The sequence below is a fragment of the Roseicyclus sp. genome (assembly GCF_965662675.1).
In the GTDB taxonomy this organism is placed as follows: domain Bacteria; phylum Pseudomonadota; class Alphaproteobacteria; order Rhodobacterales; family Rhodobacteraceae; genus Roseicyclus.
On the sequence record NZ_CBFIIK010000001.1, the window covers coordinates 1 to 57,140 of the forward strand.

The window sequence follows — 57,140 nt, forward strand, 5'->3', positions numbered from 1 at the left end:
GCGCGTAGGAACGCATCTTCGCCGATGCGGCGTTCAAAACCCAGATCGAGTGAGCGGCTTTCCTCGGGTGTCAAAGTGGGTGTGCCGAATGGGCCATAAAGCTCATAAAGCGACGGCGCGCGATAGCTTTGCGCGGCTGCGCTGCGGATGATCCAATCCGCGTTGGGCCGCCAAGATGCCGCGATCCGCCCCGAGGTCAGGCCACCGAATTGCGAGTGGTCGTCGTAGCGCAGCGTCGTTGCGATATCGAGGCCGGGCGCGGGCGTCCATGCCACCTCGCCGAAGATGCCGCGGGTATCCATATTGCCGGACCCAGGGCCGAAATCGCCTGATTGTGAGAAATCCTCGCGCTCGATATCCAGACCAAAGCGCAGCTGTGCCGTGGCGGAAATATCGGTCCGGCCCAAATAGCTCAGGCCGATCCGTTCGCCTTTGTAGAGATTGTTGGCGAGATTAAGGGTGGGGCCGGTGCCAAAGTCTCTAATGTTTGACCCCCTGACATCTCGCTCGATCTCATAGTAGGTGGCGGCAAATGTGCTGTCGATCGTGCCGGTGGGCAAATCCAGATAGGCACGCAGCCCGCGCGCGTCGTTGAACGACACCTCATCCGGGCTGCCATCGCTGACGGGGAATTGCTCGTCGAACTCGAGGCGGGCATCCTCGATGAAACCGCTCAGTCCGATCTTGCCGCCATTCGCCAGATCATAGCCGAGCGCAAAGCTGAGGCGGTTCGATTGGAATCCGTCCGCTTCGGTATTGCCGGGGTTTTCGTCGGCGGCCGAGAAGCCTTCGGTCTGGGTGCGCGTGATGGTGAAAGCATAATCCAACGCGCCCAGATCGGCGGCTACGCCGTAAGAACCACGGAAGGTTTCATAGCTACCGGCCTCGACATCGACGAATTGGCTGACGCCCTCATCTTCGGCGCGCCGCGTGGTGATGCTTATGACACCGCCGATCGCCTCCGAGCCATAGACAGCCGATTGGCCGCCGCGCAGTAACTCGATGCGCGCGACATCGGCGGTCGTGAGGCTGCCGAAGTCAAAGGCGCTTTGCGGGCCAGACACATCCGACACATCGATCCCATCGACCAGCACCCGGACATAGTTTTGACCCGCGCCGCGAATGCTGACGGAGGTGAGCGAACCGATGGGGCCTCGGGCGCGCACATCGACCCCCGGAAGGCGGGCGATATAGTCGATCACGCGGGTCTCGCCCGAGGCTTCGAGTTCCTCGCGCGTGACGACTGAAACGGTCGCGCCGGTTTCTTCAAGAGTGGTTTCACCGAAACCCGCCGAAAACACGATCTCGCCCAGATCGAAAACGGATTGCGCCGGTGCAATGGCGGGAAAAAGCAGCGCTGGTGCCAGCGCGGCGGATAGGTATCTCATGATCGGTCCCCCGATGCGGGCCGGAACGCGGCCCTGTTGTGGTCACAGATGTTCTTGGGGGATGCACGCCATGTGACCCCCCGCGAACGGTGGAGGTGTCACCACGACGGAAGGGTCCGTTGCCCATAGCGCCCACCGCGCCCGGACAGGGTGATCACTCCGGCAGGTCTCCTGACTCGCGGGTCATCGCGTGGGCCGGGCCTTCCCGGGGCAATTGGGCCCCAGTGGCATATGCCGGTCACGCTCGCCGCTTACAGTTGCGGGGGCAGTCGCGGAGTCTCACCGCGTTCCCTTTTCACCGGATGGTTGTATCACCCGGACCGAAGCACCCCCTTGATAGCGGCGGTTCGCCGCCCAAGGCAAGCCCAGAGGCGACCTGTCATGGGCTGATCGCGAATTCCGCCATCCCCCGTTGCATCCGCTATCGGCTTGGGGCTTGCTGCTCTCGGAACCGGAGGAAACGCCATGCCGATCACCGATTGGGACGATGCTTATGCCAATGCCGCCCATATTCCGGGGGCCGAGGAATTCTTGCGCGAGTGGCCCATGCGCACCGCTGCCTTGCGGGCCGCATCCCCGCCCGAGCGGTTGCACTATGGGAGCGGTGCGCGCCAAACCATTGATCTTTATCGACCCAAAACCGCTTCGCAGGGTCTAACGGTGATTGTGCATGGCGGCTATTGGATGCGCTTCTCGCCCGAGGAATTCGGCTTTCTTGCTGCCGGGCCATTGGCGCGGGGGCAAAGCGTGGCGATGGTCAGCTATACACTCGCCCCCGAAGCGCGCATTGCCGCGATCACGGCCGAGGTGGCGCAGGCTGTCACCCTTGCCGCGGCCACTGTCCCTGGCCCCATCCGGCTGACCGGGCATTCCGCCGGGGGGCATCTTGTCACACGCATGGGTTGTAGGGGCGTGCTGCCCGCCGCTGTCGCCGCGCGAATCGACCATATCGTTTCGGTCTCTGGGGTGCATGATTTACGTCCGCTTCTACGCACCCAGATGAACGCGACGCTGCGCCTTGATTCGGCCGAGGTGCTGGCCGAAAGCCCGGCATTGCAGTCGCCGCTTGACGGGCTGCGGCTGACCTGTGCCGTGGGCGGCATCGAACGGCCTGAATTCCTTAGGCAAAACGATCTATTAGCGAATATCTGGCGGGGTCTAGGGGCTGACAGCCGCGTGATGCACCTTGCGGGCAAGCATCATTTCGATGTCATCGACGCGCTGGCCGACCCCGCGGGGGTGCTGACCCGCGCATTGTTGGATCAGAGCTTTTCGTAAAGCCCGCCGATCGCGGTCTTGAGGTTCGAGCGGTCCTCGGGCCCCAACTCGTAAAGCAGCGCGGTCTCGATCTCGCGGGCGACGAACTTCAGCCGTGCAACCTCGGCCGTGCCCTTGTCGCTCAGTTGGACGACAAGGCGGCGGCGGTCGGCGGTGTCACGGACCACCGAGATCATGTCGAGATCTTCGAGTCGCCGCTGGGCGCGGCTGACGCGGGCGGCATCCATCGCGGTCAAGATGCAGAGATCATGGCTGGAACAGGGCTGATGGCGCGGCAGCGCCATCATGATCCGCCATTCTGGCACCTGCATGCCCGCGCTTTCCATGATCTGATGGAAGGCACGGCCGGCGATCACCGACATCTGGAACGGCAAGAAATCCGTCAGATCAAAGGGAAGGGTCTGTGCTTGGTCTCTCACGCGCCGTCCAATCCTGAGTAGAGTGTCGCTTGATGCGCTCGCGTTTAAGTTTAATGCGGACTCATTGCATTCGGCAAGCAATTTGTCAGGTCAGCTAGACAGTTGGGTGTAATCCCCTGTGAGGACGGGAGCCAAAGGCGGTTTCCGATCGGCAACCTTGAGATATGTGAAAGCGTGAATACGACGCTCCAGCATCAGTTTCCGGCTTGTGCAGGACGGGTGCTGGCCGTATCTGCAGCGGTGGGACACCCCTCCCCAACGAGGGGCACATATCTGTGAGGGTATCACATCATGGCACTGACTGCTCCGGCGACGCGGCCGGCAAACCCGCGTTTTTCTTCTGGCCCCTGTGCCAAACCCCCGACATTCACGCTCGACAAGCTGGCTGATGCAGCTCTTGGCCGCTCGCACCGCGCCGCTGTGGGCAAGGGCAAGCTCAAGGCCGCGATCGAACAGACACGCGCCATTCTGGGTGTGCCGGCCGATTACCGAATCGGCATCGTGCCGGCATCGGACACCGGCGCCGTCGAAATGGCGATGTGGTCACTTTTGGGTGCGCGGCCCTGCACCATGATCGCATGGGAAAGCTTCGGCGAAGGCTGGGTTTCCGATGCGGTGAAGCAACTCAAGCTCGACGCCACCATCTGCAAGGCCGATTACGGTCATATCGTCGATTTCGCGCAGGTCGATTTCGACACCGATGTCGTCTTTACGTGGAACGGCACCACCTCCGGCGTGCGCCTTCCCAACGGCGACGCGATCCCGGCGGATCGCGCGGGGCTGACCATCTGTGACGCGACCAGCGCCGCCTTCGCGCAGGATTTGCCGTGGGACAAGCTCGATGTCACCACATTCAGCTGGCAAAAGGTGATGGGTGGCGAGGCCGCGCATGGTATGCTGATCTTGTCCCCACGCGCTGTCGCGCGGCTGGAAAGCTACACCCCGCCATGGCCGATGCCCAAGATCTTCCGCATGACCAAGGGCGGCAAGCTGATCGAAGGCATCTTCGTGGGCGAGACGATCAATACCCCCTCGATGCTGGCGGTCGAGGATTACCTTGTCGCGCTGGATTGGGGCCAATCCATCGGTGGGCTGCCGGCGCTGATGGCGCGGGCCGATGCCAATGCCAAAGCCATTTTCGATTTCTGTGCCGCGCGCGATTGGATCGACAATCTGGCCGTCGATCCGGCGACACGGTCGAACACCAGCGTGTGTCTGAAATTCACCGATCCGCGCATCACCGATGGGGCGGCCTTTGCAAAGGCAATCGCCAAGCGGCTGGAGGGCGAGGGTGTGGCGCTGGATATCGGCGCTTATCGCGATGCACCCCCCGGCTTGCGCATCTGGTGCGGTGCCACGGTCGAGACCGCCGATGTGGTGGCGATGCTGCCGTGGCTTGACTGGGCCTTCCAGACCGAGATCGCGGCGCTGGCAAAGGCCGCCTGACGGTGTGCCGGGCTGAAGCCCGGCCTACCACCTGTCCCAACATTTCGCCGTAGGCCGGGCTTCAGCCCGGCACACGCCCCGTTTCCAAAACAAAGGACCAAAACCATGGCCCCCAAAGTTCTCATTTCCGACAGCCTGTCGGACGCCGCCGTTCAGATTTTCAAAGATCGTGGGATCGACGTCACTTTCGACCCCTCCATCGGCAAGGATAAGGACAAGCTGCTCGCCGTTATCGGTGACTACGATGGTCTTGCCATTCGCTCGGCCAGCAAGGTCACCGAAAAGATCATCGCTGCGGCCACCAACCTCAAGGTGATCGGGCGCGCGGGTATCGGGGTCGACAATGTCGACATTCCCGAAGCGTCGAAAAAGGGCATCATCGTGATGAACACGCCCTTTGGCAATTCGATCACCACCGCCGAACATGCCATTGCGATGATGTTCGCAGTTGCGCGCCAAATCCCCGAGGCCAATGCCTCGACCCATGATGGCAAGTGGGAAAAGTCGCGCTTCATGGGTGTGGAGTTGACCGGCAAGACATTGGGCGTGATCGGCGCTGGCAATATCGGCGCGATCGTCTGCGCGCGGGCCTTGGGCTTGAAGATGAAAGTCGTGGCCTATGACCCCTTCCTGTCCGAGGAACGCGCCAAACAGATCGGCGTGACGAAGGTGGAGTTGGACGAGCTTTTGGCGCGCGCCGATTTCATCACGCTGCATGTCCCCTATACCGAGAAGACGGCCAATATCTTGTCGGCGGAAAACCTCGCCAAGACCAAGAAGGGCGTGCGGATCATCAATTGCGCGCGCGGTGGTCTGGTCGATGAGGCGGCCTTGGCCGCGCTGATCACATCGGGCCATGTCGCCGGTGCCGCTTTCGACGTCTTTGCCGAGGAACCGGCGACGGAAAACCCGCTGTTCAACCTGCCCAATGTCGTGGTGACCCCGCATCTGGGTGCCGCCACCACCGAGGCGCAGGAAAACGTGGCGCTGCAGGTGGCCGAGCAGATGGCCGATTACCTGCTGACGGGGGCGGTTTCGAACGCGCTCAACATGCCGTCGGTCACCGCAGAAGAGGCGCGGATCATGGGCCCGTGGCTGAAGCTGGCCGAGCATCTGGGCGCATTCGTCGGCCAGTTGACCGAAGAGGCGATCCAGTCGATCGAGGTGGTCTATAACGGGATCGCCAAGGATATGAACCTCAAGGCGCTGAACTGTGCGGCCATCGCGGGGATCATGAAGGCCACGAACCCCGATGTGAACATGGTCTCGGCCCCGATCATCGCCAAGGATCGCGGGATCGAGATCTCGACCACGACGCAAGACAAGACCGGCGTCTTCGACGGCTATATCCGCCTGGTCGTGGTCACCGATGAGCGCACGCGGTCCGTCGCGGGCACAGTGTTCTCGGACGGCAAGCCGCGCTTCATCCAGATCAAGGGTATCAATATCGATGCCGAGATCGGGGCGCATATGCTGTACACTACGAACCGCGATGTGCCGGGCGTCATCGGCGCTTTGGGCCGCACATTGGGCGAACATGGGGTGAATATCGCGAACTTCACCCTTGGCCGGTCTGGCCGGGATGGGGATGCCATCGCGCTGCTGTATCTGGACGAGGCACCCGCCCCCGAGGCGCTTGGCGCGCTGCGGGCCACGGGTGTGTTCCAACAGGTGCGCCCGCTGGTCTTCGACGCGGTTTGATCCGCGCTTGAAAGGCCCGCCCGTCGCATTGACTTGCGGCGGGCGGCCACTCTGCGCCACAAAAGGCGAAGATGTCTTTCGCTGGCCGCCCTTTGTGCTGCCCGGCATGAGGGGGAGAAACAGATGGACGAAATCGTCATCCTGTCGGGCGTGCGCACGGCAATCGGTACCTTTGGGGGCAGCTTGGCTGCCCTGCCGCCCACCAAGCTGGGTGCAATCGCCGCTGCTGCCGCGCTGGAGCGGGCCGGCGTTGCGGGCGGCCAGATCGGGCATGTCGTCTTTGGCCATGTGATCAACACCGAACCTCGCGACATGTACCTTTCGCGTATCGCGGCGATGGAGGCGGGCATTCCCGACACCACGCCCGCGATGAACGTCAACCGCCTGTGCGGATCGGGGGCGCAGGCGATCGTTTCAGTGATCCAGTCGCTTGCGATGGGGGATGCCGATTTCGGCCTCGCCGGTGGGGCGGAAAGCATGTCGAACGGGCCGCATATCCTGCCTGCGGCGCGGTTCGGGCAGAAGATGGGCGATGTGCGCGCGCTGGATATGATGATCGGCGCGCTGCACTGCCCCTTTGGCACCGGGCATATGGGGGTAACGGCGGAAAATGTCGCCGCCGAGCATGACATCAGCCGAAACGCGCAAGACGCCTTTGCGCTGGAAAGCCAGAGCCGCGCCGCGCGTGCGATTGCCGAGGGGCGTTTCACGGACCAGATCGTGCCGGTCGAGGTGATGGTGAAGCGCGAAAAGGTGCCCTTCGTCACCGACGAACATCCCAAGGCCACCAGCCTCGATGCGCTGGGGGGGTTGAAAACGGTGTTCAAGAAGGATGGCACCGTCACCGCGGGCAATGCCAGCGGCATCAATGATGGGGCCGCCGCCCTTGTGCTGGCGCGCGCTGATGCGGCGGAAAAGGCCGGCCTGAAACCCCGCGCGCGGGTCTTGGGCTATGCCCATGCCGGTGTGCGGCCTGAGGTGATGGGCATCGGCCCGGTGCCTGCGGTCGAGAACCTGTTGGCGCGCACGGGGCTGAAGATCACCGATTTCGACGTCATCGAGTCGAACGAGGCATTTGCCGCCCAAGCCTTGGCTGTGAACAAGGGGCTTGGCCTTGATCCCGCCCGTGTGAACCCCAATGGCGGGGCCATCGCGCTGGGCCATCCGGTGGGCGCGACGGGCGCGATCATCACCGTCAAGGCGCTCTATGAGTTGGAGCGGATCGGCGGAAAACGCGCGCTGATCACCATGTGCATCGGTGGTGGCCAAGGCATCGCGCTGGCCATCGAACGGCTGTGATCGCCGCATTGCCGCGTCTGAATTAACCGCTTCTTCAGCCCGCGCTGCCACAAGACGCCTATCGGCATCTAGGCACGCGGCGGCATGAGTATCAGAGGGTTCGATGAACGGTTGGCGCGCGAACGCCGCGCCCGGCTACAGGCCGAGCGTCTTCTCGCCCAACGCTCGGAGGAGTTGTATTCCGCCAACAAGAAGCTGGCCGAACACGCCCATGCGCTGTCGCATACCGTGATCGCCCAGCGCGAAGAGAATGCCGCCCTGATCGGGCGTTCGACCCGCACGCAAGCCGCGCTCGAGGTGGCGACCGAAAAGGCCGTGATCGCCGAGCGCCGCCTGTGGGATGCGCTGAGCGCGGTCGAGGATGGATTCGCCATTTTCGACCGTGATTGGCGGTTGGTCGTCGCCAATCCGGCATGGATGGGCGCATTCGACGGGGTGGTCGATGTCGCCCCCGGCGCCAGCTACGAGGCGATCTTGCGCATCGCCGTCGAAGAGGGGCTGATCGATCTGCAGGGTGAGGATGCCGATGATTGGGTCGATCGGATGATTTCCCGTTGGGAGGGTGCAAGCATCGCCCAGGCCGATATTCGGCTGTTCAACGGCGTCTATGTGCGGCTGATCGACAAGTGCACCCCACAGGGCGACATGGTCAGCCTGTCGCTGGATATCACCGACACGATCCGCCGCGAGGGTGAGCTTGAACGCGCCCGTGATCGGGCCGAGGCCGCGACACGGGCGAAATCCGCTTTTCTTGCCAATATGAGCCACGAGATCCGAACGCCGATGAATGGTGTGGTCGCCATGGCCGGGCTGTTGCGCGAGATGAACCTGACCGACGAGCAGCGCCTTTATGCCGAGACGATCCAGAACTCGGGCGAGGCATTGTTGGCGATCATCAACGACATTCTCGACTATTCCAAGATCGACGCGGGCAAGATGATCTTGCATGCCGAAAGCTTCGACCTGCGGGCGCTGATCGACGAAATCTTTCGCCTGATGCGTCCCGGGCTGGAGGGGAAGGATCTGTCGCTGGTGTTGGATTACGACATCTTCATGCCGCCGCGCCTGATCGGTGATCCGGGGCGGGTGCGACAGATCTTGACCAACCTGATCGGCAATGCGGTGAAATTCACCGAAGCCGGTCAGGTCATGTTGCATGTGGTCGGCCTGCCCGATCCGGTGCAGGCCGACAAGCTGCAGGTCAGGATCGTTGTCGCCGATACCGGCATCGGCATCGCGCCCGAGATGCAGGCCCATGTCTTCGGTGAGTTCAATCAGGTCGAGGCGCAGACGACCCGCCGCTTCGATGGCACCGGCTTGGGCTTGGCCATCACGCGTCAGCTTGTGGCGCTGATGGGGGGTGAAATCTGGCTCGATTCGACCTTGGGCGTGGGATCGTCTTTTGGCGTGTCGCTGTTTTTCGGGCTGGACCGCGCGGCCTTGCCTGCGCCCACGCCACCCGTGGCGCTGGCGCTGCCGCCCAAGCGCGAATTCCACGTTCTGGCGGCAGAGGACAACAAGACCAACCAGCTGGTCTTTCGCGCCATGCTCAAGGATGTCGCTCTCGAGCTTGATGTCGTCGAGAACGGCGCGCTTTGCCTTGCGCATTATCACGACGCACGGCCCGATATGATCCTAAGCGATATTTCCATGCCGGAGATGGACGGGCTGGCCTTGGCCCGCGCAGTGCGTGCCCATGAGGCCGAACAAGGTCTGTCCCGTTTGCCGATCATCGCGATGACCGCGCATGCGATGGAGAGTGACCGCGCCCGGATTCTGGCCGCGGGGTTTGATGAATGTTTGACCAAACCGCTCGACAAGACGCAGTTGCATGCCGTGATCAGCCGTTATGCGCCGCCGGATATCGGCGTGGTTGCGGGGCTCAAGGCCGCCAGCGGGTGACGGCCTCGGTCACGCGGTAATGGCCGGTTTCGACCGCGCGCCAATTTCGGATCGGCCCATGGGTATAGGCCTGTGCGATGGGGTCTTTCGGGTCGATGACGCCCAGCGCGCCAAGGATCTGGGTGATCACCGCCTCGGACGCGCGGGTGCTGCCATCGGCGATCTTGAGGGCCACCCCGATCCGATGCTCGGGGACGATCGCGGCAAAGACCGCCTCGGCCCCGGTCTTGATCGCGGCGCGGTTGCCCATGACGCGCATCAGCTTGGTGCAGGCGCGCCCTTCGCCCGCGACCAGATGGGGGTGGGCCATCATCGCGTTGCGCAGCCGCACCATCGCGCTCTGGCGCGAATCGACGCCGTCCTTGGCGGCGGCGAACATCGCCAGCGCGCGGGCAAAGCCCGACAGGCTGGCGGCGAAATTCGGGGCAGAACAGCCATCAATGCCATAACCCGGTGTCGCCTCGTCGGTGACATCTTCCCATGCGGCCTTGATGGCGCGCTGAAGCGGGTGATCGGGGTCGACATATTCGGGGCCTGCCCGCAGGTGTTTGGTCAGCGTCAAGAACCCCGAATGTTTGCCCGAGCAATTGTTGTGGCGCTGGTCGGGGCCGCATTTGGAACAGATCAGATCGTCGCGGGCAGGCGTGTCGTTTGGCCATTGCACACCACAACGTAGGTCGGCCTCGGATAGGCCCAGATCGGCCAGCCAGCGCGTGACCATCTCGGTATGCACCGCCGCCCCCTGATGCGACGCGCAAGCCAGCGCCAGATGCGCATCGCGCAGGCCGAACGCATCGGCAGCGCCACTTTCGAGCAGCGGCAAGGCCTGCACCATCTTGGAGGAGGAGCGCGGCAAGATCGCAGCGGAAACATCGCCCAAGCCCCAGATCAGACCGGCATCGGCATGCCAGACCGCGACATGCCCGTGATGGAGGCTTTCGCAAAAATCGCCGCGCCAAACCTCGACCAACCGCTCTGCGCTCATGTTCTTGCCTCTCTTTGCTTCACGACCCGGCGATTTTCCGCTGCCGGGGCTTTTTCTGTGGCGCGGTTTCCTTTAGGTTCATACACGATACGGTATGCCGCCCCCCATTTACGTGAACCAAAAAGCGGGCGCAGACCAGAGGCAGATGGGGCGGAGGCTCTGAGAGAGATGAAACACAGGCTTGTCGGTATTCTGGCGGGGGCGGTTCTGGCGATCGCGGCTGTTCCCTCCTTGGCTCAAGAAACGTCTACAAATCGCGTCGGCGCGCAGACGGATTGGTCCGTTTTCGTCGAAGACAACCCCACGCAATGCTGGGTGGTGTCGATGCCACGCGAAACGGTCAACACCCGCGACGGGCGCGTCGTGTCGGTCAATCGCGGCGAGATCCTGATGTTCGTCAGCTTTTGGCCCGGGCAAGAGCGGCTGGGTGAGGTCTCGTTCACTGGTGGCTATCCATTCGCCGATGGCTCTACCGTGTCGATGCGGATCGGTGATGCCAGCTTCGAGTTGTTCACCGATGCTGAAATGGCATGGGCAGCTTCCCCACAAGATGATCAGCGGATCATTACGGCGATGAAGCGGGGCGCTGATGCGGTCATGACCGCGCGTTCCAGCCGGGGTACCCAGACGCAGGATACTTTTTCGCTGATGGGTTTCACCGCCGCTGTCGAGGATGCCGAGGCGCGCTGTTCGGGCTAAACCCGCGTCCTGCGTTTGGCCTGCCCGCAAATCCCTTTGCAGGGGCGTCTAATGCCTGTATTTGGCGCGGGTCCACAAAGGAATACGCCTATGTCCGCCTCTGCGCCCATCACGCAGGATGTTTTGACCATTCCGCGCAAGCTGCCCGAGGGGCCGATCAACCTGATCGGGCTGACGCGCGACGGCATGCGCGCGGCCCTGATCGCTGCGGGTACTCCGGAAAAACAGGCCAAGATGCGGGTCAGCCAGATCTGGCAATGGATCTATATCTGGGGCGCGCGCGAATTCGAGGTGATGACCAATCTGGCCAAGGGCTATCGTGCGGAACTGGCCCAGCATTTCGTGATCGAATTGCCCGAGGTGGTGCGCCGCGATATCTCGGCCGATGGGACGCGCAAGTATCTGGTGCGGATCGCGGGCGGCCACGAGGTCGAGGTGGTCTATATCCCCGAGGTGGATCGCGGCACGCTGTGCATTTCCAGCCAAGTCGGCTGCACGCTGACCTGTTCGTTCTGCCATACCGGCACACAAAAACTGGTGCGCAACCTGACCGCAGGCGAGATCATCGGTCAGGTGATGATGGCGCGCGACGATCTGGGCGAATGGCCCGAACCCGGCGAGGGCATGGGCGAGCGGCCAAGGCTGATTTCCAATATCGTGCTGATGGGTATGGGCGAGCCGCTCTATAATTTCGACAATGTGCGCGATGCGATGAAGATCGCCATGGATGGCGAGGGGATTGCCCTGTCGCGTCGGCGGATCACACTGTCGACATCGGGCGTGGTGCCCGAGATCGCGCGCACCGCCGATGAGATCGGCTGCATGCTGGCGATCAGCTTTCACGCCACCACCGATGCGGTGCGCGACCGCCTTGTGCCGATCAACAAGCGCTGGAACATCGCGGAATTGCTGGATGCGCTGCGGGCTTATCCCAAGGCCAGCAATTCGGAGCGAATCACCTTTGAATACGTGATGCTTAAGGATGTGAACGACAGCGACGATGATGCGCGGCGTCTGGTCAAGCTGATCGCGGGGATTCCGGCCAAGATCAATCTCATCCCCTTCAACGAGTGGCCCGGCGCACCGTATCAGCGGTCGGATTGGGAACGGATCGAGCGTTTCGCCGATATCGTTTACAAGGCCGGCTATGCCAGCCCCATTCGCACACCGCGCGGCGAGGATATCATGGCCGCTTGTGGTCAGTTGAAATCGGCCACCGAGCGCGCGCGCAAATCACGCGCCGAGATCGCTGCCGAAGCCGGGCTTGATGGCTGAAATGAAAAAGGCGGCCCGAAAACGGACCGCCCTTTCCTGAACGTCGATGACGATCGGATCAGTCGTTCGCGGCGACGGCTGCGGCGATCAGGATGAGCGCCAAAACCGGAACCAGGATGCCGCCGGCCGAAGAAGACGTATCTTCTGCGATGACGACGGGTGCGACTGCCGAGCCAGCAACGCCGCCCGCGAAAGCGCCAGTGGCAACCATCGAAAGAGCAGCAGCGAGAGCGAGTTTCTTCATTGTATCCTCCAAGATACGCCCCGTTTCACGCGACATGCGCAAGGTCGGGGCACCTAAGACTGTACCTCGTGCGATTTGTATAAGCAGCAAAGACGTCGCAATGCAATGTGCCCACGATCCCACGTGTCATAGGATTGGCGCGTTGTCGTCAAATTAGCAACACCTGCGTGCCGATCCGCGTGAGCGTGTAGAGCTCGCCGATATGGTGATTGTACAGGCCCACACATCCATTCGACGATCTTCGCCCTATCTTTCGCGTATCATGGGTGCCGTGGATGCGATAATACTGCCAGCTCAGGTGCAATGCGTGGGTACCCAAGGGGTTATCAGGCCCCGGCGGCACGAAATCGGGCCATTCCGGGTTGCGCTGCCGCATGGCGGGCGTCGGGCTCCACGAGGGGCCTTCAACTTTTCGTGTAATCTCGGTTCGGCCGCGCCGCGTGAGGTCTTCGCTCATCGGCACCGAGGTGGGATACAGCCGGTAGACGCTGCGATCCGCGCTCCAGAAATGCAGCACGCGCGATGTGATATCGACCAAGATCGCGCCATTTTTCGTGTCGGCGAAGTACGGTCGCCAGTCCAGCGCCCGAAAACTTGAAATATTGCGCTGTGCACCTTGTTCGATGCGGGTTTCGAATTCTGTCGAACCCGGTGTGGCCTGTGAAAAAGCGGGGCTTGCCAAGATGCTGGCCACGCCGCCAAGCACAGCGCGCCGTCCCATGCGCGGCCGGTCAAAATCGGTCATCTCTGCCTCATGTCGATTGGGCCTATACGGCCTCTTGCGCGAAAGATAACACGAATCAGCGAAATGTGGCGTGACCTTGCGTCGATTTGGCAACGCATGTGGTTCTGGCGCAGCATTGCGTCCCGAGTGGAGTTGTAAACCGATTAACAAGAGTTTTTCGTTAATCATGGGCGATATGATGATACCTATCCGGTTTTCCATTTTCGCATGGCCGATGTTGGCGCTGGTTTTGGCCGGATGTGTCATCGTGCCGACAGCGCAAACCACCCTCGTGCCTGATCGGACTGCCGCGCCGGTGGTCTATCGCATCGATCCCGCCGATACCCCTGAAATCCAGTTTCGCATGCTTGACAGTGTGAATGCGCTGCGCGCGGCCGCCGGTGTGCCCGCCTTGCGGCTGAATGCGGAATTGATCGCCGCCGCGGCAACGCATGCGCGCGACATGGCGGTTCAAAACCGGCCTTGGCATTTCGGCTCGGACGGGTCTTCGCCGATCGACCGGGCGCGCAGGGCGGGCTATCGCGGCCGCGTTCTGGGTGAGGCGATCTCCGAGACTTACGAATCAGAGCTTGAGACGATTACCGCCTGGATGGCGCGCAGCGATACGCGCGCCGTGATCGTCGATGCGTCGGCGCGTGACCTTGGCGTTGCATTCTTTCAAGAACCATCGGGCAAAATCTGGTGGACGCTGGTCGCCGGTGACGGCGGCGTGACCGGGCCCGGCCCTGTGCCCGCCGGATAGCGCCCTTCAGGGGAAGATGTCGATCACCGTACGCATGGGAACCATGGCATAAATCTCACGCATTTCACGGTCGGTCACAGCGATGCAGCCCGCCGTCCAGTCATGCTTTCGGCGAAAGGCACGGGGCGTGCCGTGGATGAAGATATCGCCGCCCGGATCGACACCGCGCGTGACCGCTTGGGCGCGATCGGCGGTATTGGGATAGCTGATGCCGATCGACAGGTAGAAGGCGCTGTTGGGGTTGCGGCGGTCGATATAATAGCGCCCCTCCGGCGTGCGGCCGTCACCTTCTTGGGCCTTGTGACCATCGGGGGCGAAGCCCAGTTCGACATCATAGCCGCGCAAGACCTGCTCATGATGCAGCAGATACATCCGGCGGGTGGATTTATGCACCTCGATCCGGGTTACTTCAGGGCCGGAATAACTAGCGAATTTCGGCTGTTCGCAGCCAGCCGTCACGCCCGCCGCAAGCAGAAGTAATAGCGTTGATCGCCGATTCAGTAGGGTGCCCATAACGCTGCTCTTATCATTGTTTCGTGCTGTTCTAGAGCAATTTCTTGAACCTGTTTAGAGGCGATTTTTACTGCTCTTGCGCCAAGAGTGCGGACAGACCTGCGCGGTAATCGGGATAGCGCAGGCGCACGCCCAGATCGGCCTTGATGCGGCGGTTATCGACGCGCTTTGATTCGGCATAGAAGCTGGCGGCCATCGGGCTCAGTTTCGCGCGATCAAATGGCATCTCGGGCGGTAGCGGCAGGCCCAAAAGCGTGGCGGCATGCGCGATCACATCTTGTGGCGGGGCCGGGTCGTCATCGCATAGATTATAGATCGCGCCCGGATCGGGCCGGTTCATCGACGCGATCAACACCTGCGCGATATCGGCGACATGGATGCGGGAAAACACCTGTCCTTGCTTGATGATGCGTCGCGCAGTGCCATCGCGGACCTTTTCGAAGGGCCCGCGGCCCGGCCCATAGATCCCCGCCAGCCGGAAGATATGCAACGCCAGCCCATGGTCGCGTAAAAGCGCCATCCATTCACCTTCGGCGGCTACGCGTGCGCGGCCCCGCTCAGTCGAGGGGGTGAGGGGTGTCGTTTCATCCACCCAAGCGCCGGCATGGTCGCCGTAAACCCCGGTGGTGGACAGATACCCAACCCATTCGAGCCGCTTGGCATGGGCGGCGATGGAATCGCGGACATGGGCGAGCACCGGGTCGTACCCGTCCTCGGGGCCAGCGGTGATCAGTATGTGGCTTGCCCACGCGATGTCTGCGGCCATGTCTGTGCCGGGAAAGACGCGGGCCGTCAGCCCCTTTGCGATCAGCTGTGCGGCCTTCTCGGGGCTGCGCGTGGTGACGCGCACGGTGCCGGGCCCGGCGTGCATTTCGGCCAAAAGGAACCGGGCGCTGTAGCCATAGCCGAAGATCAATAGCTTCATCGCACCCTCTCGACCGCCCAACGCGCGGCGTCCGCTACCGCTTCGTCGGGATCATTCACAAGCCTTTGGGCAACCTGCGCAAGCTGCGCCTGCCCCGAATTCCCGATGGCATATAGCACGTTGCGCACGAAGCGGTCGCGCCCGATGCGCTTGATCGGGCTACCCGCGAACATCGCGCGAAAACCGGCATCGTCGAGCATGGCCAGTTCGGCAAGCGGTGGCGACACCAGTTCGGGGCGCGCGGCATAGCGATGCTCGCTTGCCGCTTGGGCGAATTTGTTCCACGGGCAGATGGCAAGACAATCATCGCAACCATAGATGCGGTTGCCCATCAGCGGGCGCAGTTCTGGGTCGACGGGCCCCTTATGCTCGATCGTCAGGTAGGAAATGCAGCGCCGTGCATCGAGTTGGAAAGGCGCGGGGAAAGCGCGCGTGGGGCAGATATCGAGACAGGCGGTGCAGCTGCCGCAATGCTCCTCCTCGGGCGCGTCGGGGGGCAGCGCGATGGTTGTGAAGATCGCGCCCAGAAAAAACCAGTTGCCCAGATCGCGCGACAAAAGGTTCGTGTGCTTGCCCTGCCAGCCCAGCCCGGCGGCCTGCGCCAGCGGCTTTTCCATCACGGGGGCGGTGTCGACGAACACCTTGATCTCGTGCCCCGGCGCTTGGTCGAGCAGCCAGCGGCCCACCCGTTTCAGCCGCTTCTTGACCAGATCGTGATAGTCCCTGTTCTGCGCATAGACACTGATCGTGGCGCGGTCGTGGCGGTCCAGCGCAGCCAAGGGGTCATCATCGGGGGTATAGGGTTCGGCCAACATGATGACCGATTTCGCATCGGGCCAAAGCGCGGTTGGATCGCCGCGCCAGCCCATGCGCTCGGCCATCCACCCCATCTGTCCGTGCCGCCCGTCGGCGACAAAGGCCGCAAGGCGCGCCGCCGCCTGCGGGATCGCGTCGGGGCGGCAGATGCCCATCTTGGCAAAGCCCGCCGCGCGGGCCTCGGTCAAAAGGGCATGTTTGAGATCGCTCAAAAGTCGAGATTCGCGTAGTGAGGCGGCTGGATGAAGCCGGGGATCTGATCGGCAAGGATCGACCGGAAGGCCGGGCGCGACTTTACCTTGGCATACCAGTCCTTGACCACCTCGGAGCGGTTCCAATCCACGTCCGAGATATAGTCGAGGCAGGACAGATGCGCGGCGGCGGTGAAATCGGCCATCGTCATCGCATCACCGGCCAACCAGCGGCGGTGATCGAGAAGCCATGCCATGTAATCGAGGTGATACTTGATCTGTTGCGCGCCGGTCTTGACCGCTTTGCCATCAGGATAGCCCGCGCGCATGATCTTTTTGTTCACGCGCTCATAGACCAGATTGGCGGTCACCTCGTGGTGGAACTTGTCATCGAACCAATTGATGAGGCGGCGCACCTCGGCCCGCGCCTTGGGGTCGGCGGGAAACAGCGCCGGCTCGGGGCGTGTTTCTTCCAGATATTCGCAGATGGCGCTCGACTCGGTTAGCATCATGCCGTCGATTTTCAGCACCGGCACCTTGCCGGCTGGGTTCCGGCGCAGAAACTCGGTCGAGGGTTCCCAATATTTCTCGTCGATCAGTTCGACCTCGATCCGCTTTTCGGCCAGCACAAGGCGGACCTTTCGGCAGAAAGGAGACAGGGCGAAATGGTAGAGGCGCGCCATTGCTTTGCTCGATCCGTTTTGGGTTGCTTCTCTATGACGCGAAACCCTGTCCGATTTCAATTCGCAAAGCAGGAATCGCGCCCATCTGCGGCGATCGTTGCGGCGCCGTCGGCGATCGATCTGGCCCGACGGTCGAGCGTATCCGAGGGCGCGGCTGCGTTACGTTCGCGCGGGTTGGGCAAGACCGCGGCCAAAAGTGCCGCTTGGCGCGGTGTGAGATCGGCGGCGGTCACGCCGAAATGATGCTGCGCCGCCGCATCGGCGCCGAAAATGCTCGGCCCGAATTCGGCGATGTTGAGATAGACCTCCAATATGCGGCGTTTGGGCCAGGTCAGCTCGACAACGGGGGTGATCGTGGCCTCCATCGCTTTGCGCAGCCAGCTACGCCCATGCCACAGAAAGGCATTCTTGACGGTTTGTTGGCTGATCGTCGATCCGCCGCGTGTCGCACCCGCGGCGATGGCGTCGCGGATCGCGGCCATGTCAAACCCCCAATGAAGGCAGAAATTCGCATCCTCTGCGGCAACGGCAGCGCGTTGCAGGTGCACCGAAATGTCTGACATGCCCACCCAATCATAGGTGACATCGCCCATGCGGCGGCTTTCAGCGATCATATGCGCGGTGGTTGGAACGGGGACAAAGCCATAGGCGATGATCCAGCCCATGATTACCACCAGCCCCAAGGCCAGGCCGCGCACCATCCATCGGCGCAACCGCAGGGCCGCGCGCCGCAAGCGCGACGTTGGGCGCTGGGCCGCCTTCTTGCGCTTGCGCCGTGATGTCACCGGCGGCTCGGCGCCGTTGTCGCTTTCGGGTCGTCGGATCAATGTCGCCTCGGGCGTATCTGCTCTTTTCGGAAAGACTATCCTTTCTGGGTGGGTGAAACCAAGGTGCTTGTGCGCAAGGTGGCGCGTGGGCGCTTGGCGCGGGTCGCAAGCTCGGCTATGGCGTGCGCATGAAAATTAAATTCGTCGAACTCGAAGCTGCCGCTCTCATGTCCGAAGTGATGTTCGGACATGGGTTCGCCCATTACGGCTATTTCCCCGATGGCACCCCCGGCGAACTGACCGCCGAGGCGCTGGGCCGGGCGCAGATGGCCTATTTCGAAAAGCTCGTTGCGGCGATCGGAACCGTCCCGGGCGGGGTGCGGTCGATCCTCGATGTCGGATCGGGGACGGGGTCGAATGCGCGTGCCTTGATCGCGCGTGGTTTTGAGGTTGCCTGTGTCTCGCCCTCGCACCAGATGAACGAGATGGCGCGCGCCAAGCTGCCTGAGGGCACGCTTGTCGTGGATGCAATGTTCGAGGATTTCGATCATTCTCAGCGGCGTGACATCTGTCTTTTCGCCGAAAGCTTTCACTATATCGATCTGGTCACAGCTTTATCCAAGGCGGGCGATCTGGCCGATAAGGGTGTGGTGATCTTCGACTACTTCCGCCGCCCCGGCTTTGCCCATGATGATGGCACGCGCGGCACCCATGCGGCCTTTGTCGATGAGATCGCGCGCCAAGGCGTGTTCGACATCATTTCGGATGAGGACATGACCGATGCGATCACGCCCACTTTCGTCATCCATGAATACCTCAAGAACGAAAAGGTCGGCCCGTTCGTTCAACGCTTCCGGGCGGAGTTGAAGCGCGCATATCCGTGGCGCGCTTGGCTGATGGAAAAGATGTTGGGGCGTAGCTTGAACAAACTGGGCCGGCATACCGACCGCGCCGCGGTATTCGCGCGCAACCATGAATATCGGCTGATCGTCTTGGCCCGCCGCGCCTGATCTGAACGCCCCAAACCAGCCCTGCCGCGTTCCAGTGCGAAGGAACGAAAATTGATCCGCGGTCATGAACGATCCGCGTAATTACCTGCCTTTGGCCCGCGCTACTCCCCAATCATGCCGCAATTGCGGGCGACACCGAGGGGGACGCATAAGCCCGAGCAGGAATTCAAAATGGACCGTCTGACTGAAATGGAAGCCTTCGCCATGGTCGTTGACCAAGGTGGTTTCACGGATGCGGCACGCAAGATGGGGATTTCGAAATCCGCCGTCTCCAAGCATGTCTCAAGCCTTGAAACACGGTTAGGCGCGCGCCTGCTCAACCGCACCACGCGCCGGGTCAGCCCCACCGAAATCGGGCTTGCCTATTACGACCGCGCGCGGCGTGTCCTCAACGATGCAGGCGAAGCAGATGCGCTGGTCACCGCGATGCAGTCGGCCCCTTCGGGTACGCTGCGCGTATCGGTCGCGACCGATTTTGGGGTCAACCACATCTCGCCCATTCTGGGCCGGTTCCTGCATGGCTTTCCCGATGTCACCGTGAACATGGTGCTTAACAACCGCTATGTGGAGTTGATCTCGGAAGGGTTCGACATGGCGATCCGGGTGGGCGAGCTGGAGGATAGCAGCCTGCGCGCGCGCAAGATTTGCGAGACCCAGCGCCGGATGATCGCGGCACCCTCCTACTTCGAGAAATACGGACGTCCGGAAAAGATCGACGATCTGAACGAGCACAAGCTTTTGCATTACTCCAACAGCTCAAACGCAAATGTTTGGAAGCTGATGGCGCCTTCGGGCGAACAGCGTCAGGTTCGCAGCGGTGGCTGGCTGACGGTGAATGATGGGCAATCGCTGTTGAATGCGGCGGTCGGTGGGCTTGGCATCGCCTTTTTGCCAAGCTTTCTCTACGCCGAGCCGCTTCGCGCGGGTCTGGTCGAAGACGTCATCCCCGATCTGCCGGTCGATATCCAAGGGGTCTATGCGATCTACCCGCCCGGTCGCTATACCCAGCCCAAGGTGCGTGCTTTCATCGATTTCCTTGTCGACGCCTTCCGGGACAAGGGCCCCAACGACTGGTAAGTCGGCCCGGTTACTGTGCCAACAGCACCACCTCGACCCGGCGGTTCGCTTCGCGACCGTCGGGCGTTGTGTTTGTGGCGCGCGGCGACAGATAGCCGACACCTGCCGCGCTGATCTGATCGGCTGCGGCACCGTGATCATTGATCAAGGATTGGCGCACCGCCGCGGCACGTGCCTCGCTCAGCGCGATGTTGCGATCCAGCGCACCCTCTGCATCTGTGTGGCCGACGAGCGCGATCCGCCGCCCGTTGTCGCCAGCGAGCCATTCCGCCAAGGCCGCGAGGCTGTCATAGCGATTGCCCGACAGGGCCGATGCCCCGGTTTCAAATGTCAGATCCTCAAGCACGACATGCCCGGTCGCGATCAGGCGTGCGATCAGATCGTTCAGATCGGCGCTTTGCGGCGCGGTGAAGCTTGGGATCAAGGCGGTAGGGGCGTTGTCGCCACCCCCGATGCGCGCCAGATGCACATATCCCGCATTGCCACCGACCGATACGGTCAGTGCGATATCCTCGGCCGCCTCGTCCAAGCCGCGCTGGGCCGCGAGATAGTGAAAGTTGCCCAGATCGACGAACATCTCGGGCGCTTGCGCGATAGGCAGGGCGAAACGGAAATCGAAGCCGCCGCAAGCGCGATCGGCGCAGGCAAAGGTGACCGCGTAACCTTGGGCGATCAGCTGCGCGCGCAGCGATGACATGATCGCCGCGGGGTCCGCACCGTTAGCGGGCAATCGCCAAATCTCTTCCGACAAAACACCCGAGACATTGCGCACCGGTGGTGCGCCACCGCGATCGGCGGGGCCTGTCGCGATGTGGAAATCGGCGGTGTTTGCGCTTTGGGCCATGATTTGCGTCGCGCCTGACGGCCAAACCACATCCAAGGCGGCGACGGGTTGCGCGCAGAGGATGAAGACCGCGATAGGAAAGATCCGCCGTCCGCGGAAGGGGTTTGTCATGGGCCCGTCAGATGGTTTTGGCTCGGTAGTGATACTGTCCCACAGGCAAGAAACCGAGGGAAGCATAAAGCCCCAAGGCCGGTTTGTTTTCAACGGTCACAAGCAGGCTGAAATGCCCGGCACCTTGGTCCAAGGCCCAATTGGCGGCTGCGCGCATCATCGTCGCGCCCAAGCCGCGTCGACGATGGACAGGCAGGATTTCCAGCGCATGCAGCATCGCGATCCTGTCGTGGATTGCGACAAAAGCGGTGCCTGCAGGGCGATCTTGGGTGCGGCCCAGAAAGGATGCCTTGGGCAATGGCGCGCGGTCCATCACCGCCAACCGCGCCGGCCCGATCCCGCCTGTGGCCCAGATCTCGGACTGGATAGCCAAGGGCGGCCAGATCGGAAAACAGGTGATCGGTGGCGGTGGGGCGGCTATGTCGGCCGTTGGTACGGTCATGGCGCATGTCTCGTCGCGGCGGTTAAAGCCGCGCGCGGCCAGTCGCGCATCCAGCGCGCCTTGATGGTCGAGCAGCATGAACAGCGGCGGCTGGCCAAGTGCGGCAAGACCGCCGATGGCGGTGTCGATCTCGGCCTCGGTGGCGTCTTCGGCCAAGGGATCGCATAGCCGCGCGGCGCTGACCCTTTGGCCGCCGCCCGCCCCATCGGGCACGATGAACGGGCCTTGCTGATGAAGCTCGGCGGTAGGCCATGTCGCGGCGATCACAGGCATAAGATCACAGAGCCGCATCACGATACCTCAGGCTTCGGGACCGAAAAGACCCGACAAGGCGGCCATCACGCGGTCGATTGCCGGACCATCTTGGCTACGTACCACGATATTCGTGCCGTGAACCCCGTTGAGGTGGAACGGGTAGGAACCGATCGAAACCTCGGGATGGCTGGCTGCAAGCGTGCCCAACGGCCCCGCGATATCGCCCTCGCCCTTCAACAGGCGCATCGATTGCGACAGCATTGGCGGCCCGCCGGTCAGGCGCGGTATCAGGCTGGCGACCATCGCCTCGAAAATCGTGGGCACACCAGCCATGACATGGACATTGCCGATGCTGAAGCCGGGCGCGGCCGAGATCGGGTTGTCGATCAAGATTGCCCCATCGGGGATGCGCGCCATGCGCAGGCGCGCCTCGTTCAGCTCTTGGCCACGGGCATCGTAATGGGCCTGAAGGATGGCGCGGGCATCGTCGCGCACGCCGATCGCGGCCCCCATCGCATCGGCAACTGCGTCGGCGGTGATATCATCATGGGTGGGGCCGATCCCGCCGGATGTGAAAACATGGGTATAGCTGGCCGAAAGGCTCTGTACGGCTGCTTTGATCGTGTCATGCTCATCACTGACGACGCGTGCCTCGCGCATCTGGATGCCGTGATCGGTCAGCGCGCGCGCAAGAAAGTGCGTATTGCTGTCGCGGGTGCGTCCCGAGAGGATTTCGTCGCCGATGACCAGCATCGCGGCCGTAGGGGTGTGCATGCGCGCCTCGCTTTTCTGTCTGGGCCTCGGTATAGGCCCCTGCAACGGCGCTTTCCAAGCCCTGTCATGTCGCCATTGCCGGTCGGGTCGGTAAATCGCCGTGGCAGGAATGGGTTGCGTAAGGATTTGTCACATCTCCTTGACTGGAAATCCGTGTGATCCGGGCCTAATTTAGTTGCAGCAAATTTGGAGGCTCCAAGGTTTGGACGATTTCAATGGCCGCCTGACACGGGATGGCATCCGCATCCATGACGCCGATGATTTTGCCGGCATGCACCGCGCCGGTCAGGTTGCGGCGGGCATTCTGGATGCCATGGCGCCCTTGGTCTTTCCCGGCCAGACGACCGAGGCGATCGACGCCGAGATCGAGCGGCTGGTGACCGACGCCGGGGCCACATCTGCCACGATCGGCTATCGCGGCTACCAGCATGCAAGCTGCATCAGCGTGAACCATGTGGTGTGTCACGGCATTCCCGGGGCCAAGGTGCTCAAGGATGGCGATATCCTCAACATCGATGTCACTGTAATCGTCGATGGCTGGTTTGGTGATACCAGCCGGATGTATGTGGCCGGAACCCTTGGCCGCAAGGCCGAGCGGCTGGTGCAGGTCACGCATGACGCGCTGTTCAAGGGAATCGAGGCGGTGCGCCCCGGCAATCGCTTCGGCGATATCGGCTTTGCGATCCAAAGCTATGTCGAGGCGGCCCGCATGTCGGTGGTGCGTGATTTCTGCGGCCATGGTCTTGGCCAAGTGTTTCATGCACCCCCCAATGTGCTGCATTACGGCCGCCCCGGCACCGGCCCTGTGCTTGAAGAGGGGATGTTTTTCACCATCGAGCCGATGGTGAACCTTGGCCGGCCCGAGACCAAGGTTCTGGCAGATGATTGGACAGCCGTGACCCGCGACAAGTCGCTTTCGGCGCAATACGAACATTCCATCGGCGTGACCGCGACAGGCTGCGAGATTTTCACCCTCTCGCCTGCCGGGAAATTCCATCCGACCTGGGGCTGACGGTTGTGGCGCTAACCCGCCGTTAACCTTTCTTGCGCAGGCTGCCCGAATGTCCGAGCAGCCATCCTTCGCCTTCGATGAAGCCTCACCCCGGTTCTTGCCGGTGGGTGGCGCCCGTGCGGTGCGGGCCGTGGCGGCCGGCCCTTCCAAAGGAGCGGAGTTGCACCGCCATGCCCATCGCGACCGGCTGCGCGCGCGCTTTACCCAAGGTGGTGCCGATGCCATGCCCGATTACGAGCTGCTGGAGATGGTGCTGTTTCGCGCGCTGCCGCGTGGCGACACCAAACCGCTGGCCAAGCGGCTGTTGCAGCGTTTCGGCGATCTCAACCATGTCATGGCCGCCCCGCCCGCCCGCCTGAAAGAAGTGGCGGGGGTGGGTGCGCGCGTGATCTTGGAGTTGAAGCTGATGGAGGCCGTGGGCCATCGCATGGCGCGCGCACAGGTCATCGGCAAGCCGCTTTTGTCGTCATGGGATGCGCTATTGCGTTATTGCCAGACCGCGATGGCGCATCGCGATCTGGAGCAATTCCGCGTGCTGTATCTGGACCGCAAGAATGTGCTGATCGCCGATGAGGCGCAGGCCGATGGCACTGTCGATCATGTGCCCGTTTACCCGCGCGAGGTGGTCAAGCGCGCGTTGGAGTTGAACGCCTCGGCCTTGATCTTGGTGCATAATCACCCTTCGGGCGATCCGACCCCCAGCCAAGCGGATATCGAAATGACCTATGCGATCCGCGACGCCGCGCAGGTACTGGGCCTTGTGATCCATGACCATCTGATCATCGGCAAGGCGCGCGAGGTCAGCTTTCGGGCCGAGGGATACTTGTAGTCGTTTCATCGCGATCGCGCAGCCACGCGGTCAATCAAGCCAGACTTCGACCCGCCGGTTCACGGCGCGGCCCTGTTCCGTTTCTTCGCAAGCCATCGGCATCGCCTCACCGAAAGCGGCGATTTCGAAGGTGACGCGCCCCGGCGTGGCAGCGTCGGCTGCGGCTTGCACCGCGTCGCGCACGGTTTCCGCACGCCGCGCGGCTACCCGCAGATTGATCGCCGCCGCCCCCGCGCTGTCGGAAAACCCCGCGAAGATCAGCCGCCGCCCGTCGAAGGCACCGCTTTCGATGGCAGCGGCAAGCCGGGCCACCGCCGCGCGCGATTGCGCATCGAGATCGCTTGATCCGTCGGAAAAGCGCATCGTGGCAGAAAGCCGTTCGGTTCCGCGCATGCGTGTCACAAGCTGTTGTAGCTGCGTTAGCGGCACCTCTTCCGTTGCCGCGGCGATAGCATTGGCCAGCCGCACACCTTGGCGGTCCAGCGGTATGCGGGTCAGGCTTTGATCGACGTAACCTATTGCGGCGACGATGGCTTCGGCTTCGGCGGTTTCGGTCCAGTCGAGGAAATCTTGCACAAGTTGCGGTAAACGCCGTGGCGCCAGATAGGCATGTACCGGCAAGGTCAGCGGATAATCCTCGGCCTTGATTGCATCTACGTCAGCGGCTTGGGTCAATCCGCAATCCCCCAACAGCGGCAAGTTGCGCACCGCGCCCTCGCGTGATCGACCCGAAACACCAAGCGCGAAATTATCGCGCGCCACGGCAACGGCCAGTGCGGCCGTGCTTGCATGATAGGTGATCATCGGGGTCAGTTCGCCATCGGATGTGCCAAGCGCCAGTGTCGCGAAGAATTGGGTCATCCCGTTATCGGCGCGCAGCATATGCCGGGCTATCGGCGCATCCGGGCCGCCCAAATCCTGCCAATTGTCGATCTCGCCGCGAAACACGGCCGTCAGATGGTCGAGAGAAATCGCGTCGATCGGATTGCCCGATGCGACAAGCGGCACGAGGGCATCAAGCGCAATAACCCTGACCCGGCGGGTAAGCGGCGGGTCGCCAGGGGCGCTGGCGCGGTCTGCGCGCTGCTCGCCTTGGGTGGGACGGCGCAAGGTAAGCGCCATATCCGCCTCGTTGTTCAAAAGCGCGAGAAAGCCGGTGTCGCTATTGCCCGACGACAAAAGGAAACGGGCCGCGACACTGTTGTCTTGTCGCAGCAACGCATAGGCGATCGCCCCATCGCGCGGCTCGGGGCCACGCAGCACCATCGCGTGATCAGTGGCAAATCCCTGCAACAGGGCGGGCAGCAAGGTCTCGGTCACACTGGCCTCGCCCGCGATCCGTGCCTCGGCGGTAAAGCTCATCAGATCGGGGCATCCCGGCCCGGCACAGGCCACCCCTTCGGCGGCGACGGTCAGCGGGCCGTAAATGGTGTCGATCTGGTAATAGGTGCCGTCAAAGGCGGTCAGCGTGCCCTCCAGACGGACATCACCGTCAAGCGAACGCAGTTCGACATCTTGGGCAGCAACGGGTGCGACCAGAAGGAAACTCAACATACTCAACAAGGTCAGCCGAAAGGCGAACCCGCACCGAAGAAGCATAAGGCGTGCCTCGAGAACTCAATTCGCGGCGAGTCTCGGAGCGTCGAAGAGATTTTGCAACACGAGAAAATCACCAACGCCGTCGCAGCCCGGCAATGTCACCGTGATCGGCCAGATATCGACACCGCCGCTCTGGCTCAGTTGTTTGGCCTGCGCACGCAAGGGGCGGCCGCATGTCTCGGGCTTGATCGGAATGTCGAGCGACAGGCGCACATCCGCGGCGCGGGTCTGGGGAACCGTGTAGATCTGGATCTGCCCTGACGCCAGCAGGCGCGGGTCACCGAGGGTAGTCAGAAAGCCGCCATTTCCGGCAAGCATAGCGGCCATATCGCCGGGCATTTCTTGCCAGATATGACCCGGCGCGCCGAAATCGGCATCATTTTCGAAGGCATGCAACTCCAAGCCCAGATCGCCATCCCATGTGACGGCGACGCGCGCATATTCGGCAAGATCGGGCAAACCCGCGATCGCCATCGTCTCGTCGCCGGTATCGCTGATGATCGTGATGAAGGCCGGTGTTTCGAGGGCTGGAATATCGACCGTCAATAGCCCCATCACATCGGTGCGCGCGGAAAAGGACAGTCCGGCGTGCGCGATCTCGAGAGTGGCTTCCGGGCGGCACGGGTCGAACACATCGAGCGCCACCATCGCGCCGGGCATCGCTGTCGCTGTCACGGAAAGACCGCATGGCAGACCAAGAGCGCTGAAGCTTGGGGCGGGCGCGCGTGGTGGCATATCCGGCGTTGCGACATCCGCGATCTGAGCGGCTTGCCCCTGTACGGCACCGGGTGCCGGCAGTTCGGCGGGAACGGATGCTTGCGTCTGTGAGTTTCCACGCGCGGGCCACAGCCCGCTCATCGCGATCCCGCCCCCCAGGGCAAGACACAGGGCCGTCAGGGCACTTGCCCGCAAAATCGCCGTTTTCGTAGCCATGGCTTCCGCCTCCGCGCAATTCGATGCGCTTTGCGATAGCGGCGGAATGGGGCAAAAGCGGGGTGAAATCTGTCACTGTTTGTGAACAGTGACGATCATTCCCGCATATTGTTCGAATTCCGGCACTAAACGCGATGCAATTGCCGCGCGATCAGCTCAGCCGCCCATGACAGTGCTTGAACTTCTTTCCAGACCCGCAGGGGCAGGCGTCGTTGCGACCGGGGTTGCCCCATGTCGTGGGATCGCTTTCGACAAAGCCCGCGCTGGCGGGGCCAGCGGTGGCGTCGCCCACGGGGCCGGCGGTGGCGGCCTCGAGTTGGCGCTGTGCTGCCTCTTGCTGGGCCTGCAACTGGCGGATCAACTGTTCTTGCTGCTCGGCGCTGAGCGGTTGGATGCGGGCGAGCTTGCCCGTCACATCCGTGCGGAGCCCGTCGAGCATGGATTCGAACAGCTGGAAGCCTTCGGTCTTGTATTCGTTCAGCGGGTCGCGCTGGGCGTAGCCGCGGAAGCCCACCACCGAGCGCAGATGTTCAAGCGTCAGCAGGTGGTCGCGCCATTTCGCATCGATTGTCTGCAACAAGACCTGCTTTTCGATCGAACGCATTTGTTCGGGGCCGAATTGCGCGGCCTTGGCCGCCATGTAGTGATCCGCAGCTTCTTCGAGGCGATCGCGGATCACCTCTTGATCCACACCATCTTCGGCCGCCCAATCGGCAAGCGGCGGGTCGATGCCGAGTGTGTCGCGCACGGCGGTGACCATCTCGTCCACTTCCCACTGATCGGCGTAGGATTTCGGCGGCATGTAGGTGTCGACCAGATCTTCGATCACCTGATGGCGCATATCGGCGGTGACCTCGGCGATATCGTCCGCTCCCATGACTTCGCGGCGCTGGTCGAAGATGACCTTGCGCTGGTCGTTCATCACATCGTCGAATTTCAGCAATTGCTTGCGGATGTCGAAATTGCGCCCTTCGACCTTGGCCTGTGCGCGTTCGAGCGATTTGTTGACCCAGGGGTGAACGATCGCCTCGCCCTCTTTCATGCCCAAGGTCGACAGCATCTTGTCGAGCTTTTCCGACCCGAAGATGCGCATCAAGTCGTCTTCCAACGACAAGAAAAACGAGGACCGCCCCGGGTCGCCCTGACGGCCCGAGCGGCCGCGCAGCTGGTTGTCGATGCGGCGGCTCTCGTGCCGTTCGGTCGCCAGAACGTAAAGACCGCCCGCCTCCTTGACCTTTTGTTCATCGGCGCGGTGCTCATCCTCGATCCGGGCGCGGATCGCGGCATGATCGCCGGTCGGATCGGCGGCGATGGCTTGCATGATGCGGAACTCGACGTTGCCGCCCAGCTTGATGTCGGTGCCGCGTCCGGCCATGTTGGTGGCGATGGTCACAGCGCCCAGCTTGCCCGCATCGGCGACGATCTGCGCCTCTTGCTCGTGTTGGCGCGCGTTCAGGATGTTGTGGGGCAGCTTGGCGGCGGCCAACATATTGCCCAGCATCTCGGACTTCTCGATCGAGGTCGTGCCGACCAGAACCGGCTGGCCCTTGGCATGCGCCTCGCGGATGGCCTCGACGATGGCCTCGTATTTCTCGCGCGCGGTGCGATAGACAGCGTCGTCATCGTCTTGGCGTGCGACCGGCACATTGGTGGGGATCTCCACCACGCCAAGCCCGTAGATCGCCATGAATTCCTCGGCCTCGGTGGCGGCGGTGCCGGTCATGCCAGCCAGCTTGCCGTAGAGGCGGAAGTAGTTCTGAAAAGTAACGCTTGCCAAGGTGACGTTTTCGGGCTGGATCGCGCAGCCCTCCTTGGCCTCGATGGCTTGGTGCAGACCATCCGACAGGCGGCGGCCCGGCATCATGCGGCCGGTGAATTCATCGACCAAGACCACCTCGCCCGAGCGCACGATATATTGCTGATCCTTGAAGAATAGCTTGTGGGCGCGCAGCGCGTTGGTCAGGTGATGCACGATGGTCGTGCTTTCGGGATCATACAGGCTTTGCCCCTCGGGCAAGAGGCCGGTTTGAAGCAGCCGCTCTTCGAGGAAATCATTTCCCTCATCGCTAAAGGTCGCGCTGCGGGCCTTTTCGTCGATGGTGAAATGGTCGTCCTGCACATCGGGGATGATCTTGTCGATGGTGATATAGAGTTCCGAGCGGTCTTGCGTCGGGCCCGAGATGATCAGCGGCGTGCGGGCCTCGTCGATCAGGATGCTGTCGACCTCGTCCACGATGGCGAAGTTGTGGCCACGCTGTGCCATGTCCGACAGGCTAGCGCGCATGTTGTCGCGCAGATAGTCGAAGCCAAGCTCGTTGTTGGTGGCATAGGTGATATCGGCGGCATAGGCCGCGCGCTTTTCATCATCGGGCTGACGGGGGTAAACCACGCCGGTGGTCAGGCCGAGGGCGGCATAGACCTTGCCCATCCATTCCGCGTCGCGTTTCGCAAGGTAGTCGTTGACGGTGACGATATGCACGCCCTTGCCCGATAGCGCGTTGAGATATGCCGGAAAGGTCGCGACCAGCGTCTTGCCTTCACCGGTTTTCATTTCGGCGATATTGCCCTGATGCAAAAAGATGCCGCCGATCAGCTGCACATCATGGGCGCGCAGCCCAAGCGCCCGGCGCGCGGCTTCGCGGCAATTGGCGAAGGCTTCGGGCAAAAGCGCGTTCAGATCTTCGCCGCCTTGGGCGCGGTCGCGCAACTCTTGGGTCTTGGCGATGATCTCGGCATCCGAGAGCGCCTGATGTGCAGCCTCCAGCGCGTTGATCTGTGCCACAAGAGGATTTGCGGATTTGACCCTGCGGTCGTTCGAAGAGCCGAAGACCTTTTTCGCCAGCGAACCCAATCCGAGCATGTGATGCGCCTTTTTGTGGTGGCCGCGATGCGCGTTTTTTCGCGCGGGCCGGTAAAACTCAAACGATCGTGTGGGGCATCCGGGTTGTTCGGCCCATCGCGTCAGTCTATCTACGGCGCCAATACACCGCGCCCCGATGTCATTCGACAAGCGACATAAGGGGCCGCCACATGGGTGTCAACGCGGGCGACACCCCTCGCGCCATAGCAAAGGAACCCTTTCCATGAAGAGATTTTTCGCGGGCACCGCCCTGTCCCTCCTCCTTGCCATGCCTGTCGCTGCGCAAGACAGTGTCGATGCGGGGACTGTTTTGGCCAGTGTGGGCGGTACCGAGATCACCTTGGGCCATGTGATCGCCATGCTCAGCGTGCTTCCGCCCGAGTACCAAGGCTTGCCCGATAACGTCCTTCTCGACGGGTTGCTCGAGCAGTTGGTGCAGCAAGAGGTGCTGGCCGCCGTCGCCGCGGACGATATCGGATTGACCGAGCGTTTGGGCCTCGAGAACGAGCGCCGGGCCTTTCTGGCCGCCACGTTGGTCGACCGTATCGGTAGTGCCGCCGTTTCGGAGGCCGATCTACAGGCTGAATATGATGCGCAATTTGGCAGCGTCGGACCGGTCACCGAGTATAACGCCAGCCACATCCTGCTGGAAAACGAGGCCGATGCCCAAGCTGTGATTGCGTCCCTCGCCGAAGGGGCCGATTTCGCGGAATTGGCGCGCGAGCGTTCGACCGGCCCATCGGGTCCGAATGGCGGCGCCTTGGGCTGGTTCACAGCGGGCATGATGGTGCCGACCTTCGAAGAGGCTGTTTTCGCGCTTGATGTGGGTGAGGTTTCGGCCCCGGTCGAGACGCAGTTCGGATGGCATGTGATCGTTCTGAACGAGACCCGCGAACAAGCCCCCCCCACGTTGGACGCGGTGCGGCCCGAGCTTGAGGATGGGTTGCGTCGTGCGCGCGTTACGGCAGCGATGGACGAGTATACGGCCGCCGCCGATATCGTGCGCCCCGAGATTCAGATTGACCCGGCCATGATCCGGGATTTGGATCTGCTCGCCGAATAACGGCGGTCATCAGGGGACGTTGAGGATGGCAAAGGACGACAAGAAGAAAAGGGCCAAGTCCAAGGACAAGGCCGCCAAAAAGGCCAAACCGGCCAAAACCGCCGCAAAAGCCCCGCTCAAGGTCTCGCCCTTGGCGCCCGCCGCCTTTCCCGACCTGCCGATCATCGCCGGCTTGCGCTATGCGGCGGGCGAGGCGGGAGTGCGCTATGCCAACCGCACAGATGTGATGCTGGCCCATGTTGCGGCGGGTTCGGTGATGGCGGGTGTCTTCACTCGCTCGGCCACCCGCTCGGCGGCGGTGCTTGATTGTCAGGCCAAGCTGGCCGCCCTTGGCCCCGCGCCGAAAAAGGGTTTCGGCATCGTGGTGAACTCGGGCAATGCCAATACCTTTACCGGCCAACGTGGCGCCAGCGATGTGGCGCTGATCTCCGCGGCGGCCGCGACGGCGCTGAAGATCCCTGCAGGCCATGTCTTTACCTGCTCGACCGGGGTGATCGGTGAACCGCTGCCCGCCGCCAAGATCACCGATATTCTGCCCGTGCTGGTCGATGGGCTGGACGCGGGCAAGGCCGCGCTCGCCGCGCGCGCGATCATGACGACCGACACCTTCCCCAAGGGCGCGATGGCCGAGGCGGTGGTCGGCGGCAACACGATCAAGATCGCGGGCTTTGCCAAAGGTTCGGGCATGATCGCGCCCGATATGGCGACGATGCTGGGCTATGTCTTTACCGATGCGGTCATCGCCCAAGACACGTTACAAGCCATGCTGTCGGCGGCGACCAAGCAAAGTTTCAACGCGGTGACGGTCGATAGCGATACATCGACATCGGACGCGGTATTGGTGGCTGCGACGGGCAAGGCGGGCAATACGCCCATCACCAGCACGCGCGGCCGCGATGCACGCGCCTTCGCCACCGCCTTGGGTGCTGTGATGCGGGATCTGGCGTTGCAGATCGTGCGCGACGGCGAAGGGGCGACCAAGCTGGTCGAGGTGCGCGTAACGGGTGCAAGTTCGGCCCGTGACGCCGACCGTGTTGCGCGGTCCATTGCCAATTCGCCCTTGGTCAAGACCGCCATCGCGGGCCAAGATCCGAATTGGGGGCGCATCGTCATGGCGGTCGGCAAATCGGGCGCCAAGGCCGAGCGCGATTTGTTGACCATCCGTTTCGGCGAGCATCTGGTGGCCGAAAAAGGTTGGCGCGCCGAAAGCTATGTCGAGGAAACGGTCGCTGGATACATGAAGGGTCAGGAATTGCTGATCGCGGTCGATCTGGGCCTTGGGCGCGGCAAGGCCACGGTTTGGACCTGTGATTTGACGCATGCCTATATCGACATCAACGCGGATTACCGGTCTTGAAGGTCGATCCGGAGGGGCGCTGATGAAAACGATCTTGGTCTCGGCCGTCGCGTTGATCGACAGCGATGGCCGGGTGCTGCTTGCGCAGCGCCCCGAAGGTAAATCGATGGCAGGGCTGTGGGAGTTTCCCGGTGGAAAGGTCGAGCCGGGCGAAACGCCCGAGGCCGCCTTGGTGCGTGAATTGCAAGAGGAGTTGGGCATCGACACCTGGACCTCGTGCCTTGCGCCGCTGACATTCGCCAGCCACAGCTACCCTGATTTTCACCTGCTCATGCCGCTTTTCGCCTGTCGGAAGTGGAAGGGCATCCCGCAAGCCCGCGAGGGTCAACGCCTTGCATGGGTGCGCGCCAATGCGCTGCGCGATTATCCCATGCCGCCGGCCGATATTCCGCTGATCCCCATTCTGCGCGATTGGCTGTGATCAGCGTTGGTTGGTCGATAAACTTAAGATTGCCATAAGGCAAACCTAAGATGATGAATTTAAAAAGAAAATCCCTCTGCCTTCGGCTACCTTGCGCGCAGCTTGCTTTTTGTGGGGAAAACAGCCGTGCTTGTGACCATCGTTTTGGGAAGCAGTGTCTTTATCCAAGGCACATTGGAGCTGCGGCATGATAACGGCATGATCACGGTGCGCGTCGGCGACCGCTTGTTCACAGGCCATCCAGCAAATCCACTTCCCACCGTGTGAGGAACGTTATTCCAGCCAGCCTTTGAGGTTGTCTTCGACCACACCGGCCAGCGCATCGATATGGGCGGAATCATCATTGAGGCAGGGGATATAGGTGAATTCCTCACCGCCCGCATGCTCGAAGCTTTCCTTGATCTCTTCGTTGATCTCTTCGAGCGTTTCGATGCAATCGGCGCTGAAGGCGGGGGCCACCACCGCGATGCGCTTTTTGCCATGCTCGGCCAGCCGCGCCACCTCTTCCACCGTATAGGGTTTCAGCCATTCCTCGGGGCCGAAGCGACTTTGGAAGGTGGTCACGATCTCGGTCTTGTCCCAGCCCAGCCGCTCGCGCAGCAGGCGCGTGGTTTTCTGGCACTGGCAATGGTAGGGGTCGCCTTCCAGCAAGTAACGCTTGGGCACGCCGTGATAGCTGCACACCAGCACATCGGGGCGGTTTTCAAGACCGGCATAGGCGCGCTCGACCGATTGGGCCAGCGCCTCGATATAGGCGGGGCTTTCGTAATAAGGCTCGACCGTGCGTACGATCGGCTGCCACTTGATATTCTCGAGGCTGCGGAAGAACTGGTCGCAGGCCGTGGCCGAGGTGGCGCCGGCATATTGCGGGTAGAGCGGGAAAAACAGGATCTTGGTGCAGCCTTGTGCGATCAGCGCGTCGACCTTGGACTTGGTCGAGGGGTTGCCGTACCGCATGCAGAAATCGACAACGACTCGGTCGCCGTAACGGGCGGCCATCTTTTCGGCCATCAGCGCCGTCTGCGCCTTGGTGATGGTCATCAAGGGGCTTTCGTTCAGCTCTTCGTTCCAGATGGATTTGTAGTTGGCCCCCGAAGAGAACGGCCGCTTGGTCAGAATGATCAGCTGTAACAGCGGCTGCCAGATCCAAGGGGAGTAGTCGATCACGCGCCGATCCGAGAGGAACTCGTTCAGGTAGCGGCGCATCGGCCAATAGCTGTAGTGATCGGGCGTGCCGAGATTGGCAAGCAAGATGCCGACCTTGCCGAAACTCACCTTTGGGTGATCGGCGGGCGCATGGGGCAGGTCGTTGGCGGGCGCGGCGGCTTGCGTTTCGGACATCATGTTCATCTATGGGGCCTCAATCATCGGACGGGTGTAGGACCGGCCGGGCAGTTTCGTCAAACTCCGATGTACCAAGCGCGTCGGCAAGACGCGCCTTGGCCGCACCGGGGCGGAGGGGCTTTTGTTGGCTGTCATGTGGCGCCCAACCCGAGAGGAATACGATCTCGAAGCTGGCCCGGATGCGTTTTTCATCGCCTATGACGGAAAAACGGCTGGCATAGATCTGGGACAGGCGGGCGAAAAGGGCGCGGGGCGGGATGCGGCGGTGGCGATCGGCCAGCGCGTTGGTCTCGCCCATGGCGCGCAGATCGGCCAATAGGGCAAAGACATCTTGATAGGTCACCGTCTTGGGCAGGCGGTCAGCCACAGGCAGGGCAAGGCCCGCGCGCTGCAACAATGCGCCCATGTCGCGGATCTCGGCCATTGGTGCCACGCGAGGCGAAAGCCCGCCCATCACCTCGGTCTCGGCCTGCGCCAATGCGGTGCGAAGCTCGACCAGCGTTTCGCCGCCGAAAGCCGCCGAAAGGAATAGACCATCGGGGGCAAGCGCGCGGCGGCATTGCACGATCTGGCCAACCGGATCATCGGCCCAATGCAGCGCCATTGCATGGATCACCAGATCATGCGCGCCGGGCGTCAGATCAAGCACATCATCAGGCGCGACAAGCCGCGCGCCGGGAACAAGATCGGCCCAATATTCGGGAAACGGCGTCACCAGCGCAGGCTTTGTAAACCTTCTGTTAACGTCGATCAGTCTTTCCTGAAGCTCGGCCTTGGCCTCGTCATGCAGGAAGCCCGCAACATCCAGCCGCGCGCGCGCCCGCGACCGTGCAAGGCGGGCGGGGTCCACAAGGCGAGGCTGTGGGCTGTTCTGAGCCAAATCTGTCGGATCCTGTCGCGGTGTTCGCTGCTACTTAGGGGAATGGGATGAGATTGCAAACGTTGCTCCGTGCGGTCTTTCCGCCTGAATGCCTGTGTTGCGGCGCGCGGGTGGACAGTGACTTCGCGCTTTGCGGGTCGTGTTGGGGGCAAACGCCCTTCATCTTCGGGGCAGCCTGCGATTTGTGCGGCGTGGGGCTGCCCGGCCAGTCGATTGGGGGCGAGGCCCTGATCTGCGAGGATTGTCATGGTGTCGCACGGCCATGGGCGCGTGGACGCGCCGTGCTGCATTACGCCGATAACGGCCGCAAGCTCGTCTTGGGCTTGAAACATGCTGACCGGGCCGAAGTGGCCCGCGCCGCTGGCCCTTGGTTGGCGCGGGCAGGGGCCGATCTCTTGGCCGATGATCCCTTGATCGTGCCGGTCCCGCTGCATTGGCGGCGGCTAGCGATGCGGCGATTCAATCAAGCAGCGTTGCTTGCCAAGGCCTTGGCAAACGTTTCGGGGCGCGATTGGTTGGCCGATGGGTTGATCCGGCCGCACCACACCGCCACGCAAGATGGGCGTGACCGCGATGGGCGTTTCGCCAATCTCGACAGCGCGATCAGGGCCCATCCCCGTAATGGCGGGCAACTTTCCGGGCGCCGGGTGCTGTTGATCGACGATGTGATGACCTCGGGGGCGACTTTTTCGGCCGCGACGCAGGCCTGTTTCAGTGCCGGGGCCGCGGCCGTTGACGTGATCGCACTGGCGCGCGTGGCCCGTGATGGCTAGATCAAGGGAAAATCACGCCTTCTAAGGGGATGCGCGGATGCCGAATATCGAGATCTACACATCGCCGCTATGCGGCTATTGCCATGCAGCCAAGCGCCTTTTGAGTGCCAAGGGTGCCAGTTTCGTCGAATATGATGTCTCGCGCGACCCCAAGCTGCGCCAAGAAATGATGGGCCGCGCCAATGGCCGCCATACTGTGCCGCAAATTTTCATCGGGACGCGCCATATCGGCGGGTTCGACGATATGGCAGCCCTTGACCGCGCAGGGAAACTCGACCCGCTTTTGACCGAGAATTGAGGGACTTGCGACCCTTCGCCCCCTTGCCAGATCGGGGTGATGGGTGGCTAGATCGCGCCATGGCAAGCACGGAAGATCCCCTTTCCATCGCACTTTTCAGTGAGATGTTCATGGCCGACCAGCTGGCGCGGAACCGGCTGAGCCGTGCACTGCCCAAGGGGATGGAGTTGAGCCATTTCTCGGTGCTGAACCACCTTGCCGCGTCCAGTGAGGAAAAGACACCCGCACAGATCGCGCGGGTCTTTCATGTCACGCGCGGGGCGATGACCAACACGCTCAACCGGCTGGAATGGGCGGGGTATGTGCATATCCGGCCTGATTGGGATGATGCGCGTCGCAAGCTTGTGTCGATTAGCCCCGCAGGGCGGCGGGCGCGCGAAGCGGCCATCAGCGTCATCGCTCCGATCTTGTCGGAGGTCGTGCGCGAGATCGGCACCGAGCGCGTGCGCCAAGCCATTCCCGTGATCCGCGAGATGCGCCTGAGGCTGGAAGACGACGCCTAGCCCCGTTTCACCGATGCCGTGACGTAATTCACCGACAGGTCGCGCGTAGATATCGACCAGCCCCAGGTCAGCTTGTTGAACACGAATCCCTTGCGATCCACCGGGTCGAGGCCCGCCTGCCGGATCAGCGCGTAAAGCTCATCGGGGGTGATGAATTTCGCCCATTCATGGGTGCCCTTGGGCAGCCAGCGCATCACGTATTCCGCCCCCACGATCGCCATGAGAAAGCTTTTCGGATTGCGGTTGATGGTCGAGCAGATCATCAGCCTGTCGGGTTTCAAAAGCTGCTGACAAGCGGTCAGATAGGCCAGCGGGTCGGCCACATGTTCGACCACCTCCATGTTCAGCACGACATCGAATTGCTCGCCCGCATCGGCCAGCGCCTCGGCGGTGGTGTGGCGGTAATCGATGTTGAGCCCCGATTGTTGTGCGTGGATCTGGGCCACGGGAATATTGCGCGGTGCGGCATCCGCCCCCACCACATCGGCACCCAGCCGCGCCATCGGTTCGGACAAAAGCCCCCCGCCGCAGCCGATATCGAGGATGCGCAACCCTGCGAAAGGCAAAGCCGTTGTCAGATCGCGCCCGAATTCCGCCGCGATCTGGCGGGTGATGTAATCAAGCCGCGTGGGGTTGAGCATATGCAGCGGTTTGAACTTGCCGTTCGGATCCCACCATTCGGTGGCCATCGCCTCGAATTTGGCGATTTCGGCGTCATCGACGGTTTGGTTGACCTGTGGCATGGAATCTTCCCTCACATTCTGTCACTTTGATCGCGGCGGACCATCATTGTCGGTCTATATAGGAGTGGCATGGACAAGTTCTCCGGCCAAAAGCGCGCAGTCGCCCATCTTTACCCGCCGATCGATCCCTTCGATCAGCGCATGCTGGATGTGGGTGATGGGCATCACATTTATGTCGAGCAAGTCGGCAACCCCGATGGTGCGCCGGTCATTGTGCTGCATGGTGGGCCGGGTGGGGGCTGTAGCCCCGCGATGCGGCGCTATTTCGACCCAGAGCTGTGGCGCATCATCTTGTTCGATCAGCGAGGTTGTGGCCGATCGCGGCCCCATGCCAGCGTGCGCGCCAATACCACATGGCACCTCGTCGCCGATATCGAGCGTATCCGCCACACGCTGGGCATCGAACGCTGGGCGGTTTTCGGCGGAAGTTGGGGGGCCACGCTTGGCCTGATCTATGCGCAGGCGCACCCTGAACATGTCGCCTATCTGGCGCTGCGGGGTGTCTTCTTGTCGATGCAGCGCGAGCTGGATTGGTTCTATGGCGGCGGTGCCGGGCAATTCTGGCCGGACCAATGGGGCCGGTTCGTCGCCATGATCCCCGAAGAAGAGCGTGGCGATCTGATCGCGGCCTATAACCGGCGGCTGTTTTCCGGCGATCTGATGATCGAGACCCGCTATGCGCGCGCTTGGGCGGCATGGGAAAATGCGCTGGCCTCGATGGAAAGCGACGGTGGCGGTGGCGAGGGGCCGGCCGATTACGCCCGTGCCTTTGCGCGGCTTGAGAACCATTACTTCGTGAACAAGGGTTTTCTGGAGGTCGATGGCCAGATCTTGCGCGACCTGCACCGGATCGCGCAAATCCCCGGCACCATCGTGCAGGGCCGCTACGATATGATCTGCCCGCCGCTTTCGGCCTTTCGGCTGGTCAGCGGTTGGCCTTCGGGGCGGCTGCATATGATCAAGGCGGCGGGCCATGCCCTTTCAGAGCCGGGTATCAGCCAAGAGCTTGTCCGCGTGATGGGGCAGGTCGGGGAAAAGCGGGTGAAGTTCGGTTTGTGAGTAATCGCCCGTCGATCCCCGGGCTCAGCCGGTCGCGGATCAGCGCCACGGGATGCGATCTGAGCGTCAGGCGCATGGCGACGTAATCCTCGACTACGGCCTCGCCTTCGGTCATCGCGGGCAAGTGGGCCGAGGCTTCCACGATTCCTTCCCCATCCAGATCGCCCGAGAACAGCGGCAATTCCTTTTTCGGCACCAAGGCGCGGGCGGCCCAAAGCGCATCGCGGCGGCTGATGCCCATCGATGCGAAAGCATCCGCCTCGGCCAGAATGGTGAGCGTTCTTGCCGCCAGACCAGCACGCCGCCAGACATCCTCGAGCGTGGTATAGCCATTGCCGCGCGCGGCGATCAGCCAATCGGCCTCATCCTCGCGCATGGCCTTGATCTGGCGAAACCCAAGACGAAGCGCCAGATCGCCGCGCTCGGTGCGTTCCATCACATTGTCCCAATGCGAGCGGTTGATGCAGACTGGCCGCACCATGACCCCATGTTCGCGGGCATCGCGCACGATCTGGGCGGGTGCATAGAACCCCATCGGTTGGGAATTCAAAAGCGCGCAGGCAAAGATGCCGGGATGGTGGCGTTTCAGCCAGCTTGAGGCATAGACCAAAAGCGCGAAGCTGGCCGCATGGCTTTCGGGAAAGCCGTAGCTGCCGAACCCCTCGATCTGGGAAAAGCAGCGTTCGGCGAAACCATCATCATAGCCGTTGGCGCGCATGCCGCGCAGGAAGCGGGTGCGGAACTCGGCCACATGCCCATGCTTCTTGAAGGTGGCGAGCGCCCGGCGCAGCCCGTCGGCCTCCTCAGGGGTGAAGCCCGCGCCGGTGATGGCGATCTGCATCGCCTGTTCCTGGAACAGCGGCACGCCCAGCGTTTTGCCCAAGACGCGGCCCAGCGCGTCGGAGGGAAAGCTGACCGCCTCCTCGCCATTGCGCCGCCTTATGAACGGGTGGACCATGTCGCCCTGAATGGGGCCGGGGCGAATGATCGCCACTTGGATCACCAGATCGTAGAAACAGCGCGGGCGCATGCGCGGCAGGAAATTCATCTGTGCCCGGCTTTCGACCTGAAAGACGCCCAGCGTGTCGGATTTGCACAGCATATCATAGACTGCCGGGTCTTCGGGCGGCAGGGTCGCCAGCGTGTAATCGGCCTGATGATGCTGGCGCAGAAGGTCGAAAGCCTTTCTTATACAAGAAAGCATCCCAAGGGCGAGGATATCGACCTTGAGGATGCCAAGCGCGTCGATATCATCCTTGTCCCATGCGATGACGGTGCGGTCCTCCATGCTGGCATTCTCGATCGGCACCAGTTCGTCCAGCCGCCCTTCGGTAATGACGAAGCCGCCGACATGCTGGGACAGGTGCCTTGGAAAGCCGATGATTTCTTCGATCAGCGCCATGGTCTGCTGCAGGCGCGGGCTGTCGGGGTCGAGCCCGATTTCGCGCAGCCGGGAGAGTTCCGGCCCGGTCTTGGACCATGACCCCCAGATTTGCGAGGACAGCGCCGACAGCACATCCTCGGATAGGCCCATGGCGCGGCCCACCTCGCGCACGGCACGCTTGCCGCGATAGTGGATCACGGTGGCGCATAGCCCCGCGCGATGGCGGCCATAGCGGTCATAGATGTGCTGGATCACTTCCTCGCGGCGCTCATGTTCGAAATCGACATCGATATCGGGTGGTTCGCCCCGCGCCTCGGATACGAAGCGCTCGAAGACCATCGTGCCGATCTCGGGGGAAACGCTGGTCACCCCCAGCGCATAGCAGGTGATGGAATTGGCCGCCGACCCGCGCCCTTGGCACAAGATGCCGCGCGACCGGGCAAATTCCACGATGTCGTTCACGGTCAGAAAATAGGGCTCATACCCCAGCTTACCTATTAGGCGCAGCTCGTGTTCCAGTTGGGTTTGCGCGCGCTCGGGGATGCCTTGGGGATAGCGCCATGCCAGCCCCGCCTGCGCCAGCCGCCGCAAGCGGTCGGCGGCGGTTTCCCCATCCGCGATTTCCGAGGGGTATTCGTAGCGCAAGCTGGCGATGTCGAAGCGCAGGCTTTCGGCGATCTGGGCCGCGCGGTCCACCGCGTCGGGGTGGTCGCGAAAGATGCGCCGCATCTCGCCCTCGCCGCGCAGGCGTTGTTCGGCATTGGCAAGGGCATGGGTGCCCAGATCCTCGACCCGCACGCCTTGCCGGATACAGGTCAGGATATCGGTCAGCCGGCGGCGGCCCCCATGATGCATGATCGGCCGGGCCGAGGCGACGGGCCGCAGGTCAAGCGATTGCGCCAGCATACGCGCCGCGGTGAAACGGCCCTCATCTTGCCCGTCATAGGCGGGCGCCATTAACAGGTGCATCTGTGGCTTTCGCGCGGCGACAAGCCGCGCGGCCTCGCGCCGCCATTCAGCGCTTGGCTGATCAGGGGAATGTAGCAACAGCGCCAAACCATCGGCAAATTCCAGCACATCGTCAGCGGTCAGGTGGCAATCACCCTTTTTCGCGCGCCGCCGCCCCGCCGAGAGGATGCGGCACAGGTTTCCCCATCCCAGCCTGTCACGCGGCAGGGCGGTCAGGGTCAGCCCACCCGTCAGCACCAGACAAGCGGCGGGCATCAGGCGCGGCAGATGGTCGATGGGCGCGCGCGGGGGCGGGGGCAGATGGGCGGGCTTGGGCGGACCGATGGGATCGGCGCGGGCGGATTTGGCATCCGCGATTTCTTGCCCGATCTTTTTCAGCTCTGACCACGCGCGCACGATGCCCGAGACCGAGTTCACATCGGCAATCGCGATGGCCGAAAGCCCCAGAAGCGCCGCACGCCTTGCATATTCCTCGGGGTGCGAACCGCCGGTGAGGAAGGTGAAATTGGAGGTGATGGACAGTTCCGCGAATCCCATGGGGCGGAGTATATTCACCTTTTGTTCTCTTGTGGAGGGGCATGAACCACCCCGCTAGATCGGTGGGATCATATCGGCACGCAGGTCGTGAACTGGATCGCCGGGCGCGCAGGGTTCCCCCGAAATCGGGTAACGGGTGGGCGGCGTAGCGGCGCAACCCGACAGCCATATCAGAAAAAAACCAAGAATCACGGCGGCGATCAGCTTCACGACAGGCCCTTTCGGAGAGGGGGCCGCCATCGTTGGCCCATCCCCACATGGAAAAACAGCCTGCACAGTATGCTACGCGCGCACCCCGCGATCCTTGACGGCACGCAACGCTTTTGATGTGGCGATCAGAGCAACCCGAATTCGGCCAGAACCGCTTGGTAGATCGGGCGTTTGAAGGGCACGATCAGTTCCAGCAATTCCGCCCCGCGCATCCAGCGCCAGTCGGAGAATTCGACATCCTGATGCGTCAGGTCGATCACGCCATCGGGCGCGGTCAGCTCGAAACGCACCCATTTCTGCGCTTGCCCGCGATAGCGGCCCTTCCAGCGGGTCGGAACGACATCGATCGGCAGGTCGTAGTGGTGCCAATCGGCGGTCTCGGCCACCGGCCGCACCGCATCACGGCCTACCCCGGTTTCCTCCAGCAATTCGCGATAGGCGGCCTCCAGCGGGGTTTCACCATCATCAATGCCGCCCTGTGGCATCTGCCATGCGGGGGTGTCCATATCGGCGCGTTGGCCGGCAAAGACGCGGCCATCGGCATGGGTCAAGACCACGCCGACGCAGGGCCGATAGGGCAGGCGCGCGATGTCTTCGGGTGTCACCGGGTCAGTTGCCCCGCGGGCCAAGCGCGTTGAGGCCGGTCAGGATGTCGATGGCATAGGCCAGCTGGTAATCCTCGTTGCGCAGGCGGGCTGTCGCCTCGGCGATTGCCTGTTCCTCTTCGAGTTGGCGCAATTCATCCTCGGACAGGGTCGAATTCTCGATCGCCCCACGCAGGCTTGCCTCGTTGCGGCGGTTTTGGGCCTCTTCTTCATCCTCGGTGGTTTCCACGGCGGGGCGTTGTTCGACCAAGATATCGGGCGCAATGCCCAGCGCTTGGATCGAGCGGCCCGAGGGCGTGTAGTAAAGCGATGTCGTCAGACGCATCGCGCCATTGCCCGCAAGCGGCATGATCGACTGTACCGAGCCCTTGCCAAAGCTGTTGGTGCCGACGACCACGGCGCGGCGGTGATCTTGCAGCGCGCCCGCCACGATTTCCGATGCCGAGGCAGAGCCGCCGTTGATCAGCACCACCATCGGCAGTTCGGTGATCAGGTCGCCAGGTGTGGCGTTGTAGCGTTCACCATCTTCGGGGCGGCGGCCACGGGTCGAGACGATCTCGCCTTGATCGAGAAAGGCGTCCGAAACACGGATCGCCTGGCTCAGCAACCCGCCGGGGTTGTTGCGCAGGTCAAGCACCACACCGTTCAGATTCTCAAGGCCGCCGATATCAGTGATCAAGCCGCGCAGACCTTCTTCGAGATTGGGATAGGTCTGATCGTTGAAGGTCGAAACGCGCACGATTGCGGTATTGCCTTCAAGCCGCGCCCGCACTGCCGTCAGGCGGATGCGGTCGCGCACGATCGTAATATCAAAGGGCTGATCGCGGCCTTCGCGGACCACGGTGATGGTGATCTCCGAGCCGACCGGCCCGCGCATCATGTCGACGGCCTGTTCCAATGTCAGGCCGAGCAGCGCCTCACCATCGACATGGGTAATGAAATCGCCCGCCTCGACGCCGGCTTCCATTGCCGGGGTGTCATCCATGGGCGTGATAACGCGCACAAAGCCATCTTCTTGCGTCACCTCGATCCCGAGACCGCCGAACTCACCCCGTGTCTGGACCTGCATATCGCTGAAGTCATTGGGCGGCAGGTAGCTGGAATGCGGATCGAGCGAGGTAAGCATGCCATTGATCGCCGCTTCGATCAGCGCGGCCTCGTCGACATCCTCGACATAATTGGCGCGGATGCGTTCGAAGATATCGCCGAAAAGGTCGAGCTGCTCATAGACCGAGGCATTGGCACGGTCCTCTTGCGCGATCAGCGGCCCTGCGACCTGCGTGCTCAGCGCGACCCCGCCCGTGATGCCACATATGGCGGCGATGATCAGCTTATTCATTGCATCCATCCTTCGTCTCAGTTGCGCCCGCTCCCGATGAACCATTCCGCCGGATCGACGGGCACACCGTTTTCACGCAATTCCATATAAAGCGTTTCCGAGAGGGCAGCGCCACTCCCTTGCAGGGTCGCGACGATCAATTCTTCGGTGTCGCTCACCGCGCCCCCGGGCATGAGACCCAAGGGAGCGGCTGCCGGGATGACCACCCCTGTCTTCACATAAACGGTATCGAGGCCGGCCAGCACAAGCAGATAGCCCGCTTCCGGTTCAAGGATAATGACATTTCCGTAATCCAGCAGCGGCCCCGCATAGCGCACCGATGCGGGCCATGGCGCCGTGACCAATGCGCCCGCTCGCGTGGCATAAAGCAGACCGGGCCGCGCGACACCTGCGGCGTCAGCCTCGCCAAAGGCACGAAGCTGTGTGCCGAGCACCGGCAGGGGCAGCACACCGCGTGCCGTGATGAAATCGGGCAAGTCGGGGGATGCGGGCGGCGGCGTTTGCGCCAGCAAGCTCGACAATGTGTCGAGCGAGTCGACACTATTGACCAGTTGGGTCATGGCAAGGTCATCGCTCAGGAAATTCTCGGGCAGCATGCGCCGCTCGGCGATGGCTTGGCTCAGCTGTGTGCGCGCGTCCTGCGCGCGTTGCAGCGCATCGCTCAAGTCACGCAACGCCTTGTCCTGCACCGCGCGCAAGGCCGCCAATTCCTCGAGCTGTGCGCGCAACGCGCGGGCCTCGGCCGCGACGGCGGGTGTGACTTCGGACAAGATCATACCCGCGCGCGCCGTGCCAAGCGGGCCTTCGGGATGCATCAGCAAGACCGGCGCGGGTGCGCCCTCGATGCTTTGCAGCACCCCAAGCAGGCGCGACAGCCGGTCACTTTCGGCATCGAAGGCCATCAAGATCGTGCGTTCGCGCAGCGCCGCTTGCCGGATGCCTTCGCGCAGCGCCAAGAGCCCCTCTTCATAGGCGCGCACGGTTTGGGTCAGCGCCTCGACCCGGTCGCGCGCCCCTTGCGCCGCGAGCAGCGCAAAGCCCGCTTGCTCAAGCATCTCAGCCGCCTGCGCGGCGGTTTGGCCGGCGTCGAATTCTGCCCGAACAGGGCTGGCCAACAACACAAAGGCCAAGGTGATGGCACGCAAGCTCATTCGATCAATGATGTCCCTGTCATCTCGGTGGGCTGGGGTAGCCCCATCAGCGCCAACAGGCTGGGGGCCAAATCGGCAAGGCTTCCATCGCGCAGCCGCGCATCCGCAGGTCCGCCGAACAAGATGACCGGCACGCGGTTGGTGGTATGGGCAGTATGCGGTTCCCCCGTGACGGGGTCGATCATGGTTTCGCAATTGCCGTGATCGGCGGTCACGATCATCGCGCCACCCGCCGCGGCGACGGCGGCCATCGCCTGGCCCAGCCCCGCATCCACCGCTTCACAGGCGCGGATCGCGGCGGCTAGATCACCGGTATGACCCACCATGTCGGGATTGGCGAAATTCACCACGATCAGGTCGTAGCCCGCCCCGATCGCCGCAACGAGGTGATCGCTCACCTCGGGTGCCGACATCTCGGGCTGCATATCATAGGTCGCCACCTTGGGCGATTGGGCCATGTACCGATCTTCGCCTGGAACCGGGCTTTCCTTGCCACCGTTCAGGAAGAAGGTGACATGGGGGTATTTCTCGGTTTCGGCGATGTGGAACTGGCGCAATCCTTGCGCCGCGACCCATTCAGCCAGCGTGTTGCGGATTTCTTGCTTGGGATAGACCGCCGTCATGTAGCGGTTATGGGCGGCAGAGTAATCGACCATGCCCAAGGCGGCGGCGAATTTGGCGCGCGGGCCGGTGTCGTAGGCGTCGAAATCGGGATCGGCCAAGGCCGACAAGATCTCACGCGCGCGATCGGCGCGGAAGTTCAGGCAAAAGATGCCATCACCGTCGCGCATCCCTGCGAAACCGCCAAGGATCGTGGGCTGGATGAATTCGTCGTTCTCGCCCCGCGCATAGGCCATCTGTACCGCTTGTGCCGCTGTGTCGGCGGCAAAGCTGCCCTCGCCCTGCGCCATGGCGGTATGGGCGCGCGCGATCCTGTCCCAGCGATTGTCGCGGTCCATCGCGAAATAGCGCCCGATCACTGTGGCAAAGCCCGCACCATCGGGCATCGCGGCGGTCATTTCGGCCAGATAGTCGAGGGCCGAACGCGGCGCCACATCGCGGCCATCGGTTATGGCGTGGATATGTACCTTGATGCCTGCCCCGGCGAGGGTTTTGGCGGCGGCCATCATATGGCGATGCTGCGAATGCACCCCGCCGGTCGAGGCAAGGCCGAACAGATGCGCCGCCCCGCCGCTTTGGCGTAGCGCCGTGATGAAATCCAGCAGCGCGGGTTCCGTGCCAAGGCTGCCTGTCTCCACCGCCTCGTCGATGCGCACCAGATCCATCGGCACCACGCGGCCCGCCCCGATGGTGGTATGGCCCACCTCTGAATTGCCCATCTGCCCCTCGGGCAGGCCGACTGCTCGGCCATGGGTGATCAGCCTCGCATGGGGGCAATCGGCCATCAGCCTGTCGAAATACGGGGTTTGGGCCAGCAGGGGGGCGTTACCCACCGCGCTTGGGCCGATGCCCCAGCCATCGAGGATACACAGCACCACGGGTTTGTATGGGCGATCAATCGGCATCATGGCCTCCTTGGTCGCGGTTCTAGGCAGCGTCGGGTCAAGGCGCAAGCCGCGCTACCTATTCGTGAATGGGTGACAGCACGACCAAGTCACGCTAAGTCAAAACTTTAGATGATTAAAGCGGGCTTTCGCGCGACATGATCGAGTTGGGAACCACAAAGGTCTTGCGCCGTTTGAGTGGTCGCATCGCCAAGCTGGCCGGGCGGGGCGACTCGGCCTTTGAATGGCAAATCTGGTATCGTAACGCGGTACGGCGGCGGACCGTGGCATCGGTGCTTGGGCGCCACGAAAAGGCGGCGCTCTTGGCCCAGGATTTCAGCGTCGGGGCCTATCTGACGCGCAATCCCGATGTCGCCGATGTCGTCGCCAGCCCGGGTGAGGCGGTGTTTCACTATCTGGAATACGGCCATGCCGAAGGCCGTGATGCCAGCCCTGACCGTTGGAGCCGGTCCTTTGTGCGTCTGGCCCACAATGTCGATCTGCCCGACGGGCTAAGCGCGCGCCAAGCGCTGGCGCGGCTGCGAAAATCGGGACTCTGCCACTCGGAGATCTTGCTGCATGAGGGTGATCTATGGGCAAGCAAGGGGCTGAACGGCGCCGTGCTTGCGCAGATTTTCGACCATGAATATTACTTGGTGACCGCCACCCTTGCGGGCCATGCCCCAAGCACGCATGACCGGCTTGGTGCGATTGCGCATTTTTGCGATCGTGGACTTCCCAATGGGATTGCGCCGCACCCCGAGCATGGGCTTGACCTCGCTTTCTATCGTGATGCTTGCGCCTTGGCCGAGGTCGCCTTGCCCCCCGATATCGATGAGGTGGCGCTGCGTTTGCATTGGGCGCGGGTGGGGTTGCGGGCAGGGGCGCATGCAAACCCGCACGCATGGTTCAAAATGTGTACCGGTGTCGATCTGGTGCCTGCGGTGGTTGCGGGCTTGCCCGATTTCGTCGCTGCCTCTGCCGATCTGGAAGCAGATGCCACCACGCCCGAGGCGCTTTCCCATCTTGCGACAGTGCCGATGCCGGGTGCGTCGGTATTTGACATGGAAGCGCCCGGAATGGTCGGGTTTTTCACCGATCTTGCCCGCCACAAGCGGCGCAGTGGCGATACGGCGACGGCCGAATGGCTTTTGTCGCGGGTGCTTGATCACGCGCCCGGCGATCCGCGTGCCAGCCTCGATCTGGCCGATCTGATCCATCCCCAAAACCGGATCGCGTCCGAAACGCAACTGCGCCGCGCGGTTCCCAACGGCTTCGACGCGGGTGCAAATCAGATCACATTGGCCGAACGGCTGGTCGTCCAGAACCGCCTGTCCGAAGCGCTCGAAGTGTGTCGCGATCTGCCCGCCGCATTGTTCGGCGATGTCGCCCTACGGCGCCGCCGCCGGGATCTGGGCGGCGCCATCTTCAACACGATCTGGTCCGATCTATCCAGCTGGATCGAAAGGCGCCCCATCGCCGAGCTGCAGGCGATGCTGGCCGAGGCCTTGGCACTTTATACGCCGCCCTTCACCGCGCCGGAACGCGGCGGGCCGATCCGTCGGGTGGCGATCTTGGCCAATGACGATATCTACCAGTGCAAACTCTATCGCGCGGATCAAAAAATCGACCAGCTCCGCGCGGCGGGCTACAGCACCGAATTGTATCTCCAGGGGCTCGACCTCGATCTCTTGCGCGGGCGGCTCGATCAATATGACGCCGTGATCTTCATGCGGGTTCCCGCCTTTCTGCCGATCATCGATCTGATTGTGGATGCCGCACGCCAAGGGCTGGCGACATTTTACGACATCGACGATCTGATCTTCGATCCGGCGGTCTTTCCGCCGCCATTGGCCAGCTATGGGGGCCAGATCACGCGGCGCGATCACGCGGCCATAGCCTGCGGTGTGCCACTGTTCCGCCATGCGATGAGCCTGTGTTCCCACGGCATCGCCTCGACACCAACAATCCGTGACGCGATGGAGGGCATCGTGCGCAGCGGCATGGCCTTTACCCATCGCAACGCGCTTGGCCGGGCGCATATGGCGGCACTTGCGCATCAAGCGACAGCGGCGGCTGACAGGGGCGAAAAGCTCGTCATCTTCTACGGTTCGGGCACCAAGGCGCATAAGGCCGTGTTCACCGATATGCTGGAACCGGCCCTCGCCGATGTGCTGGCCGCCCGGCCCGGCAAGGTCGAGATCCGCATCATGGGCGATTTCCCCGCCTTCAAGCATCTCGACCCGGCCCATCCCGATATTCGCCTGCTTGCCCCGATCTGGGATTTCGAAGGGTTTTGCGCCGCCTTGGCCGAGGCGGATATCAACCTCTCCGTATTGGAACCCTCGGTTCTGACCGATGCCAAGAGCGAGATCAAATGGATGGAAGCCGCGATGTTCGCCATCCCTTCCGTCGTCAATCCGACAGCGACCTATCGCGATGTGATCATCGACGGGCAGACGGGGCTTTTCGCGCAGGATCGCAAGAGCTTTGCCGCCGCATTGCTGCGCCTGATCGATGATGCCGATCTGCGCGGTCGGATCGGGGCCGCAGCGCAGGCTGTGGTCGTCAAGGATTACGGGCTGCCCGCGATGGGCGCGCAATTCGACGCGATCTTTGCCGCCATTCGCCCGCCAACGGGCCGTGGCAAGACGCGGCTGTTGATCGTGAATGTTTTCTACCCGCCGCAGGATATCGGCGGCGCGACGCGCGTGGTGCATGACAATGTCCGTGACTTGGTCGCGCGTTATGGCGATGACTACGAGATCGACATCCTCGCCACATTGGAGGGGGGCGAGCGCCCCTACGAGATCGGATGTCACGCGCATGACGGTGTCCGGATCTGGACGGTGACCGCGCGCGACGGGATCGACAACATGGAGATCCGCGATCACCGCATGGCCGATGTCATCGACCGTTTGATCGGCCGGATCGCACCCGATCTTGTGCATCTGCATTGCCTGCAGCGTCTGACTGCCTCGGTGGTCGATTGCCTGCGTCGCCGCAGGCTTCCCTATGTTGTGACCTTGCATGACGGTTGGTGGGTTTCGCCACACCAGTTCATCTTGTCGCCCGAGGGGGAGGCGGAGATTTACAGCTTTCGTCCCGAAGATCGTGCCGATTTGTCGGAACGTGGCGGTATCGCCGCGCGCGCGCTGCGCGATGCTGCAGCCGTTCTTGCAGTGTCGGAGTCGTTCGCGGGTTTGCATCGCGAAGCGGGCCTCGATCGGGTAGAGGTCGTCGAGAACGGGCTGGCCGCGGCCACTGCAGTTGCGCGCGTGAGTGGTCCACCGGGTCGGGTGCGATTGGGCCATATCGGCGGCGCTGCGCGGCACAAGGGGTACCATCTGCTGCGTGCGGCCTTGCATGCAAAGCGGTTCGAAAATCTCGATCTGTTGGTGGTCGATCACGCGCTTCCCAGCGGACGTGTGCGTTATGAGGATTGGAACGGCACCCCTGTGACCTTTGTGCCGCGTGTTCCGCTAACACAGGTTGGCACACTCTACGGCGCACTCGATGTAGTGCTTGCGCCGTCGATCTGGCCCGAAAGTTATGGCTTGGTCACGCGCGAGGCGCTCGCCGCAGGTTTGTGGGTCGTCGCCTCCGACCGTGGCGCCATCGGGCAAGATATCGTGCAGAACGAGAATGGCTTTGTCGTGGATGTGGCTGATCACCGTGGGATGATGAACGCACTTGCAAAGATAGATGCCGACCCTGTCCGGTTCTTGTCGCCGCCTGTCCATCGCCTCCCGCTACGTTCCGCGCAGGCACAGACGGATCAACTCCATGCGATCTACCAACGCATTTTGGCATCAAGGGCCACGCTGCACCCGACCTCAGAAGATGAAGTCTGTATTGTCGAGATCGGCGAGGGTGACGCCTGAGAGGAGGATGGAATTGCCGCTGCCGGTGTCGATCAGCACCCCGCCCGCCGTGGTCGTGACCGCGCCCGTGGCGGCGAAGGCGGTGTAGTCGGCAAAGCCCGACAGCGCGCTGATCTGCGAAAGGTCGATCCGCTCCCACGGGTTGCGGGCCTCGAAATCGCCGATCGTGTCCTGCCCATGCCCGTCGGCGAAGATGAAGATATCCCAGTTGAAATTGCCCCAGAGTTGGTCGTTGCCCGCGCCCCCCTCCAATCGGTCGAAACCGCCGCCCGCATAAAGCCGGTCATCGCCATCCCCGCCGATCAGCGTGTCGTTTCCAGCTTCGGCGAACAGCGCATCCGGCCCGCCCCCGCCCAACAGCAGGTCATGGCCCGCCCCGCCGAAGAGCCGGTCGAACCCATCCCCGCCATCGAGCGTGTCATCGCCGAAATCGCCGAAGAGATTGTCGGCCTGCCCGCCGCCCGACAGGCTGTCATCGCCATTGCCACCGCGCAGCAGGTCGAAGCCCGTATCGCCGGTGAGCGTGTCATGGCCCGCCTCGCCGAAGAGCGCGTCATTGCCCGTGCTGCCCGACAGGCTGTCATCGCCCTCGCCGCCGAAGAGGCGGTCATTGCCATCGCCGCCCAAGACCGTGTCGTTGCCCGCCTCGCCATAAAGGTTGTCGGCCTGCGCGCCGCCATCGAGCTGGTCCGCGCCCGCACCGCCGTGCAACAGGTCGAAGCCCGTCCCGCCGAAGAGCCGGTCATCATCGGCCCCGCCATTGAGCGTGTCGTTGCCGCCATCACCGATCAGCAGATCACCCCCTTCGCCACCGATCAGGCTGTCATGGCCCAGCCCGCCGAAGAGGCGGTCATTGCCGGCCTCGCCATCGAGGGTGTCATTGCCCACGTCGCCGAAAAGATTATCGGCCTGCGCGCCGCCCGACAGGCTGTCATCGCCATTGCCGCCAATCAGCCGATCAAAACCCGCCCCACCCGTTATGGTGTCATCCCCGCCCAAACCGTCGATCGTGTCGTTGCCACCAAGACCGTCGATCACATCAGCGCCGCTCGTGCCGTCCAAGCTGTCGGCACCCTCCGTCGGACCGGTGGGATCTTCTGGCAGGGTGAATTGGATCGGGCTGCGATCGGGGGCGGTGATCACGGCGGCGATGACTTGGGCCGCGCTCAGGGGCGTGCCCATCTGTGTCTGGAGCACCAACAGCTCGTTACGCCAGATTACCAAGGCGCCATTGAAGGTCGGCTGGATGGTCAATTGCGATGGGTCATAGAGAAAGGGCCATCCGGACAGGTCCAGCCGGTCGCGTCCGGCCTCGAAATCGGTGATCGTATCGCGCCCCCCGTCCGCGCGCAGGATGAAGCGATCCGCACCCGCCCCGCCTGTCAGTGTGTCATTGCCGGCGCCATCCTCGATGATATCCGCGCCTTGCCCGGCCATGATGCGGTCATCACCGGACCCGCCGATCAAGATATCGTCCATGCCGCTGCCGACCAGATCGCCGCCCGCCGCCGTGGCCATTCGCATTTGACCATTGCCTGCCGCGTCAAAGGCAAGGGTGGTCACACCGGCGCTGATCTGCGACGAGACGAAGATATCGACCCGGCTTGCCGTGCGCATGGTCGTGATCGCCGTGATATTCTCAAGCCCGATGCCGAAGTCATCGGCAAGCACATCCATCAGATGCAGTCGCCCATTGGGCAGCAAAAGAAACAGGGTCATCCCATCATCGCCGCCGCCCGCCAGCACATAGGTGAAGCCGCCTGCCTCGACCACCTCGAGGCTTTGCACCATGCCAAAGCGCATCGCTTTGGTGTCGATCACATGATCGGTCGCTGCCAAGCTTCCGTCGCTGAGCAGTTGCATGACCGTGATCGCGCCGGATTGGCCCATGCCATCGCCGGGGGCCGACGCGACCAACACGAAGCTGCGCCCACCAATTGTTATGGTTTCAAGCGCGGTCGGCGTCATCATGCCGATACCCTCGGCCACACCCAGATTGCCCGTCGCGATCAGCCCCGTCGGGGTGACGCGATAGGCTGTCACGCCTTGCTCGGTCCGGCTTGCCCCAATCAGGTAGCTGTCACCGGCCAATGTGATCGCGTCGATGGCAAAGACGGAATCGGCATAGATCGCCGGCGTATCCGTGACGGTGAATTGGCGCGACAACGTTCCGTTGGGGTCGTTCGCGTCGATGCTGTAGGCTTGGATCGAACCGATGCCGGGGTTCGCGAGGAAAAGCATGTTGCCGCCCATCTGGTCGAGATCCAGCACCTTGGAATCGACTCCTAGCAGCCCGCTCAGCTGGCTTTGGCCGCCGATCCGGCCCGCCCCGTCGAGCGTCAGTGCCGTCAGCCCTGCATCCGGATCACCGGCGACCACCAAGCTGGGGCCGTTGACCGTTTCCAAAAGTGTGAGCCTGTCCATGATCGCGTGCGACAGTGCCGGGTCGAAATGCGTGAAATCGCTCAAGCTGAGTGTGCCATTCCCCCCGATCGTGAAGGCCGCGATCCCGCCGGTTGGCCCCGAAGTGGTGTAGAGCATGGGGCCGGTGTCCGTCATGTGCAGCAAGAGATCCGTGATCCCGTGATCAAGGATGGTTTGGCCGGTCTGAACTTGAGCCCCTACGGTCAATCGCGGCATCGCTTACCCCTCGCAGCGCAATGGGGACAGGCTCGGCGCGCCGTGGGGCGCATTCAGGAATGGAATATGGTCATGATGGGAAAATCGGTATGGATTGAAGCGGTCCTGCTAACCTTGTCAGCAACCTATCCGTGTCGACGTTACGCGAGATTGCGTTTGTGCAGCTCGATCGCTTCGTCAAGGTCTTCGAAAAACGCCAATTTCCCGTTTTCCAAGATCAAGGCGGCGTCGCAAAACTCTTTCAACTCGGAAAGGTTATGATTCACCATGATCGCGTCCGAGGTTTTCATGCGCTCGTGAAACAGGGCCACGCTGCGCAACCGAAAGGCGGCGTCGCCCGCGCCCGTCACCTCGTCGATCAGGTAGGTGTCGAACTTGATGCCAAGTGACAAGCCAAAGGTCAGCCTTGCGCGCATACCTGCGGAATAGGTGCGCACGGGCATGTGGAAATGTTCGCCGATCTGGGCGAAATCCTGCACGAAATCGACCAACTCCTCGGTCTCGATACCATAGACGCGGGCGATGAAGCGCACATTCTGCGCCCCGGTCATTTGCGGGTGGATGGACCCTGCCTGCCCAATCGGCCAAGACATGGTGCCGTCGCAGACAACGCGCCCGCGATCGGGGCGCATATTACCCGCGATGATCGACATCAGCGTTGATTTGCCCGCGCCGTTACGCCCCAACAGCGCCAAGGATCGCCCGGTTTCCAGCGTCAGCGACAAGTTGTCGATGACGATCTTGCGACGCCCATTGACCTCGAAGCTCTTGGTCAGGTTCTCGAAGCGGATCATCGCGCCGCCCCTTATTGCCGGTCGCGGATACTATAGTAGATCAGCGCGGCGGTCGCCCAGCCAAGCACCAAGAACAACAGCGTCATGCCCGCGATCACATCGCGGCGGGGAAACTCGGCGCTTTCGGGGATGGTTGGGCGGATAAAGACGGCCAGATAACGGCTTTGGCGCGCGGCATTGGTGCGGGCCGCGTCGAGCGCCGTCAGGGCCGCACGATAGCTGCTCTCGGCAAACTCGCGATCGACGATCAGCCCCTCGTAGCGGGCGATCAACGTCGGGTAGTCCTGGCCGTCGCGCCCGATATCGCCGGTGGCGAAATTCTGACGTTCCTGTCCGATGCGGTCGCGGATGACCTCGATCCTGCGCTGGGCCTGCACCAGCCTTGGGTCGTTGCTGTTGGTGGTGTTCTCGGAAAGCAGATCGAACTCGATCAGCGCCTCGGCCAATTGCTGTTGCAAATTGTTCAGCACGCCATTGCGCCCCTGAAGATCGCTTTCGGGATCGACGATCTGGGTTTCGGTGCGGAACTGCGTCAGCGCCTCGCGCGCAAGGCGCAAGCGGGTGATCGCAGCCTCAAGATCGCTTTCGGCAAAGCGCATCGCATCGGCGCGGGCTTGGGCGTTCAACTCGTTGATCAGCGATTGGCTTTCTTCGACGATGGCCGTGGCGATGGTATGCGCGGTCACCGGATCGAAGGCCAAAACCTGCAGATCGATCAAACCGCTGCTTTGCCCGTAGGAGACCCGCACGACATCTTGCCAATGCGACACCAGATCCTCGAAGGCGGCATCGGGGGAAAGCGTAAAGATCGGGTCGATGTCATGGGGTGCTGCGTAATGCGCCCGCAGATCGACACGTTGGTTCAACCGTCCGACCAGCTCGGCGCTGGTGATGAATTCGAACAAGATATCGCCATCGGCGCTCGTGTTGGTGCCGGCGAACTGGGCCAAGCCGCCCATGATGTCGGTGGCGGCGCTGCCTTCGTCGCTGCGTACGGTGAAACCTGCGCTCGAGGCGAACTGATCCTGGGCATAGGTGTAGAGGTAATAGATCGTCACGAACAAAGGTGCGACGACCATGATCAGGAACGACAAGAGAAGCCCGTAATGCCGTCGCCGCATCCGCGCCGGTCGCCCTGCGGGCTTGAAGCTTTGTTGCTTCTTTTCCGGTGCAGGCGGCATCGCGGCGCCCGGTGCGGCGGGTGGTTTTGCCGGGGGCGCGGCATTGGCCGCTGGCGTCGGCGGCCCGGGCTGTGCCGGTTTGGCTTGTGGTCCCGCGGTATTGGCCAACTGCGTCGCCTTATATCAATAGTTTGAATTCACTCTTTCGCTCATACATAGTCTGCGCAATCAATGCCAGCCTGTTGGAGCCCGTGCAAAATAGCCCCGAACCATATGCGCCGTCGCTTCCGGGCAGTCGGACGGTCACCAAGCTGCGCTCTTTCCCGGCGTTGCGCGCGATCATGGCGTTGATCCTACGCGAGATGTCGACGCGCTATGGCCGCACGCCGGGTGGCTATGTCTGGGCGATCCTCGAACCTCTGGGTGCGTTGATCGTGTTGGCGGTGGTGTTCTCGATCTTGCTGCGCTCGCCCCCCTTGGGCAATTCCTTCTTGTTGTTCTATGCCTCGGGTTACCTGCCGTTCCTGATCTCGGCCACGATCATGGGCAGCGTGCAGTCTGCAATCAGCTTTTCAAAACCGCTTTTGATGTATCCGGCGGTGTCGTGGCTGGATGCGATCATCGCGCGGTTCATCTTGAACCTGCTGACCGGGGTGGTGGTCTTTATCATCGTTTTCGTGGGCATTCTGCAATTCACCGAGGCCACCGCGACGCTACGCTTTGGGCCGATCATCTTGTCGGTTCTCTTGGCGGCGTTTCTCGGCCTCGGGCTTGGTACGCTGAACTGTTTCCTGATGGGGCTTTTCCCCGCATGGGCGAGTTTATGGGGGATCATGACGCGCCCCTTGTTCTTGGTCGCGGGGGTGATCTTTCTTTACGAGCAAATGCCGCCCTTGGTGCAGGATATCTTGTGGTATACGCCGTGGATTCATTTCACTGGCATGGCGCGCACCGGCATCTACCCGACCTATGCGCCCGATTACATCTCGGTGTCGGTGGTAATGCTGTGGTCGCTGATCACGCTGTTTTTCGGGCTGTTGCTTTTGCGCCGCTTTTATCAGGACATCCTGAACCGTTAGGCCCGGTGATATGGCGCACCCGACAGGATCGCGGCTGCGCGATAGAGTTGCTCGGCCAGCATCACCCGCACCAGCATATGCGGCCAGACCATCTGTCCGAACGAGATCGCCATCGCCGCTTCGGCCCGGAAATCGGGGGCCAAGCCATCGGCCCCGCCGATGCAGATCGCCAGATCGCCTTGGCCCGCATCGCGCAGGCCCGCCAAGTGATCGGCGAATTGCGGCGACGTCATCTGCACCCCGCGCTCATCCATGACCCATAGTTGGGTGCCACGCGGCACGGCCCGGCGCAAAAGCTCCGCCTCGGCCTGCATGCCGCCGCCCTTGCGATCCTCGACCTCGGTCACGCCGCCCGAGGTCAGGCCAAGCATGCGACCGGTTCGGTCGAACCGTGTCAGGTAATCGTCGATCAGCGCCTGTTCGGGCCCGGCCCGCAAGCGCCCGACCGCGCAAAGATGCACCCGCATCGCGCGCTATCGTCAGGCTGTGCCGCCCGCAGGCATCCACATCTTCTCGAGCTGATAGAACTCGCGCACCTCGGGGCGAAAGATATGAACGATGATATCGCCCGCATCGATCAAGACCCAATCGCCGGCGCCTTTGCCCTCGACCTTGCAGTTCATCCGATAGCTGTCTTTCAGACGCTCGACCAAATTGTCCGAAATCGCCGCAACCTGTCGTGAGGACCGCCCAGAGGCGACCACCATGTAATCGGCAATCGAGGATTTGCCGCGCAGTTCGATCTGCACGACCTCTTCAGCTTTGTCGTCATCGAGTGATGCAAGAACGCTGGCCAGCAGCTCCTCGCTGGTTGGTGCGTCCATCTGGGCCGCGGCTGCGGTCCGGTGGGGGGTGGCCTGTGCCACCGCGGTGGTCTGTCCGGTCAGGACCCGATCCTCCTATCTGCGCGCCTGATCACCCCGGCGCCGGGCTGGCCTTAAGGTAGCATCAGATCGGCATGATCTCAATGACCCGGCTTGGATGAAACAGCGTATCGGGCGTCGCGCCGAATGTGGCGGTGCGCAGGCGCGCGACCAATATCGATTGCGTGATGGCGCATATATTGGGGATAACCCCCGTTGATTTGCTATATACGGTGGCCCGGCGCTTGACTCACGCAGCATAGGGCCGGAAGGTTTTCACTCAGAATCGTTCTTTTCCCGAAAGGGGCCGCGCCATGCGTTTCACCCGGCTACGCCTCAATGGCTTCAAAAGCTTCGTCGATCCTACCGATCTGATCATTCAGGACGGTCTGACCGGCGTGGTCGGCCCCAATGGCTGTGGTAAATCCAATCTGCTCGAGGCGCTGCGCTGGGTGATGGGTGAAAACCGTCCCACCGCGATGCGTGGCGATGGGATGGAGGATGTGATCTTCGCAGGGGCCGCCACGCGCGGCGCGCGCAATTTCGCCGAGGTCGTGCTGCAACTCGACAATACCGAGCGGTTGGCGCCCGCGGGGTTCAACGACGAGGATACGCTCGACATCACCCGCCGCATCACGCGCGACGCGGGCTCGGCCTACAAGCTCAACGGCAAGGATGTGCGCGCGCGCGACGTGCAGATGTTGTTCGCCGATGCCTCGACCGGGGCGCATTCGCCCGCGCTGGTGCGGCAGGGGCAGATCTCGGAACTGATCAATGCCCGCCCCAAGGCGCGCCGTCGGGTGCTGGAAGAAGCGGCAGGAATTTCTGGCCTATATCAGCGCCGCCACGAGGCG

Annotated in this window: 51 protein-coding genes and 1 riboswitch (1 of these 52 running past the window's edge); of the genes, 22 read left to right on the top strand and 29 right to left on the bottom strand. The window is 62.6% G+C overall.

Annotated elements, in window-relative coordinates; genetic code table 11:
- On the bottom strand, positions 1-1,388 hold a 1,388-nt coding region (locus ACTG4J_RS00005), incomplete at its 3' end, for a TonB-dependent receptor plug domain-containing protein (protein WP_439136367.1).
- Positions 1,389-1,532: 144 nt separating this feature from the next.
- Positions 1,533-1,728, bottom strand: a riboswitch (cobalamin riboswitch).
- 125 nt (positions 1,729-1,853) lie between these two features.
- Here ACTG4J_RS00005 and ACTG4J_RS00010 point away from each other — a divergent pair.
- A complete protein-coding gene (locus ACTG4J_RS00010; protein WP_439136369.1) occupies positions 1,854-2,666 on the top strand; it encodes an alpha/beta hydrolase in 813 nt (270 codons plus the stop codon).
- Here ACTG4J_RS00010 and ACTG4J_RS00015 read toward each other — a convergent pair.
- On the bottom strand, positions 2,651-3,085 hold the full coding sequence (locus tag ACTG4J_RS00015) for a MarR family winged helix-turn-helix transcriptional regulator (protein ID WP_439136371.1): 435 nt from the start codon (positions 3,083-3,085) through the stop codon (positions 2,651-2,653). The genes ACTG4J_RS00010 and ACTG4J_RS00015 overlap by 16 nt on opposite strands.
- Before the next feature lie 291 nt (positions 3,086-3,376).
- Here ACTG4J_RS00015 and ACTG4J_RS00020 point away from each other — a divergent pair, with 291 nt between their 5' ends.
- The 4 genes from ACTG4J_RS00020 to ACTG4J_RS00035 all read left to right on the top strand — a co-directional run bounded on the left by ACTG4J_RS00020 (position 3,377) and on the right by ACTG4J_RS00035 (position 9,433).
- Positions 3,377-4,531, top strand: coding sequence for a phosphoserine transaminase (locus ACTG4J_RS00020; protein ID WP_439136373.1), 1,155 nt, complete (start codon positions 3,377-3,379; stop codon positions 4,529-4,531).
- A gap of 105 nt (positions 4,532-4,636) precedes the next feature.
- On the top strand, positions 4,637-6,232 hold the full coding sequence (gene serA, locus ACTG4J_RS00025) for a phosphoglycerate dehydrogenase (RefSeq protein ID WP_439136375.1): 1,596 nt from the start codon (positions 4,637-4,639) through the stop codon (positions 6,230-6,232).
- Between the two features lie 123 nt (positions 6,233-6,355).
- Positions 6,356-7,531, top strand: a complete 1,176-nt coding sequence (locus tag ACTG4J_RS00030; RefSeq protein WP_439136377.1) for an acetyl-CoA C-acyltransferase family protein — start codon at positions 6,356-6,358, stop codon at positions 7,529-7,531.
- An 84-nt stretch (positions 7,532-7,615) separates the two neighbouring features.
- Positions 7,616-9,433, top strand: coding sequence for an ATP-binding protein (locus tag ACTG4J_RS00035; protein ID WP_439136379.1), 1,818 nt, complete (start codon positions 7,616-7,618; stop codon positions 9,431-9,433).
- Here ACTG4J_RS00035 and ACTG4J_RS00040 read toward each other — a convergent pair.
- A complete protein-coding gene (locus ACTG4J_RS00040) occupies positions 9,414-10,418 on the bottom strand; it encodes an asparaginase (RefSeq protein ID WP_439136381.1) in 1,005 nt (334 codons plus the stop codon). The two genes, ACTG4J_RS00035 and ACTG4J_RS00040, sit on opposite strands and share 20 nt — an antisense overlap.
- 168 nt (positions 10,419-10,586) lie before the next feature.
- Between ACTG4J_RS00040 and ACTG4J_RS00045 the strand changes: the two genes are divergently transcribed.
- The gene (locus tag ACTG4J_RS00045) at positions 10,587-11,117 is read left to right on the top strand and encodes an invasion associated locus B family protein (RefSeq protein WP_439136383.1); all 531 of its coding nucleotides are present in this window, start codon (positions 10,587-10,589) and stop codon (positions 11,115-11,117) included.
- Positions 11,118-11,207: 90 nt separating this feature from the next.
- Positions 11,208-12,392, top strand: coding sequence for a 23S rRNA (adenine(2503)-C(2))-methyltransferase RlmN (rlmN, locus tag ACTG4J_RS00050; protein ID WP_439136385.1), 1,185 nt, complete (start codon positions 11,208-11,210; stop codon positions 12,390-12,392).
- A 58-nt stretch (positions 12,393-12,450) separates the two neighbouring features.
- Here the strand turns inward: rlmN and ACTG4J_RS00055 are convergent, their stop codons facing one another.
- Together ACTG4J_RS00055 and ACTG4J_RS00060 are read right to left on the bottom strand one after the other, a co-directional pair.
- Positions 12,451-12,636, bottom strand: a complete 186-nt coding sequence (locus tag ACTG4J_RS00055; protein WP_422240962.1) for a hypothetical protein — start codon at positions 12,634-12,636, stop codon at positions 12,451-12,453.
- Positions 12,637-12,784: 148 nt separating this feature from the next.
- Positions 12,785-13,381, bottom strand: coding sequence for a L,D-transpeptidase (locus ACTG4J_RS00060; RefSeq protein WP_439136388.1), 597 nt, complete (start codon positions 13,379-13,381; stop codon positions 12,785-12,787).
- Between the two features lie 175 nt (positions 13,382-13,556).
- Between ACTG4J_RS00060 and ACTG4J_RS00065 the strand changes: the two genes are divergently transcribed.
- The gene (locus ACTG4J_RS00065; protein WP_439136390.1) at positions 13,557-14,123 is read left to right on the top strand and encodes a CAP domain-containing protein; all 567 of its coding nucleotides are present in this window, start codon (positions 13,557-13,559) and stop codon (positions 14,121-14,123) included.
- Positions 14,124-14,129: 6 nt separating this feature from the next.
- Here the strand turns inward: ACTG4J_RS00065 and ACTG4J_RS00070 are convergent, their stop codons facing one another.
- The 5 genes from ACTG4J_RS00070 to mtgA all read right to left on the bottom strand — a co-directional run bounded on the left by ACTG4J_RS00070 (position 14,130) and on the right by mtgA (position 17,952).
- The gene (locus tag ACTG4J_RS00070) at positions 14,130-14,636 is read right to left on the bottom strand and encodes a L,D-transpeptidase family protein (protein WP_439136392.1); all 507 of its coding nucleotides are present in this window, start codon (positions 14,634-14,636) and stop codon (positions 14,130-14,132) included.
- 67 nt (positions 14,637-14,703) lie between these two features.
- Positions 14,704-15,561 (bottom strand): SDR family oxidoreductase, encoded by an 858-nt coding sequence (locus ACTG4J_RS00075; protein WP_439136394.1) that lies wholly within the window; start codon positions 15,559-15,561, stop codon positions 14,704-14,706.
- Entirely contained in the window at positions 15,558-16,532 is a 975-nt protein-coding gene (gene queG / locus ACTG4J_RS00080; RefSeq protein WP_439136543.1) for a tRNA epoxyqueuosine(34) reductase QueG, read from the bottom strand. The genes ACTG4J_RS00075 and queG overlap by 4 nt, the downstream gene beginning before the upstream one ends.
- Positions 16,533-16,585: 53 nt before the next feature.
- Positions 16,586-17,251, bottom strand: coding sequence for an FtsZ-binding protein FzlA (gene fzlA / locus ACTG4J_RS00085; protein ID WP_439136396.1), 666 nt, complete (start codon positions 17,249-17,251; stop codon positions 16,586-16,588).
- A 56-nt stretch (positions 17,252-17,307) separates the two neighbouring features.
- Positions 17,308-17,952 (bottom strand): monofunctional biosynthetic peptidoglycan transglycosylase, encoded by a 645-nt coding sequence (gene mtgA / locus ACTG4J_RS00090; RefSeq protein WP_439136398.1) that lies wholly within the window; start codon positions 17,950-17,952, stop codon positions 17,308-17,310.
- A 254-nt stretch (positions 17,953-18,206) separates the two neighbouring features.
- Here mtgA and ACTG4J_RS00095 point away from each other — a divergent pair, with 254 nt between their 5' ends.
- Together ACTG4J_RS00095 and ACTG4J_RS00100 are read left to right on the top strand one after the other, a co-directional pair.
- A complete protein-coding gene (locus tag ACTG4J_RS00095; protein ID WP_439136400.1) occupies positions 18,207-19,028 on the top strand; it encodes a methyltransferase domain-containing protein in 822 nt (273 codons plus the stop codon).
- A gap of 171 nt (positions 19,029-19,199) precedes the next feature.
- Positions 19,200-20,105: a LysR family transcriptional regulator gene (locus ACTG4J_RS00100; protein WP_439136402.1), complete on the top strand. Its 906-nt coding sequence runs from the start codon at positions 19,200-19,202 to the stop codon at positions 20,103-20,105.
- 10 nt (positions 20,106-20,115) lie between these two features.
- On the opposite strand, the gene ACTG4J_RS00105 is transcribed toward ACTG4J_RS00100, so the two are convergent.
- From ACTG4J_RS00105 to ACTG4J_RS00115, 3 genes are all read right to left on the bottom strand, one after another.
- Positions 20,116-20,949 (bottom strand): OmpA family protein, encoded by an 834-nt coding sequence (locus ACTG4J_RS00105; RefSeq protein WP_439136404.1) that lies wholly within the window; start codon positions 20,947-20,949, stop codon positions 20,116-20,118.
- 118 nt (positions 20,950-21,067) lie between these two features.
- Entirely contained in the window at positions 21,068-21,793 is a 726-nt protein-coding gene (locus ACTG4J_RS00110) for a GNAT family N-acetyltransferase (protein WP_439136544.1), read from the bottom strand.
- A 9-nt stretch (positions 21,794-21,802) separates the two neighbouring features.
- Positions 21,803-22,531: a competence/damage-inducible protein A gene (locus ACTG4J_RS00115; protein ID WP_439136406.1), complete on the bottom strand. Its 729-nt coding sequence runs from the start codon at positions 22,529-22,531 to the stop codon at positions 21,803-21,805.
- Between the two features lie 202 nt (positions 22,532-22,733).
- Here ACTG4J_RS00115 and map point away from each other — a divergent pair, with 202 nt between their 5' ends.
- Entirely contained in the window at positions 22,734-23,543 is an 810-nt protein-coding gene (gene map / locus ACTG4J_RS00120; protein WP_439136408.1) for a type I methionyl aminopeptidase, read from the top strand.
- A 49-nt stretch (positions 23,544-23,592) separates the two neighbouring features.
- On the top strand, positions 23,593-24,372 hold the full coding sequence (gene radC, locus ACTG4J_RS00125) for a RadC family protein (RefSeq protein ID WP_439136410.1): 780 nt from the start codon (positions 23,593-23,595) through the stop codon (positions 24,370-24,372).
- A 30-nt stretch (positions 24,373-24,402) separates the two neighbouring features.
- Here the strand turns inward: radC and ACTG4J_RS00130 are convergent, their stop codons facing one another.
- From ACTG4J_RS00130 to secA, 3 genes are all read right to left on the bottom strand, one after another.
- Positions 24,403-25,971 carry a phosphate ABC transporter substrate-binding/OmpA family protein gene (locus tag ACTG4J_RS00130; RefSeq protein ID WP_439136412.1) on the bottom strand — a complete coding sequence of 523 codons (1,569 nt, stop codon included), beginning with the start codon at positions 25,969-25,971 and terminating at the stop codon, positions 24,403-24,405.
- 18 nt (positions 25,972-25,989) lie between these two features.
- A complete protein-coding gene (locus ACTG4J_RS00135; RefSeq protein ID WP_439136414.1) occupies positions 25,990-26,829 on the bottom strand; it encodes a hypothetical protein in 840 nt (279 codons plus the stop codon).
- Between the two features lie 226 nt (positions 26,830-27,055).
- On the bottom strand, positions 27,056-29,764 hold the full coding sequence (secA, locus tag ACTG4J_RS00140; protein WP_439136416.1) for a preprotein translocase subunit SecA: 2,709 nt from the start codon (positions 29,762-29,764) through the stop codon (positions 27,056-27,058).
- 223 nt (positions 29,765-29,987) lie between these two features.
- On the opposite strand from secA, the gene ACTG4J_RS00145 reads away from it, so the two are divergent.
- Genes ACTG4J_RS00145 through mutT form a run of 3 tightly spaced genes read left to right on the top strand, consistent with a single transcriptional unit; the run spans position 29,988 to position 32,605 of the window.
- Positions 29,988-30,827, top strand: a complete 840-nt coding sequence (locus ACTG4J_RS00145) for a peptidylprolyl isomerase (protein WP_439136418.1) — start codon at positions 29,988-29,990, stop codon at positions 30,825-30,827.
- A gap of 25 nt (positions 30,828-30,852) precedes the next feature.
- Positions 30,853-32,184, top strand: a complete 1,332-nt coding sequence (gene argJ, locus ACTG4J_RS00150) for a bifunctional glutamate N-acetyltransferase/amino-acid acetyltransferase ArgJ (RefSeq protein WP_439136420.1) — start codon at positions 30,853-30,855, stop codon at positions 32,182-32,184.
- Between the two features lie 22 nt (positions 32,185-32,206).
- Positions 32,207-32,605: an 8-oxo-dGTP diphosphatase MutT gene (mutT, locus tag ACTG4J_RS00155; protein WP_439136422.1), complete on the top strand. Its 399-nt coding sequence runs from the start codon at positions 32,207-32,209 to the stop codon at positions 32,603-32,605.
- Between the two features lie 273 nt (positions 32,606-32,878).
- Here mutT and hemH read toward each other — a convergent pair whose 3' ends face one another.
- The gene (gene hemH, locus ACTG4J_RS00160) at positions 32,879-33,955 is read right to left on the bottom strand and encodes a ferrochelatase (RefSeq protein ID WP_439136424.1); all 1,077 of its coding nucleotides are present in this window, start codon (positions 33,953-33,955) and stop codon (positions 32,879-32,881) included.
- Positions 33,956-33,965: 10 nt separating this feature from the next.
- Positions 33,966-34,829, bottom strand: coding sequence for an SAM-dependent methyltransferase (locus tag ACTG4J_RS00165; RefSeq protein ID WP_439136426.1), 864 nt, complete (start codon positions 34,827-34,829; stop codon positions 33,966-33,968).
- A 47-nt stretch (positions 34,830-34,876) separates the two neighbouring features.
- Here ACTG4J_RS00165 and ACTG4J_RS00170 point away from each other — a divergent pair, with 47 nt between their 5' ends.
- The 3 genes from ACTG4J_RS00170 to ACTG4J_RS00180 are packed head-to-tail and all read left to right on the top strand — an operon-like array spanning position 34,877 to position 36,403.
- Positions 34,877-35,602: a double zinc ribbon domain-containing protein gene (locus ACTG4J_RS00170; protein WP_439136428.1), complete on the top strand. Its 726-nt coding sequence runs from the start codon at positions 34,877-34,879 to the stop codon at positions 35,600-35,602.
- A gap of 37 nt (positions 35,603-35,639) precedes the next feature.
- Positions 35,640-35,900 carry a glutaredoxin 3 gene (grxC, locus tag ACTG4J_RS00175; protein WP_439136430.1) on the top strand — a complete coding sequence of 87 codons (261 nt, stop codon included), beginning with the start codon at positions 35,640-35,642 and terminating at the stop codon, positions 35,898-35,900.
- A 59-nt stretch (positions 35,901-35,959) separates the two neighbouring features.
- The gene (locus ACTG4J_RS00180) at positions 35,960-36,403 is read left to right on the top strand and encodes a MarR family winged helix-turn-helix transcriptional regulator (RefSeq protein ID WP_439136432.1); all 444 of its coding nucleotides are present in this window, start codon (positions 35,960-35,962) and stop codon (positions 36,401-36,403) included.
- Here the strand turns inward: ACTG4J_RS00180 and ubiG are convergent.
- Positions 36,400-37,146, bottom strand: coding sequence for a bifunctional 2-polyprenyl-6-hydroxyphenol methylase/3-demethylubiquinol 3-O-methyltransferase UbiG (ubiG, locus tag ACTG4J_RS00185; protein ID WP_439136434.1), 747 nt, complete (start codon positions 37,144-37,146; stop codon positions 36,400-36,402). The two genes, ACTG4J_RS00180 and ubiG, sit on opposite strands and share 4 nt — an antisense overlap.
- Positions 37,147-37,215: 69 nt before the next feature.
- Between ubiG and pip the strand changes: the two genes are divergently transcribed.
- Positions 37,216-38,205, top strand: coding sequence for a prolyl aminopeptidase (gene pip, locus ACTG4J_RS00190; RefSeq protein ID WP_439136436.1), 990 nt, complete (start codon positions 37,216-37,218; stop codon positions 38,203-38,205).
- On the opposite strand, the gene ACTG4J_RS00195 is transcribed toward pip, so the two are convergent.
- The 5 genes from ACTG4J_RS00195 to gpmI form a co-directional block, all read right to left on the bottom strand.
- Positions 38,141-41,095 carry an error-prone DNA polymerase gene (locus ACTG4J_RS00195; protein ID WP_439136438.1) on the bottom strand — a complete coding sequence of 985 codons (2,955 nt, stop codon included), beginning with the start codon at positions 41,093-41,095 and terminating at the stop codon, positions 38,141-38,143. The genes pip and ACTG4J_RS00195 overlap by 65 nt on opposite strands.
- Before the next feature lie 335 nt (positions 41,096-41,430).
- Positions 41,431-41,910: an RNA pyrophosphohydrolase gene (locus tag ACTG4J_RS00200; protein WP_439136440.1), complete on the bottom strand. Its 480-nt coding sequence runs from the start codon at positions 41,908-41,910 to the stop codon at positions 41,431-41,433.
- Positions 41,911-41,914: 4 nt separating this feature from the next.
- The gene (locus ACTG4J_RS00205) at positions 41,915-43,249 is read right to left on the bottom strand and encodes a S41 family peptidase (protein WP_439136442.1); all 1,335 of its coding nucleotides are present in this window, start codon (positions 43,247-43,249) and stop codon (positions 41,915-41,917) included.
- Between the two features lie 17 nt (positions 43,250-43,266).
- Positions 43,267-44,400: a murein hydrolase activator EnvC family protein gene (locus tag ACTG4J_RS00210; RefSeq protein ID WP_439136444.1), complete on the bottom strand. Its 1,134-nt coding sequence runs from the start codon at positions 44,398-44,400 to the stop codon at positions 43,267-43,269.
- Positions 44,397-45,929, bottom strand: a complete 1,533-nt coding sequence (gpmI, locus tag ACTG4J_RS00215) for a 2,3-bisphosphoglycerate-independent phosphoglycerate mutase (RefSeq protein ID WP_439136446.1) — start codon at positions 45,927-45,929, stop codon at positions 44,397-44,399. The genes ACTG4J_RS00210 and gpmI overlap by 4 nt, the downstream gene beginning before the upstream one ends.
- 134 nt (positions 45,930-46,063) lie before the next feature.
- Here gpmI and ACTG4J_RS00220 point away from each other — a divergent pair, with 134 nt between their 5' ends.
- Entirely contained in the window at positions 46,064-49,789 is a 3,726-nt protein-coding gene (locus ACTG4J_RS00220) for a glycosyltransferase (protein WP_439136448.1), read from the top strand.
- Here ACTG4J_RS00220 and ACTG4J_RS00225 read toward each other — a convergent pair.
- The 3 genes from ACTG4J_RS00225 to ACTG4J_RS00235 form a co-directional block, all read right to left on the bottom strand.
- Positions 49,742-52,429, bottom strand: a complete 2,688-nt coding sequence (locus ACTG4J_RS00225; protein ID WP_439136450.1) for a calcium-binding protein — start codon at positions 52,427-52,429, stop codon at positions 49,742-49,744. The genes ACTG4J_RS00220 and ACTG4J_RS00225 overlap by 48 nt on opposite strands.
- 140 nt (positions 52,430-52,569) lie before the next feature.
- A complete protein-coding gene (locus ACTG4J_RS00230) occupies positions 52,570-53,223 on the bottom strand; it encodes an ABC transporter ATP-binding protein (RefSeq protein ID WP_439136452.1) in 654 nt (217 codons plus the stop codon).
- Between the two features lie 11 nt (positions 53,224-53,234).
- A complete protein-coding gene (locus ACTG4J_RS00235; RefSeq protein ID WP_439136454.1) occupies positions 53,235-54,512 on the bottom strand; it encodes a sugar transporter in 1,278 nt (425 codons plus the stop codon).
- Between the two features lie 173 nt (positions 54,513-54,685).
- Here ACTG4J_RS00235 and ACTG4J_RS00240 point away from each other — a divergent pair, with 173 nt between their 5' ends.
- A complete protein-coding gene (locus tag ACTG4J_RS00240; protein ID WP_439136456.1) occupies positions 54,686-55,423 on the top strand; it encodes an ABC transporter permease in 738 nt (245 codons plus the stop codon).
- On the opposite strand, the gene rlmH is transcribed toward ACTG4J_RS00240, so the two are convergent.
- Together rlmH and rsfS are read right to left on the bottom strand one after the other, a co-directional pair.
- Entirely contained in the window at positions 55,420-55,890 is a 471-nt protein-coding gene (gene rlmH, locus ACTG4J_RS00245; RefSeq protein ID WP_439136458.1) for a 23S rRNA (pseudouridine(1915)-N(3))-methyltransferase RlmH, read from the bottom strand. The two genes, ACTG4J_RS00240 and rlmH, sit on opposite strands and share 4 nt — an antisense overlap.
- A 12-nt stretch (positions 55,891-55,902) precedes the next feature.
- Positions 55,903-56,247, bottom strand: a complete 345-nt coding sequence (gene rsfS, locus ACTG4J_RS00250) for a ribosome silencing factor (protein WP_422239623.1) — start codon at positions 56,245-56,247, stop codon at positions 55,903-55,905.
- A 353-nt stretch (positions 56,248-56,600) separates the two neighbouring features.
- On the opposite strand from rsfS, the gene smc reads away from it, so the two are divergent.
- Positions 56,601-57,140: the 5' end (the start) of a chromosome segregation protein SMC gene (gene smc, locus ACTG4J_RS00255; RefSeq protein WP_439136460.1), read on the top strand. The gene runs 2,916 nt beyond the window's last position; the window shows 540 of its 3,456 coding nt (coding positions 1-540); the start codon lies at positions 56,601-56,603; the stop codon falls past the right edge of the window.

Coding starts and splice junctions, on each gene's coding strand:
- ACTG4J_RS00010 (WP_439136369.1), top strand. CDS start 1,854: ATGCCGATCACCGATTGGGACGATGCTTATGCCAATGCCGCCCATATT.
- ACTG4J_RS00020 (WP_439136373.1), top strand. CDS start 3,377: ATGGCACTGACTGCTCCGGCGACGCGGCCGGCAAACCCGCGTTTTTCT.
- serA (WP_439136375.1), top strand. CDS start 4,637: ATGGCCCCCAAAGTTCTCATTTCCGACAGCCTGTCGGACGCCGCCGTT.
- ACTG4J_RS00030 (WP_439136377.1), top strand. CDS start 6,356: ATGGACGAAATCGTCATCCTGTCGGGCGTGCGCACGGCAATCGGTACC.
- ACTG4J_RS00035 (WP_439136379.1), top strand. CDS start 7,616: ATGAGTATCAGAGGGTTCGATGAACGGTTGGCGCGCGAACGCCGCGCC.
- ACTG4J_RS00040 (WP_439136381.1), bottom strand. CDS start 10,418: ATGAGCGCAGAGCGGTTGGTCGAGGTTTGGCGCGGCGATTTTTGCGAA.
- ACTG4J_RS00045 (WP_439136383.1), top strand. CDS start 10,587: ATGAAACACAGGCTTGTCGGTATTCTGGCGGGGGCGGTTCTGGCGATC.
- rlmN (WP_439136385.1), top strand. CDS start 11,208: ATGTCCGCCTCTGCGCCCATCACGCAGGATGTTTTGACCATTCCGCGC.
- ACTG4J_RS00055 (WP_422240962.1), bottom strand. CDS start 12,636: ATGAAGAAACTCGCTCTCGCTGCTGCTCTTTCGATGGTTGCCACTGGC.
- ACTG4J_RS00060 (WP_439136388.1), bottom strand. CDS start 13,381: ATGACCGATTTTGACCGGCCGCGCATGGGACGGCGCGCTGTGCTTGGC.
- ACTG4J_RS00065 (WP_439136390.1), top strand. CDS start 13,557: ATGATGATACCTATCCGGTTTTCCATTTTCGCATGGCCGATGTTGGCG.
- ACTG4J_RS00070 (WP_439136392.1), bottom strand. CDS start 14,636: ATGGGCACCCTACTGAATCGGCGATCAACGCTATTACTTCTGCTTGCG.
- ACTG4J_RS00075 (WP_439136394.1), bottom strand. CDS start 15,561: ATGAAGCTATTGATCTTCGGCTATGGCTACAGCGCCCGGTTCCTTTTG.
- queG (WP_439136543.1), bottom strand. CDS start 16,532: ATGGGCATCTGCCGCCCCGACGCGATCCCGCAGGCGGCGGCGCGCCTT.
- fzlA (WP_439136396.1), bottom strand. CDS start 17,251: ATGGCGCGCCTCTACCATTTCGCCCTGTCTCCTTTCTGCCGAAAGGTC.
- mtgA (WP_439136398.1), bottom strand. CDS start 17,952: ATGGTGCGCGGCCTGGCCTTGGGGCTGGTGGTAATCATGGGCTGGATC.
- ACTG4J_RS00095 (WP_439136400.1), top strand. CDS start 18,207: ATGAAAATTAAATTCGTCGAACTCGAAGCTGCCGCTCTCATGTCCGAA.
- ACTG4J_RS00100 (WP_439136402.1), top strand. CDS start 19,200: ATGGACCGTCTGACTGAAATGGAAGCCTTCGCCATGGTCGTTGACCAA.
- ACTG4J_RS00105 (WP_439136404.1), bottom strand. CDS start 20,949: ATGGCCCAAAGCGCAAACACCGCCGATTTCCACATCGCGACAGGCCCC.
- ACTG4J_RS00110 (WP_439136544.1), bottom strand. CDS start 21,793: ATGCGGCTCTGTGATCTTATGCCTGTGATCGCCGCGACATGGCCTACC.
- ACTG4J_RS00115 (WP_439136406.1), bottom strand. CDS start 22,531: ATGCACACCCCTACGGCCGCGATGCTGGTCATCGGCGACGAAATCCTC.
- radC (WP_439136410.1), top strand. CDS start 23,593: ATGTCCGAGCAGCCATCCTTCGCCTTCGATGAAGCCTCACCCCGGTTC.
- ACTG4J_RS00130 (WP_439136412.1), bottom strand. CDS start 25,971: ATGCTTCTTCGGTGCGGGTTCGCCTTTCGGCTGACCTTGTTGAGTATG.
- ACTG4J_RS00135 (WP_439136414.1), bottom strand. CDS start 26,829: ATGAGCGGGCTGTGGCCCGCGCGTGGAAACTCACAGACGCAAGCATCC.
- secA (WP_439136416.1), bottom strand. CDS start 29,764: ATGCTCGGATTGGGTTCGCTGGCGAAAAAGGTCTTCGGCTCTTCGAAC.
- ACTG4J_RS00145 (WP_439136418.1), top strand. CDS start 29,988: ATGAAGAGATTTTTCGCGGGCACCGCCCTGTCCCTCCTCCTTGCCATG.
- argJ (WP_439136420.1), top strand. CDS start 30,853: ATGGCAAAGGACGACAAGAAGAAAAGGGCCAAGTCCAAGGACAAGGCC.
- mutT (WP_439136422.1), top strand. CDS start 32,207: ATGAAAACGATCTTGGTCTCGGCCGTCGCGTTGATCGACAGCGATGGC.
- hemH (WP_439136424.1), bottom strand. CDS start 33,955: ATGAACATGATGTCCGAAACGCAAGCCGCCGCGCCCGCCAACGACCTG.
- ACTG4J_RS00170 (WP_439136428.1), top strand. CDS start 34,877: ATGAGATTGCAAACGTTGCTCCGTGCGGTCTTTCCGCCTGAATGCCTG.
- grxC (WP_439136430.1), top strand. CDS start 35,640: ATGCCGAATATCGAGATCTACACATCGCCGCTATGCGGCTATTGCCAT.
- ACTG4J_RS00180 (WP_439136432.1), top strand. CDS start 35,960: ATGGCAAGCACGGAAGATCCCCTTTCCATCGCACTTTTCAGTGAGATG.
- ubiG (WP_439136434.1), bottom strand. CDS start 37,146: ATGCCACAGGTCAACCAAACCGTCGATGACGCCGAAATCGCCAAATTC.
- pip (WP_439136436.1), top strand. CDS start 37,216: ATGGACAAGTTCTCCGGCCAAAAGCGCGCAGTCGCCCATCTTTACCCG.
- ACTG4J_RS00195 (WP_439136438.1), bottom strand. CDS start 41,095: ATGGGATTCGCGGAACTGTCCATCACCTCCAATTTCACCTTCCTCACC.
- ACTG4J_RS00205 (WP_439136442.1), bottom strand. CDS start 43,249: ATGAATAAGCTGATCATCGCCGCCATATGTGGCATCACGGGCGGGGTC.
- ACTG4J_RS00210 (WP_439136444.1), bottom strand. CDS start 44,400: ATGAGCTTGCGTGCCATCACCTTGGCCTTTGTGTTGTTGGCCAGCCCT.
- gpmI (WP_439136446.1), bottom strand. CDS start 45,929: ATGATGCCGATTGATCGCCCATACAAACCCGTGGTGCTGTGTATCCTC.
- ACTG4J_RS00220 (WP_439136448.1), top strand. CDS start 46,064: ATGATCGAGTTGGGAACCACAAAGGTCTTGCGCCGTTTGAGTGGTCGC.
- ACTG4J_RS00225 (WP_439136450.1), bottom strand. CDS start 52,429: ATGCCGCGATTGACCGTAGGGGCTCAAGTTCAGACCGGCCAAACCATC.
- ACTG4J_RS00230 (WP_439136452.1), bottom strand. CDS start 53,223: ATGATCCGCTTCGAGAACCTGACCAAGAGCTTCGAGGTCAATGGGCGT.
- ACTG4J_RS00240 (WP_439136456.1), top strand. CDS start 54,686: ATGGCGTTGATCCTACGCGAGATGTCGACGCGCTATGGCCGCACGCCG.
- rlmH (WP_439136458.1), bottom strand. CDS start 55,890: ATGCGGGTGCATCTTTGCGCGGTCGGGCGCTTGCGGGCCGGGCCCGAA.
- rsfS (WP_422239623.1), bottom strand. CDS start 56,247: ATGGACGCACCAACCAGCGAGGAGCTGCTGGCCAGCGTTCTTGCATCA.